The following is a 55090-nucleotide window of genomic DNA, read 5'->3' as shown; positions in this document are numbered from 1 at the left end:
AGATCAATCGTGGTCAGGCCGTTCATCCCCTTGCTGGTCGATTGAAACCGCATGGCTGTGGGGCGATCGAACTCGGCCACCTCGATCGCGACGTGGCGTGGCTTGCCACGGATCATGATATCGGCTTCCCAGCACGACCCGACCCAGTGGCCCGGCATTTCGACAGTGCGTCGAACCTCGGCACCGCGGCGCATCGCCATGCGCTCGAACCGTTCGAAGTCCGCGACCATGTCGAACACCGCATCGATCGGCGCCTGGATATCTTCGCGTGCTGAAACCTGCATGTCGGCCTTTTCTGCTCAGTCAGGGTGTCAGTGTTTCGTCAGTCCAGCGTATCTGCAAGCCAGTTACGCAAAAGAAAATGCGCGATTGCCCCCTTTCGCGCCGGCAGAAGCTTGGGGTGCTCGCCTGCAAAAGCCTGCATCATCTCGGACTTGGTGACCCACATCGCGTCCTCGATCTCGACCGGGTCGATCGTGATCTCGCGGGACAGCGCCTGCGCTGCACACCCGAACATCAGCGACGACGGAAATGGCCAGGGTTGACTTGCCAGATAGCTGACGTGTCCGACCGGAACGCCGGCCTCCTCCATGACCTCACGCCGCACGGCGGCTTCAAGGGTCTCGCCCGGCTCGACGAAACCGGCCAACAGGGAATACATGCCGTCGGGCCACCCCGGAGATCTGCCCATCAGGACGGAATCGCCCTGCGTGACCAACATGATCACCACCGGATCGGTCCGTGGAAAGTGCTGGCCGCCACAGGCCGGGCACAGTCGTTGCCACCCCGCCTGCGAAATGTTGGTCGGGTTGCCGCAGCGCGCGCAAAACCTGTGCGTCTCGTGCCAGCCGATCACGGCTTTGGCGGTGGCTGCCAATTCGGCGTCCCGGGCCGACAGCCGGGTCATGATCCGACGAAGCTCGGCGAACACGTGGCCGACGGGCAGCCCCGGATGCTGCTGTTCGGTTCGGTCCACGAATGCTCCAACGCCCGACAGGTCCAACCCGTCGGCAGACCAATTCGAAATGTCCATTGCAAACAGCGGCGCACCCGCATCACTGCGCCCCAGCAAGATCGGTTGGTCAATCGCCCCGCCGGGTCCGTTCGCAACCAGATCGTGGCCCATCGGAACCAAGGCCAACTGGTCCAGCGCTTCGCCCATGACCAGCGGTTTGCCCCGCCACATCAGGATGCACCGCGCCGTGGGATCGGACCGTGCTTCCTCCAAAGCTCTGGCATCGGTACGGATCTGCGCCGCCCGGTCCAGTCCAGAGCCGCCAAATGTCACGCTTTCCGCCCGTTTCATGCCTGTCCCTTTGGAATTTGCACAAGGGCTGCCACGACTTGGGCACTGGCGCAATGGGAATCCACACTCGCAAAAAGCATCGTTGTCGCAAAGGACGCATGGAAGCCCGGACGATTGCCTGTATTCTACCTTTCAGTGAAAACGTATGCACAACAGCACTTAAAAGAAGAAAATTGGCTCTGAAATCCTCCCTGCTTCAGGCACATCCCCACTTGAAAACCGCGCACATCCGGATTCTTGCAACGACCGATCTGCACATGAATCTGAGCAGTTTCGACTACTATGCGGACCGGCCGGAACGAAGTGTGGGCTTCACCCGAACCGCCAGTTTGATCCGCTCTGCACGTCAAGAGGCGGAAGACGCAAATGCAACTGTCCTGCTGTTCGACAACGGCGATTCCCTTCAGGGGACACTTCTGGGTGATTGGGCGGCCGAACAGACCGACACGACCCACCCTTTGATGTCCGCCTTTGGGCGCTTGGGCTACGACGCAATTGCGCTGGGGAACCACGACTTCGGCTTTGGTCTGCCGGCTCTGGGCCGAATCGTTTCTCGGGCACCTTGCCCGGTTTTGTGCAGCAACATGCAGTGTCTGACCGGGGTCGCGCCCTGGCAGAAACAGGCCATCCTGACCCGTCATGTCCATGTCAACGGCCAAAGCATTGCTGTCCGAATTGGCGTTTTCTCGATCCTGCCGCCGCAGACGGTGAAGTGGGAAGCACTACAATTGCAAAGCCAGGTCGTAGCCGAGGATGCCGTCTCCACGGCGCGCCGGATGGCCGAGAATTTGCGTCGTCAGGGCTGCGACCTGATTGTGGCTCTTGCACATTCCGGCCTAGGCGAGCCCGACGCCGCGCCGATGTCGGAAAATGTGGTCGCACAGCTTTCTGCTCTGGACGGTATTGATGCAATCGTGGCCGGACACACGCACCTGACACTGCCCGACCCAAGCGATGGTAACCCGCAGCTGGCCAGACCCTTGGTCATGCCCGGATCAGCGGGGTCGCATTTGGGGGTGATCGACCTGACGCTTGCCGTGAACGCCACGGGAGAAGTGAGAATTGCTGGTCACAGCGCGCATCTGCGCGCGATCTGCCCGGGCGGGGCTGAAACCGGCGCTCGGGTCGTTCCTGAAGACCCTGAGATGGTCGAACTTTTTGCCGCCGCCCATAAGGCGACCCGCAAAGCCGCTGCCCAGCCGGTGGGCCGGATCAATCGTACCCTGCACAGCTATTTCACCTTTTGCGGGGTGGATCAGGGGCTGAACTTGGTCGCCGCAGCACAGGCGGCAGCCCTGCGACCGGTTCTGGCCGGAACGACCTTTGAAACCCTCCCTGTTCTGTCCGCAGCCGCACCTTCGAAATTCGGAGGCCGGGCCGGACCACGGCATTACACCGAAGTCCCGGCTGGCGATGTCACCGTAAGGCATGTCTCGGACTTGCATGTGTTTCCAAACCAACTGGCCGCCATGCTGCTGGATGGCCGCCAGATCGCCGAGTGGCTGGAGATGTCGGCTGCCCAGTTTTCTCAACTTGGCAACAGCGACGAGCAGGTTCTGATCGACCCCGAGGGCACCGGGCACAATTTCGACGTGCTGCATGGGGTGACCTACAGGTTCGATCTGACCCAGCCCGCGCGATATGATTTAGGCGGCCAGTTGATCGACACGTCCCATTCCCGCCTGCGCGATCTTGCCTTTCAGGGCCGCCCCGTCGATCCGGATGAACAATTCGTCGTTGCATCAAACAGCTACCGAGCCAATGGCGGCGGCAACTTTCCCGTCCCAGACCCGGCCCGGCTGATCCCGGTGCCGCCGCTGAGCCTCCAGGGAATCTTGCGCGACTACCTGGCGGGACGATTGGGTCCGGATCCGGTGGAAAACACCGCCCAAAGCTTTTCCTTTGTTCCGCAGGCGGGCCGGTCCGTGATTCTGAAGACCGGGCCACGCGCTGCAAACTACCTGCACGAGCTCGACCACTTTGCAGCCACCACCGACGGGCAAGACGCGCGCGGGTTTCTTAGTGTACGCCTGTCTTTGTGACGGGTTGCCAAGCGGGTGCGTGATGCCTATATCGTCGGTCGAGAGGTTGGCGCGGGCAAGCGCCTCGCCAACCTGGTCAGGTCCGGAAGGAAGCAGCCACAACGAGCCCCGCTTGGGTCGATGTCCAACCTCTCACTTGACGCCGCGCCACGTATTCGGCCCGGTCAATCCAACCTCTGTATTTCGTCGTTGTTCCTGAAAACCGCGCTTGCGGGCGGGTCAGGCGATCAATCGCGGCCAAACGGCACTGCTGCGCCGGGCGAAGGCGCCGATATGACCGATTTCGGACAGTCCGAAATCCCTCGGCTCCAACAAATGCCGACGGGCGGTCGGACCATAGAGTTCAGCCAGCCGCCAGACGGCGGGCGGTGGCACAGTCTGGTCATCCTCGAACGCAATGATATCCGCCGTGGCGTTCGCCCGACTCCAATCCGCTTGGGGAAGCGTGTCTCCCAATTCGGGCAGATAGCTGGTGGGCGATGTACACCACTTGCGCCATTGCCAATAGACGCCCGCCGGCAAATCGGCTCCGAATCCCAGAAGTTTCCCCGGCAGGTACCCCAGAAGACGCACCAGAGGTGGCACGTGGCCATACCAGAACAGAGTCGCCAAGCCCTTGTAGGGCCACGGGTGATCGGCCACCGTCACCAAACCTGCGCACACACAGATCATCCGGTCGATCTGTTCGATTTCCGGTTGCAGCGGACCCAGCATTCCACCGACCGAATGCCCGATCACCCACAGTTTTGCCTGCGGGTATCGACGGCGCATCTCGGCACGCGCTGCGGGCATGTCGATCAGCGCCCAGTCCGCCATCGTGGCCTTCGAGTCTTTCAGCCGCCCGGTCAGCGAATGCTCGAAATCCCGGTAATCATATGTCAGGCAAGCCATACCGCGCTCGGCGGCCAGCCAGCGAGCAAAGTGCTGATAGTAGTCACGTGGCACTCCTGTTGCGCCGTTCAGCACAACAACGGTTTGCGGCTCGACCGCCGGAGTGTAAAGCCGCGCCGCCAGCTGGGTCTGGCCCGACGGAAACTTAAAGTCTTCCACGTCAACCGCGTGCTGCGAATCCAACATCTTTGCCTCCAAACACTCTGGACCGATCGGTCTAATACTTTGTGTCTGGACCAATTGGTCTAGGCCTGTCAATATTTGGCCTGCATGACCCAACGTCCACCAAACACCAAAGATCGCCTGATCGTGACTGCCGCCCGACTGTTCCAGCGCTCGGGCTATAACGGTGTCGGTCTGGCGGAATTGCTGGCCGAAGCGCAAGCCCCCAAGGGTTCGCTTTATCACCATTTTCCAAAGGGCAAGCCGGATCTGGCCCTGGCGGCGGCCAGTTGGGCCTCGGACGGGATGTTGAGCATGATCGCTGCGGCATTCGACGACGCCGCGGATTTTCGCGACGGGGTCACCACCCTGTGCCACAAGATCGCGAAGCTGTTCGACACCTCGGCCCAATGGGAGACCTGCCCGATCGCCGCCACCCTGTTCGAAAGCCCCGACAACCGCGCGTTTCGGGAACATGCAGACCGTCTGTATGAAAGCTGGATCATCGAAGTTCGAAACCACGCCGCGCGGTTCGGAGTTTCCGACCCTGAAAATGCTGCGGACACCCTGTTCATCGTGATGCAAGGCGGCTGGCAATTGGCCCGTGCCCGCAGGGATTCGAATGTGCTGCGCAGACTGCCTGATCTGCTCCCTTGGGACTCACTCCGGCAACCGGGCTGAAACCGTCTTGACTCGATCCCGGATACACCGCTAGCGATGAGGGGATGGTTCCCGTGCCGTTTCGGTCCGGGATGAAAAGGGAACACGGTGCGGTCCAACCCGGAACTCCGGAGCGGACCAAGGCCGCGACTGCCCCCGCAACTGTAGGCGGAGAGCGATGCCTAAATACCACTGACCGCAAGGTTGGGAAGGTCGGCAAAGCAAAGACCCGCAAGTCAGGAGACCTGCCATCAAACGTGAAACCGAAACTCGGACGGGGTGTCCGGGCAGGGTCTGGCCTTGAAACCGGCGTCTGTCCAAATCCACCTCGCCCAGCGCGCGGAGGGCGCAACATGATTTGGAAGACCGATACCCATGAATTCGCGGCAACCATCTGCCAGCGCACCGGAAAGACCTGCCCGGCATTGGCGCGCATGGCACGGGCCATCGCGCAGGCAATGGCGACGGCGCAGGCGGCTACATCCCCCGACTTCCAAGTGGAAGGCAGTAGCGAACTGGCCCATTGCGAACATGGCTGCACGGCGCGGTTCGATGCACGTCCCGAACGGATCCGCGTGTATTGCGGAGCGGCCGCCGACACCCCGTCCGACTGCCTTGATACCTACGCCGACATGCTGTTTGACGACCAGAGCGACGCCCTGCCTGCGCAGGTCATCAGTGATCGACCCTGTGCGATGCTGCAGGCCACGGCGATCATGCCCGTGGTCAGGGCCGAGCGCGAGTTCCGCGCAACCGCCTGAATGTCAGGTCGCCAGTGCCTCGCGCGCTGGGGCGACGGCCCAGTCCATCTGAGCATCAGTCTCAACCGCGCAGGGGCGTACGGCCCGCAGGCGTTTCAGGGCCTGTTCCGGCTGCTCGCCGCTCTCGATCATCAAGCGCAGAACAACCATGCCAGACCGCCCACAACCGCCCCGGCAGTGGACCAGTACCCGCCCGCCGCCCGACAGCGCATGGCGGGCGGCGGCGCTGACTTCGGGCCATCGGCCGGATATCTCGGTCGACGGCGCCGAGAAGTCGGCGACCGGAAGATGCGCCCACCGACAGGCGCGCCGATGAATGTCACAGCCCAATTCGCCCGCACCCACAGAAACCAGTTCGGCAAGGGTTGTCATCGAAATCACCAGCCCCGGCGCCCAGGCTGAAATCAGGTCCAGATCTCCCTCATAGTCGCCGCCACCGCCGGGAACCGAGGTAAGGGCCAGCGTACCGCCGCCCACCTGCAATGCATGAACCACAAGATTTGTCATCAGACGTTCCCCCCGAAACTGGCTGATTGAAATTGATCCGCGCAGTATGCCTCACACCGCGCGCTCGCCAAAGCGAAAAACCTGCACCGGTGCTGTGGACGCGGGGCACCTGGAACTCTACCCTGCATCGTCAGTACGAATCCGTCAGAGCAGACATGACCACACAGTCCAGCCCCGCCTATCAGGTTCTCGCCCGAAAATACCGCCCGGAAACCTTTGCCGACCTGGTCGGTCAGGATGCCATGGTGCGCACGCTGAAAAACGCGTTCGAGGCGGACCGGATCGCGCAGGCCTTCATCATGACCGGCATCCGCGGCACCGGCAAGACGACCACGGCCCGGATCATCGCCAAGGGCATGAACTGCATCGGACCCGACGGCAATGGCGGCCCAACGACCGAACCCTGCGGCCAGTGCGAGCATTGCGTGGCCATCATGGAAGGTCGCCATGTGGACGTGCTGGAAATGGACGCCGCCAGCCGCACCGGCGTGAACGACATCCGAGAGATCATCGACAGCGTGCGCTATCGCGCCGCCAGCGCGCGGTACAAGATCTACATCATCGACGAAGTCCACATGCTGTCGACCAGCGCCTTCAACGCGCTGTTGAAAACGCTGGAGGAACCGCCCGAGCATGTGAAATTCATCTTCGCCACGACCGAGATCCGCAAGGTTCCGGTCACCGTGCTGTCGCGCTGCCAACGGTTCGACCTGCGCCGGATCGAGCCCGAAGTGATGATCGGCCTGCTGCGCAAGATCGCCACCGCCGAGGGCGCGGAAATCTCGGATGACGCGCTGGCACTGATCACCCGCGCCGCCGAAGGCTCAGCCCGGGATGCGACCTCGCTGCTGGATCAGGCAATCAGCCATGGTGCCGGCGAAACCACCGCCGACCAGGTGCGCGCGATGCTGGGACTGGCCGACCGGGGCCGCGTGCTGGACCTGATGGACATGATCCTGCGCGGCGATGCGGCCGGGGCCCTGACCGAACTGGGCGCGCAATATGCCGAGGGCGCCGACCCGCTGGCGGTGTTGCGCGATCTGGCCGAAATCACGCATTGGGTCTCGGTGGTGAAGATCACCCCCGACGCAGCCGAAGATCCCACCGTCTCGCCCGATGAACGCACCCGCGGCCAGCAGATGGCCGAGGCGCTGCCGATGCGGGCGCTGACCCGGATGTGGCAGATGCTGCTGAAGGCACTAGAGGAAGTCTCGGCCGCCCCCAACGCCATGATGGCCGCGGAAATGGCGGTGATCCGCCTGACCCATGTGGCCGATCTGCCCAGCCCGGAAGAGTTGATCAAACGCCTTCAGGACAGCCCTCCGCCGCCCGTCGGCGGGCCGGGGGGCGGCGTTCCGGTTGCCGGCAACACCGCCCCGCCCGTGACCGCGACGGCCTCGGCCCATGCGCCCACCCCGCGCGGTGTGGGCGGCGCGCCCACGGCGGCGTTGGCCCAAGACGTGCAGACCGCGCTGGCGCGTTATCCAACGTTTGAGCATGTGGTCGAGCTGATCCGCTCCAACCGTGACGTGAAGCTGCTGGTCGAGGTCGAGAACGGCGTCCGCCTCGTCTCGTACCAGCCGGGCCGGATCGAGTTCACGCCCACCGAAAAGGCGCCCACCGACCTGGCCGCGCGGCTCGGGTCCGCGCTGCAGCGCTGGACCGGCAATCGCTGGGCGGTCTCGATCGTCTCGGACGGGGACGCGCCCACCATCGCCGAACTGCGCGACGCGGCCGAGCTGGCGCTGAAGGCCAAGGCCGAAGAACACCCTTTGGTTCAGGCGGTTCTGACACAGTTCCCCATGGCCCGCATCACCCGGATTGAAACACCCGAGGACCGTGCGGCCAAGGTCGAAACCGAAGCCCTGCCCGAGGTCGAAGACGAATGGGACCCGTTCGAGGAAGACTGATCATCCGCGCAGAAGGCGCGCTGCCCTTGTGAAGGACGCAGACGGCCCGTATTTAGGCCGCAAATCGAATGACAGGAGACATACAGATGCTCAAAGGACTCGGCGGTCTGGGCGACATGGCCAAGATGATGAAATCCGCGCAGGAACTGCAGACTAAGATGGCGCAGATGCAGGAAGAGCTGAACACCATCATGGTCGTCGGCGAATCCGGCGCGGGCCTGGTCAAGGCCACGGCCTCGGCCAAGGGCGAACTGAAAGGTCTGGACATCGACCCCTCGATTTTCAACAGCGACGACAAGGAAGTGGTCGAGGACCTGATCCTGGCCGCAATCAAGGACGCGCAGACCAAAGCCGCCGAGCGGTCGCAGGAAGAAATGGCCAAGCTGACCGAAAGCATGGGCCTGCCGGCGGACATCAAGCTGCCGTTCTGATCTTCGCCCCTCAAACCCCCGCCGCCAAAGCCACGCAGGACAGGCCATGAGTTCGAACAGTGACATCGACGCCCTGATCGATCTGATGGCCAAGCTGCCGGGGCTGGGACCGCGCTCGGCCCGGCGGGCGGTGCTGCACCTGATCCGCAAACGCGCCCTGCTGCTGACGCCGTTGTCGGACGCCATGCAGCAGGTCGCCGCCACCGCACGCGAATGCCTGAACTGCGGCAACGTGGGCACCACCGACATCTGCGACATCTGCAATTCCGAAGACCGCGCCACCGGTGAGCTGTGCGTGGTCGAAGACGTGGCCGACCTGTGGGCGATGGAACGCGCGGGCGTGTTCAAAGGCCGCTACCATGTGCTGGGCGGAACGCTCTCGGCGCTGGACGGCGTCGGCCCGGAAGACCTGCGCATCCCCCGCCTGCGCGACCGCGTCACCGCCGAAAACATCACGGAAGTAATCCTGGCCCTGAACGCGACCGTCGACGGGCAGACCACGGCCCATTACATCGCAGATCAGTTGGAAGGACAGGTCCGCCTGACCTCGCTGGCGCAGGGCGTGCCGATCGGGGGCGAGTTGGACTATCTGGATGACGGGACCATCACCGCAGCGCTGCGGGCGCGGAAAGAACTGTAGCCGCCGCGTGCTGCCTGCAAGCAGCACGCTCTCGCCCCTCCCCGATTGCAAGGTACCACTTTACCCATCGGTCAGGTGTAGGCACCCGACGAGTAGGTCAATTCATAGGAATGGCTGTAGATCTCGAAGACTATCCCGAACGGATCCTCGACATAGACCATGCGGTAGGGTTTCTCGCCGGGGTAGTAGTATCGGATAGGCATGCGTTGTTTCCCGCCGGCCGCCACGATTTTTTCCACCAAGCCTTCGACATCAGGATCCTGGACGCAGAAATGGAACGTCCCGTTCCTGCGAAAGTCGATGTTGTTTTCCGGCGCGTAGTTTCCATCAAACTCAAAAAGCTCGATCCCGATACGATCGGCGGTCGCCAGATGCGCGATACGCAGTTTTTTCCAATTCGGGCCAAACACGTCCGTGCACATCACGCCGATGTCCGTGTCATCCTCGACCACGTCGGTTGGCGGCATGATCACGTAAAATCCCAAAACCTCGGAATAGAATTTCACGGCTTCGTCCACGTTCGGGACGGACAACCCGATGTGAGAGAATGTTCTTGGATGTTGAGGCATGGCTTGCTCCTTGGTTTGTTGGGCAAGACGTATTTTGCGACGTCCTTGTTTCAAGCGCCCGCCCCACAAGGCAAAGCCGTGTTGTTCCATGCACATAGATCATCATGCACTGCTGCCGAGGCCTAGAATGATCTTTCCGTCGACCCCGCACCGTGTACTATGCCCTAGCCTGACCCATTTGATATTGGAACCCGCCATGAAACGCCTTCTCGCCCTGACCTTCGCCGCCTTCACCGCCACTTCCGCGTGGTCACAGCAACTGGTCGACAAGGGGTTCGTCGAAGGCTGGAACATCATGATGGACCCCAATCTGGGCAACGGCTGTCTGATCCAGACGGTGTATCAGGACCTGTCCGTGGTGCGCCTGGGCTACGATGCGCTGGACAATCGGGGCTATTTCACCGTTTTCCACAAGGGGTGGGGCAACATCGAGCCCGGCAAATCCTATCCGATCCGGTTCGAGCTGGACGGCAAGAGCTTTGACGCCACAGCCATCGGGTTCAAGCAGGATCGGGTGCCCGGTGCGACCGTGTTCTTCACCGACCGGAACTTTGTTGCGGCCATCGCCCAGAACAAGACGATGACGATCTACAACCCCGCAGGCGAGCGGGTTTTGGCGATCGATCTGAAGGGCACCGCCAAGGCATTGGACTATGCGCGGGACTGCCAGAACAAGAAGCTCTAGCGAATCGGATCGAACAACGCATCCGAAGCGGTGCAGTCCCGGATCACGTCCCGCCCACAGGGCACCGGGTCCAGATCACGTGACAGACAGACGCGCACTTCTTCGATGTAACCGTGCTTGCAAGTGACGGTGATCATGTCTGGCTCGAGCCCCGGATTGGCGTCGAGGAAGGCATCCTCGACCACGCGCGCCGGCAGTTTCACGGCTTTGTCCAACTTGCGAAACACCGGCGGTCGGGTGATGCGGTCATAGGCTTGCCGGGACAACGCGTAGTAGTCCGCTGCGGACAGGCCCGAACAGGTGCCGTGTTTCTTCCACTGGTGCCAGGCCAGACCCGAACTGCCTTGAATATCTTCCATCTGTCGGGTCATCGCACGGGACGGCGGCGCCTTGGCTGTCGGGCAATAGGAGGGCCAGCCTTGGTGATATTGCGGCCACAACCCGTGCAGGATCCAGCCGTGATCGTGGCGCGCATCGCATTGGTCGGATCCGCGCGCGTCGCCTTCGCGGGCGCACCAGTTGGGCGACCAGCTCAGCGACAGGACGTAATAGTCGAACTCGCCTGACTTCTCGCCATCGGCCAGCGCGGCCATCGCGCCGAAAATCCACACCAGCAGCCCCAATAACGCCCAGCGCATTCGCCTCTTCCCTTCTTGCATCTGCACGACTATATACGGGCCAAGTTCCCCGACAACGGAAACCTGCCCCAAGACCACGGGGCCGCCGAATTCCGGCGACGGGACAGATGTATTCAAAGGAGACGGGCTGATGGCAAAACCCCTGATGGCCAAGGCAACCGCCGTTTGGCTGGTGGACAATACCACGATCAGCTTCAAGCAGATCGCGGATTTCGTGGGCATGCACGAGTTGGAAGTGCAAGGCATCGCTGATGGCGATGTGGCGGCAGGCGTCAAAGGGTTCGACCCGATCGCCAACAACCAGCTGACTCAGGAAGAGATCGACAAGGCCGAGAAAGATCCGCTGCACAAGCTGAAGCTCAAGTTCAACCCGGCCGCCGCCGGCGAGGAAAAGCGCCGCGGTCCGCGCTACACGCCGCTGTCCAAGCGCCAGGACCGCCCGAACTCGATCCTGTGGCTGGTCAAGTTCCACCCGGAGCTGAGCGATGGCCAGATCGCCAAACTGGTTGGCACCACCAAGCCCACGATCCAGTCGATCCGCGAGCGCACCCACTGGAACATCGCCAACATGCAGCCGATCGACCCGGTCGCGCTGGGCCTGTGCAAACAGTCCGAACTGGATGCCGCCGTCCAGAAAGCCGCCGCCAAGAAGGCCGCCGAAGGTGGCGTCATGAGCGATGACGAGCGCCGCAAGCTGGTCTCGACCGAACAGTCGCTGGAAATGGATGCCGCTCCCAAGATCCCCACGGCGATCGAGGGGCTGGAAACCTTCTCGCTGTCCGATGACGGCGACGAGGAAAAAGAAGACGAAGCAGTGGTGGATGCCGACAGCTTCTTCAACCTGCCCAAGGGCGGTGCCGAAGAAGACGACGAGGACGATCTGCGCAACTGACACTGTGCTGGCCCCGGTCCGATGGACCGGGGCCTTTTTGGAACTGGACCATGCTGAACATTCTATCGTCTATCTTCGGGCCGCACCGGGCGGTTTCGATTTACGCTTTCGCAAAAACCAAGGGACTGGCCATTCTGGGCGGCGTGGCCGTTATCGCCGTAGCTGCCGGTCTGCTGCTGTTCAGCGGCGATGGGAAACACGAACACGAAGCATATATGACCGTTCCTGTACTGTCGGCTACGCCAATCAATGGTGATCTCAAGAACGGGGTCATCGCGTCGGTTCGATTGCCGGACGGATCGGCAACTTCAATCACCGCGACCGAGGCGCCGATCGCGCGCAGTGTCGGAACCACGGCCTGTGTGGAAAAACGGGTTTTCGTGGACAGCGGCGAACCGCGCTATCGGTTCAAATTGCCAAGCAACTGCGGCGCAAGCTGATATACAGAACCGCCCGAAGAATACTCCGGGCGGTTTTCTTCTTACAAAAGCTGGAACAGAATCCCTGCAGCAATGGCTCCGCTAATCCCAAGCCCGATATAGGCTGCGAACACACGGGGTTTGACCAGAGACCAGACAGCCGCCATGGCCGGAATGGAACTGACGGCCCCGGCGATCATGAAGGACATCGCCGCGCCCGCGCTCATCCCCTGCTCCATCAGGCCGGCCAGAAGAGGCGGCGCGACATACGAATTCAGGTAGGCCGGCATCCCGACAAAGGCGGCGATCACGATCGGCAAGGCACCGTCGCCACCAACCAGCCGCGCGATCAGATCAGCCGGAACATAGCTGACAAGCAGCGCCTCGAGCACATAGGCCAGAGCGAGCCACTTCAGCAGGAACAGGCCGTTCTGCACGAATTCCCGACGGAACCGGACGCGGCGTTCGTGCTCTTGCCAAAAGCGCCAAAGCAGCTTGTCTTTCTTCGGACCGCAGCCACAGCATCCGGCCGGTTCATAGTGGCGCAAAGGTTGGGCAAAGGCACCCTGACGCATGAGAAAACGCACCGCGAACCCGCCGAACAATCCCAGTGCAACGGCTGCAACGGCTTTGCCGATCGCAAACGGCCAGCCCAAAGCGCCCGCCGTGATCAAAAGCGTGGGCGGGTCAATCAACGGCGAGCTCAGCCAGAAGGCCATGACCGCCGACAAGGGCGCACCCAATGCAAGCAGGCCTGCGATGAACGGGATCACCTCGCAAGAGCAGAACGGAGCCAACCCGCCGAACAACGCGGCCAGCAGGATCATCCGGGTTTCGCGGCCCTCGAAGGCCCGGGCAACCATAGTCTCGGCCCCGCTGGCCTTGAGGTAGGACAGCAACAGCACTGCAAACAGGATGTACTGACCGGTGTGCATCAGGGCCTTGGCTGCAAAAGTCGTGACGTTCACCCAATTGCCCGGGTCCAGAATGGCCACAAGCACAAGGATCGCCACGATCAGGGCCCAGGGTGTCTTCAGCAGACCGGACAGGGTTTGACCAACGGCCTTCGGGGATTGGGTCAATTCAGCCATCGTTTGCGACCTTTCTGGATTCATCCGCGCAGCATTCGCTGAGGATGAACTGCGCCAGTGATCTCAATTCATCGAAACATGCTCGGTTGATTGTGGTCCGCCCGGATTTCTCCTGCTCGACCACGCCGCCTGCCGCCAGGAATCGCAGGTGATGAGCCAGGGTGGACGGTGCCATCCCAGTCCGACTTTGGATCTCTCCGACCGTCAGACCAGCCTGTCCGGCCCGCACAAGGGTCTTGAGCACCTGCAATCGCGCCTCGGACCCCATCGCGGAAAACCCTGCAGCAGCTTTTTCCCACATTTGGTTATCTCCATTAAACTAGATTTCTAGTTTTTTAGTGATGAGCAAAGCCCGAGTCAACCGTATGGATAAATTTCCGTTGATCCCGAATAAGTCCAGATTGCCCTGTATTTAAGTCCAACATATAACGAGGCATGGGAATTTCGGTCGATACCTTCTTTCTGAAACCGGGCGGTCAGGGCACTCTGCAGGCGCAGATCCAGCAGATGATTGCCGAGGGCATCCTGTCAGGCCGCTTTCATGTCGGTGAGAAACTGCCGTCGTCGCGCAAACTGGCCGCGCATCTGGGTGTCAGCCGCATCACGGTGACGCTGGCCTATACCGAGTTGCTGGCAAATGACTATCTGACGGCCAAAGGCCGGTCCGGGTACTACGTGTCACAGAACGCGCCGGTGCCACCGAAATACACACCGGTTCAGCGCAGCGAAGAAACCGTCAACTGGGACGCCGCACTGGCCCGCCGCTTTTCCGAGGGTGATTTTCTGGCCAAGCCACCGGATTGGCGAGAATATAGCTATCCGTTCATCTACGGCCAGGCCGACCGCACCCTGTTTGATCATGCGAACTGGCGCCTCTGCGCCGTTCGGGCCCTTGGCCACAAGGATTTCGACTCGCTGACCGGCGACTACGTGGATCAGGACGATCCGTTGCTGATCGAGTTCATTGCCCGCCACACCTTGCCCCGCCGCGGTATCGCCGCTCGGCCCGAGGAAATCCTGATCACGCTGGGCGCTCAGAACGCCCTTTGGCTGACCTCGCGCATTCTTCTGGGCCATGGGCGCAAGGCGGCGATCGAGGACCCCAGCTACTACGCTCTGCACGAGCTTATGCGCTGCTCGGATGCCTCGATGACACCATTGCGGGTGGACAAGGATGGGTTACCGCCCGAGTCCATCCCGGACGGCACCGACGTGATCTACACCACGCCCAGCCACCAATGCCCGACAACCGCAACAATGCCCGTCGCCCGGCGTCACGACCTGTTGAAACGCGCCCGCGAACTGGACGCAATGATCGTCGAAGATGACTATGAATTCGAGATGGCCTTCTTGGGTGCCCCGTCCCCGGCGCTCAAGTCCTTGGACAAGGACGGGCGTGTGGTCTACGTGGGCAGCTTTTCCAAGTCTTTGTTCCCGGGATTACGGTTGGGGTACATGGTCGGATCCGAACCGTTCATCCGCGAGGCCCGCGCGCTGCGGTCGCTCGTTTTCCGACACCCACCCGGCCATATCCAGCGAACGGCGGCCTATTTCCTGTCGCTCGGGCACTATGACGCCCAGATACGGCGTATGTCCAAGGCTCTGATGCAGCGGCGCAAGACGATCGAGGACGCGATCGAGGCGAACGGGTTGACCGTGGCCGGACGCGGCGTCTTTGGTGGATCGTCGATGTGGATGAAGGCACCGGACCACGTCGACACCGCCGAACTGGCGAAAACGCTGCAGAATCAGAGTGTTCATATCGAGCCCGGTGCTGCGTTCTTCTCGGGGCCGGATCGGCCCAGGAACTATTACCGCCTGGGGTATTCCTCGATCTCGGCTGACCGGATACCTGCGGGAATCGAGCGGGTTGCGGCCGCAATCCGGGCCTGCTGAGGCCACACTGGACCTACTCCGGCGCCGTGTCTGGCCCTAACCCAGATGCCCCCGTTGCGCCAAAACCAATGGCAAGCCAAGGCGTATCGCCTGACCGTTTCCACCATTGCTTGGAGAGCGTCCAAATGAAAATGACGACAGAAGAGGCCTTTGTTAAGGTTCTGCAGATGCACGGCATCGAACACGCGTTCGGGATCATCGGCTCGGCCATGATGCCGATCTCGGACCTGTTCCCCAAGGCCGGGATCATGTTCTGGGACTGCGCTCATGAAGGCAGCGCCGGCATGATGGCCGACGGTTACACCCGCGCCACCGGCAAGATGTCCATGATGATCGCACAGAACGGTCCCGGCATCACCAACTTCGTCACTGCCGTCAAAACCGCCTACTGGAACCACACACCGCTGCTGCTGGTCACCCCGCAGGCCGCGAACAAGACCATCGGCCAGGGCGGCTTTCAGGAAGTCGAACAGATGAAGCTGTTCGAAGACATGGTCGCGTATCAGGAAGAGGTCCGCGATCCATCCCGCGTTACCGAGGTTCTGAACCGCGTGATCATGAAGGCCAAGCGCGCCAGCGCCCCGGCCCAGATCAACATCCCGCGTGACATGTGGACCCAGGTCATTGACGTCGAACTGCCCGCGGTCGTCGATTTCGAGCGTCCCGCAGGCGGTGAAACCGCTGTCGCAAAGGCCGCCGAACTGCTGTCGAACGCCAAGAACCCCGTGATCCTGAACGGAGCGGGCGTGGTGCTGGCCAAAGGCGGCATCGAGGCCTCGAAGGCCCTGGCCGAGCGTCTGGATGCGCCGGTTTGCGTCGGCTACCAGCACAACGACGCCTTCCCCGGCAGCCATCCGCTGTTTGCCGGTCCGCTGGGCTACAACGGGTCCAAGGCAGCGATGGAGTTGATCAAGGAAGCCGACGTGGTCCTGTGCCTCGGCACGCGCCTGAACCCGTTCTCGACCCTGCCGGGCTATGGCATGGAATACTGGCCGGCCGACGCCAAGATCATCCAGGTCGACATCAACCCCGACCGGATCGGCCTGACCAAGAAGGTCTCGGTCGGTATCGTCGGCGACGCGGCCAAGGTGGCAAATGGCATCCTGGCGCAGCTGAGCGACACGGCCGGAGACGAAGGCCGCGCCGAGCGCAAGGCCAAGATTGCCGAGAAGAAGTCGCGTTGGGCCCAGCAGCTCAGCAGCATGGACCACGAGGACGACGATCCCGGTACCAGCTGGAACGAGCGCGCGCGCGCGGCCAAACCCGACTGGATGAGCCCCCGCATGGCATGGCGCGCCATTCAGGCCGCGCTGCCGAAAGAAGCCATCATCAGCTCGGACATCGGCAACAACTGCGCCATCGGCAACGCCTACCCGTCCTTTGAGGAAGGTCGCAAGTATCTGGCCCCCGGCCTGTTCGGACCGTGCGGATATGGCCTGCCCGCCATCGTCGGCGCCAAGATCGGCTGCCCGGACGTGCCCGTAGTTGGCTTTGCCGGTGACGGCGCCTTCGGCATCGCGGTGAACGAGCTGACCGCCATCGGCCGCGAGGAATGGCCTGCCGTGACGCAGATCGTGTTCCGCAACTACCAGTGGGGCGCGGAAAAGCGCAACTCGACCCTGTGGTTCGACGACAACTTCGTGGGCACCGAACTGGACACCAAAGTGTCCTATGCCGGCATCGCCCAAGCCTGCGGCCTGAAGGGCGTCGTCGCCCGCACCATGGACGAGCTGACCGCCGCCCTGAATCAGGCCATCGAAGACCAGAAGAATGGCATCACCACCCTGATCGAAGCCCTGATCAACCAGGAACTGGGTGAACCGTTCCGCCGCGACGCGATGAAAAAGCCTGTGGCCGTGGCCGGCATTTCCGCCGACGATATGGTGCCGCAGCAGGTCTGAGCGGGAACGGAGCTGGAGCGGATGACCCTGACACCCATCGAGTTGTTGCGTCAGCAAGCTCCGGCAATCCGGCCAGTCGTTGCTCTGAGCGAAGGCAGTGATCCCCGCATCGTTGCGGGGGCGCTTGCCGCCCGGTCCGCAGGGCTGTCCGACATCATCCTTGTCGGTCCGCGGGCAGAAATCGAAGCCGAGTTGCTGGCGCAGGGCGCCGCACCGGGCGATGGCCTTTCCATCCATGACCCGACCGAGTCGCCGCTGACCGAGGAGTTCGCGGCCATCTACCACGATCTGCGCCGGCACAAGGGCGTGGATGCGGTGTCGGCCCGATCCGCCGCCGAAACGCCCTTGGTCTACGCGGCCATGCTGGTCCGGACAGGGCGCGCCACGGGAACGGTCGGTGGCGCTGTCCACACGACCGGTGATGTAGTTCGAACGGCGATTCAGGTGATCGGCCTGGCCCCGGATGCCGGATTGGTGTCCTCGTTTTTCCTGATGTACCCGCCGGACCAGGGCGGACCTGATGCGCGCACGATGCTGTTTTCCGATTGCGGGCTCGTGATTGATCCGACCGCATCGGAGCTGGCCCATATCGCAGCCGCCTCGGCCCAGTCGGCCCGGGCCATCCTGCGGGAACAGCCGTCGCTGGCGATGCTGAGCTTTTCGACCAAAGGCAGCGCAAGACATCCCGGTGTCGACAAGGTCACCGAGGCAACACGTCTTTTACGCGAACAGCATCCCGAGCTGCATGTCGACGGCGAGCTGCAATTCGACGCGGCTTTTCACCCCCCCGTCGGCCAGAAAAAGGCTCCGGGATCGACAGTGGCCGGAAAGGCCAACGTCATGATCTTTCCCAATCTGGACGCGGGGAACATCAGCTACAAGATCACCCAGAGGATCGGTGGATACATGGCGATCGGCCCGGTGCTGCAGGGTCTGGCCCGACCGGCGAATGATCTGTCCCGCGGCTGCAGCGCCGAGGATGTCGAACAGATGATCGCCGTGACCGTGCTGCAGGCATTGGGAACATGACCATCAAATCTGGCGCCATCGTCAGAACAGTATTCTAAATCCGGGCTGAAAGTGACAAGTTCGTCCCGACGCAAACGACTGGATCCGCAAATGACCCATCAGCAGCCAATCCTCGACACGTCCCCCAAGGTCTCGGACGAGGTTCGCAAGACAACCTGCTACATGTGTGCCTGCCGGTGTGGGATCAACGTCCACATGAAGGATGGCAAGGTCGCTTACATCGAGGGCAACCGTGACCACCCGGTGAACAAGGGTGTTCTATGCGCCAAAGGCAGCGCGGGCATCATGCAGGTCAACGCCCCGTCACGCCTGCGCGCTCCGCTCAAGCGGGTGGGTCCGCGCGGGTCGGGTGAGTTCGAGGAAATCAGCTGGGACGAAGCGTTGGACATCGCCGTCGGCTGGCTCAAGCCGCTGCGCGAGGACAACCCCGAAAAGCTGGCCTTTTTCACAGGCCGCGACCAATCGCAATCCTTCACCAGCTTCTGGGCCCAGAATTTCGGCACCTGCAACTATGCGGCCCATGGCGGTTTCTGCTCGGTCAACATGGCGGCCGGCGGCATCTACACGATGGGCGGCGCGTTCTGGGAATTCGGCCAGCCCGATTGGGACCGCACCAAGCTGTTCATGCTGTTCGGCGTGGCCGAGGACCATGACAGCAACCCGATCAAGATGGGCATCGGCAAGATCAAGGCGCGCGGTGCCCGCGTGATTGGGGTGAACCCGATCCGCACCGGCTACAACGCAGTGGCCGATGACTGGGTCGGCATCACGCCCGGGACCGACGGGCTGTTCATCCTGTCGCTGATCCATGTGCTGATGAAAGCCGGCAAGATCGACCTGGATTACCTGAGCCGCTATACCAACGCCCCTGTCCTGATGAATGCCGCCGAAGGTCCTGAAAAGGGCCTGTTTCTGCGGGACGCGGACGGCAAGCCGTTGGTGATTGACCGGGTCACGGGGCAACCGACGGCCTTCGACAAACCGGGCGTCCGGCCGGACCTGACCACCACCTATGAAATGGACGGCATCACCCACCGGCCGGTCTTTCACCTGATGGCGGAAAAATACCTCAGCGACGAATACGCCCCCGAAGCGGTGGCCGAAGAATGCGGCATACCCGCCAGCCGGATCCGCGCCATCGCCGGTGAACTGGCGCGCGTCGCCTTTGACGAGGCCTTCGAGCTGGACCAGGAATGGACTGACTTCCGGGGCGAAAAGCACAGCAAGATGATCGGCCGGCCGGTAGCCATGCACGCGATGCGCGGCGTTTCGGCCCATGCCAACGGATTCCAGACCTGCCGCGCGCTGCACGTGCTGCAGATCCTGCTTGGCACGGTCGAAGTTCCGGGTGGGTTCCGCTTCAAGCCGCCCTATCCGAAGCCGGTCGAAGCACACCCGACCCCCCATTGCAAGGTCACGCCAAACTCGCCCCTGGACGGCCCGCATCTGGGTTTCGTGCGCGGCCCCGAAGATCTGGCCCTGAAGGCCGATGGCAGCCCGGCGCGCATCGACAAGGCCTTTACCTGGGAAAACCCGATGTCCAGCCACGGGCTGATGCACATGGTGATCTCGAACGCTCACGCGGGCGATCCCTACAAGATCGACACGCTGTTCATGTACATGGCCAACATGTCCTGGAACTCGACCATGAACACTAAGGGCGTGATCGAGATGCTGACGGACAAGGATGACAACGGAGACTACGTGATTCCGCGGATCATCTACTCCGATGCCTATTCCTCGGAAATGGTGGCCTATGCCGACCTGATCCTGCCCGACACCACCTATCTGGAGCGGCATGACTGCATCTCGCTCCTCGACCGCCCGATCTGCGAGGCCGACGGTGCCGCAGATGCGATCCGCTGGCCGGTGATCGAACCCGATCGCGACGTGCGCGGATTTCAGACGGTGCTGATCCAGCTGGCCAACAAGCTGGGTCTGCCGGGTTTCACCGATGAGGACGGCTCGGCCAAGTATACGGACTACGCTGACTACATGGTCAACCATCAGCGCAAGCCAGGCATCGGCCCACTGGCTGGATTCCGCGGCGCAGATGGCTCGCAGGTGGGTCGAGGCGACGTGAACCCGAACCAACTGGACCGCTATATCGAGAATGGCGGCTTCTACCTGGAACACATCCCGGACGAGGCCCTGTTCTACAAACCCTGGAACGCCGCCTATCAGGACTGGGCAGTGGGAATGGGCCTGTATGACAGCCCGCAGCCCTACCTGTTCCAGCTCTATTCCGAACCGATGCGCAAGTTCCAGCTGGCCGCCGAAGGCCATGGTGACCGCCAGCCCCCCGACCACCTGCGCGGCCGCATCACGGAAACCATGGACCCGCTTCCGATCTGGTACGAGACCGACCAGACCGGAAACGAAGGCTTCACCGTAAACGCCCTGACCCAGCGCCCCATGGCGATGTATCACAGCTGGGGCACGCAGAATGCCTGGTTGCGGCAACTGCACGGGCGCAACCCGCTTTATGTTCCCACCAAGCTGATGCGCGAACACGGACTGAAGGACGGGGACTGGGCCAAAGTCAGTTCTCCGCACGGAAAAATCACTGTGCCCGTAATGGAAATGGCGGCGTTGAACGACAACACCGTCTGGACATGGAACGCCATCGGCAAACGCAAAGGGGCATGGGCGTTGCAGCCCGACGCGCCCGAGGCAACCAAAGGATTCCTGCTCAACCACCTGATCCACGAATTGCTGCCGCCCAAGGGCGACGGTCTGCGCTGGGCCAATTCCGACCCGATCACAGGACAGGCCGCGTGGTTTGACCTCAAGGTCAAGATCGAAAAAGCCGAAGCACCGGCAGACGCCCAAAGCCAGCCGGAATTCCCGTCAATCAAATCTCCGGTCGGCACCGGCCCCAAGGATCTTGCATGGAAGGTTGGCAAATGACCCAGCGCCACACTCCATTTGGCCCAAAATATCCCCGGGATAGATTGAGCCGAGCGGCTCAGGAGGGGGCTGCCCCCCTTTCGGCCCCGGCCCTCGACAAAGAGCAGACGCCATGACCCAACTTCCCCAATCCACCGAGCGAAAAATGGGCCTGGTCATTGACCTGGATACTTGCGTCGGCTGTCATGCCTGCGTGATCTCCTGCAAGGGCTGGAACACCGAGAACTACGGCGCCCCCCTGTCCGATCAGGACGCCTATGGCGCGGACCCCTCGGGCACATTCCTGAACCGGGTGCACTCGTACGAGGTGCAGCCGGCCGAAGGTGCCGCCCAGCTGATCCATTTCCCGAAATCCTGCCTGCATTGCGAGGATGCGCCCTGCGTCACCGTCTGCCCCACCGGCGCCAGTTACAAGCGGGTCGAGGACGGGATCGTGCTGGTCAACGAAAGCGACTGCATCGGCTGCGGCCTGTGTGCCTGGGCCTGCCCCTATGGCGCGCGCGAACTGGACGCCGCAGAGGGTGTCATGAAGAAATGCACCCTTTGCGTTGACCGCATCTACAACGACAACCTGCCCGAGGAAGACCGCGTTCCCGCCTGCGTGCGGACCTGCCCCGCGGGGGCCCGCCATTTCGGTGACTTGGGCGACCCCGACAGCGCGGTCAGCCAACTGGTGGCCGAGCGCGGCGGAATGGATCTGATGCCCGAAATGGGCACCAAACCGGTCAACAAATACCTGCCACCCCGCCCCAAGGATACGGTCGAAGAGCAGATCGACATCCTGGCGCCCCTGGTGGCGCCGGTCGCTGACGAGCCGAAGGGCTTCCTTGGCTGGCTGGACAAGGCATTGGAGAAGCTCTGACATGCATCCCGCACCTTCCGTCATCCTGTTCACCACTCTGTCGGGGCTGGGCTTCGGCTTGCTGTTTTTCCTGGGCCTCGGCTTTCCGAATGTCTCGGGCTGGGTGGCCTTCGTGTTCTTCGCCATCGCCTATGCGCTGTCCGTGGGTGGGCTCATGGCCTCGACCTTTCACCTCGGCCACCCCGAGCGCGCGCTCAAGGCGTTCACCCAATGGAAGACAAGCTGGCTCAGCCGCGAGGGCTGGTGCGCAGTTCTGGCCCTGTTGGTCATGGGGCTCTATGCGATCGGCGCGATCTTTCTGGACCAGCGCTGGTCCGGTCTGGGTCTGATCGGTTCGCTGCTCTCATTGGCGACCGTATTCACGACCTCGATGATCTACACGCAACTCAAGACGATCCCGCGGTGGAACCTGACACTGACGCCTGTGATGTTTCTGAGCTTCAGCGTGGCCGGCGGCGCGCTTTTGGCGGGGCAGACCGCATTTGCGATCCCGCTGCTGTTGATCGCCGCGCTGGTTCAAATTCTGTACTGGCGTTCGGGCGATCAGGCCTTGGCCAACTCGGGAACCAACCTTGGTACGGCAACTGGTCTTGGCGACCGGGGTTCTGTCCGCGCGTTTGAACCGCCGCATACAGGAACCAACTATCTGCTGCGCGAATTCGTTCACGTTGTCGGACGCAAACACGCAGACAAGCTGCGAGCCATTTCCTTTGCCTTGGCCTTCGTGGTTCCCGTCGGTCTGTTGATCCTACCGTTCAACCACCTGGTCGGAGCGCTGGCGGTGCTGTCTCATATGGCGGGTATCGCCACTTCGCGCTGGCTTTTCTTTGCCCAGGCCGAACATGTGGTCGGGCTGTACTACGGCAAGCACTAAGTCGCTCTGCAGACAAGCAAAGGGCGGTGCCGGTTCTCCCGGACACCGCCCGATTTCTTTCGGAACACGACTGATCAGATCAGGCCCGCATGCTCCATCGCGGCATCAATCGCGGCTTTTGTGCTGTCTTCCAGCGTCGTCAGCGGCGACCGCACTTCTTCGGTGCAGCGTCCCAGTTTGCTGAGCGCGTATTTCGCACCCACCAGGCCCGGTTCGATGAATATGGCCTCGTGCAGCGGCATCAACCGATCCTGATACTCCAGCGCCGCCGCATAGTCGCCCGACAGGGTCGCCTGCTGGAACTCGGCGCACAGCTTGGGGGCCACGTTTGCGGTGACCGAGATACAGCCGACGCCACCATGAGCGTTGAAACCCAGGGCCGTCGCGTCCTCACCAGAAAGCTGGCAGAAGTCTTTGCCGCAGGAAGCGCGCTGCTGGCTGACGCGGGCAAGATCGCCCGTGGCGTCCTTGACACCGATGATCCGAGGCAGTTGCGCCAGCGCACCCATGGTGTCCGGGTTCATGTCGATGACCGAGCGGCCCGGGATGTTGTAGATGATGATCGGAATATCCGCACAGTCATGCAGTGCCCGAAAATGCGACAACAGACCTTTCTGAGTCGGCTTGTTGTAGTAGGGCGTGACGACCAGCGCCGCATCCGCACCCACTTTCTGTGCGAATCGCACGAACCGGATGGCTTCGACCGTGTTGTTCGACCCGGCCCCGGCGATGACCGGCACGCGCCCCGCGGCGGCCTTGACCACCTCGGCCACTACGGTTTCGTGTTCCTCGTGGCTCAGCGTCGGACTCTCGCCGGTCGTGCCGACGGGCACCAGACCGGTCGACCCTTCGGCAATCTGCCATTCCACCAATTGTTTGAGCGTATCCAAGTCCAACTCGCCGTTGCGGAACGGGGTGACGAGAGCTGGCATCGAGCCTTTGAACATGGAACGCTCCTTGAGGTTCAAACGTGTGATGTGCGTCGCGGGCCGACACGAATTTAGGTTTCTTGAGTTGATCCCGGCGGCGCAAGGTTTATCCTGAATGGCTGTATCCTCGGTTGGTCGGGAAATGCAAGGGATGACACGGATTCTGTCGCTGATCGCGACGATGATTCTAGCTTTGACGCTTCAAACTCAGGCCGTGCGGGCCGATGCGGTGTCCGATCTTCGGGCCGCAATGTCCGAAATGCGCAAAGGCGACTGGAACGCCGCCTTGCGCGTGGCCGGCACCCGCGGCTCGGTCGCGCGCGACATCATCGTGTGGCACTGGCTGCGCCAAGGGTTCGGCAGCTCGGGCGATGTTCTGGTCTTTCTGGACCGGCGGCCCGATTGGCCGGGCCTTGCCTGGCTGCGCCGCAAAAGCGAGCCGTCCTTTACCGGCGCGGACCCGGACCGGGTGCTGAAGTTCTACAAGGACAACCCGCCACAGACTGCCGAAGGAGCTCTGAACTATGCCGTGGCACTGAAGGCCAAAGGCCGAACCGGTGAGGCCGAGGCGGATATCGTCACTGCCTGGCGGACGATGCCGATGGGCTCGGGCTTGCAGCAGGACTACGTTCAAAACTTCGGGTCACTGCTGAAACCGCATCACGAGGCTCGTCTGGACCGAATGCTGTGGGATGGTCATCTGATCAGCTCGGCCCAGATGCTGCCACTGGTCAGCGAAGACTATCGCAAACTGGCCGAAGCGCGGATCGCCCTGCAAAAGCGCCAACCCGGCGTGGATAGCAAGGTTGCCGCCGTTCCGAAGGCGCTTGCCGATGATCCGGGGCTGGCCTTTGACCGGTTCGTATGGCGGGACCGCAAAGAGCTGGACGACAGCGCCATTGATCTGATGCTGGCGCGCTCGACCAGCCCGCAGGCACTGGGCGAACCCGACAAGTGGGCCGAAGGGCGACGGAGGCTGGCTCGGCTGGAAATGCGTCAGGGTGATGCGAACCGGGCCTATGCCATCGCTGCCAATCACCACATGACACCCGAGATGGGATATGGTTATGCCGACCTCGAGTGGCTGTCGGGTTTCCTGGCTTTGCGCAAGCTGAACGACCCGGCCACAGCCGTTCGGCATTTCCAGAACTTCCTGGGGGCTGTGAAGTCTCCGATCTCGATGGGTCGGGGCGGGTATTGGTTGGGCCGGGCCTACGCCGCAACCGGAAACGCCGAGAAAGCCTACGAGGCTTATGCAATCGGCGCCGACTACCAGACCTCGTTCTATGGCCTGTTGGCTGCAGAACAGATCGGACGGCCATTTGACAGCGACCTGGCCAACCCGCGCCGGGCGCCCCATTGGAAACAAGCCGAGTTCGCCAAGTCCAGTGTGCTTGAGGCGGGGCTGCTGCTGATACGAGCTGGCGAGCCGGAATTGGGCGAACGGTTCCTGACGCACCTGGTCGAAAGCCTGGATCCGGTGCAGGCCGGCCAGCTGGGTGATCTGGCGGTCGAGTTGAAGGAGCCGCATCTGGCGGTAATGATCGCCAAACGGGCCGCGACGAATGGAGTCGTATTGCCCGCGGCGTATTACCCGGTCCATCCCGTTGCGGATATCGGATTGCCCATGGCCAAGGAAATGACCCTGGCCATCGCACGCCGCGAAAGCGAATTCGACCCGGTCGTGATCAGCGGTGCGGGCGCGCGCGGCCTAATGCAGGTGATGCCTGCGACCGCCAAGCTGGTCGCGCAGGAACTGGGCATCCTCAGCGGTCATCAGACGGGACGTTTGACCTCGGATTGGCGATACAACGCCAAACTGGGGGCAAACTATCTGGCCGGGCTGGCTGCCGAATTCAACGGCAACGTCGTGATGATGGCCGCAGGTTACAATGCCGGCCCCAATCGCCCGAACTCATGGATGGACCGCTACGGCGACCCGCGAACCGGCGCGGTGGATATCGTCGACTGGATCGAGACGATCCCCTTCAACGAGACCCGCAACTATGTGATGCGGGTGACCGAGAGCCTGCCTGTCTACCGCGCAAGGCTGGGCAAACCCGCGCTGCCGATCCCCTTCTCGCAGGAGCTGGTCGGATCAACCCTGTCGGCGTTCGCGCCATAGGGTAAACAGACCCGCCGCCACCACCAGCCCCGCCCCCGCGACCACCGCGGGGTGCAGGGTCTCGTCAAAGATCGTGATGCCCAGAATTGCGCTCCACATCAGGTGGAAATAGGCAAAGGGCTGTACCGCGCTGGCCTCTGCCATCTCGTAGCACTTGATCAGCAGCCAATGCCCCAGAACGCCGGTAATGCACAGCAGCCCCATCCAGAACCAATCCCGCGGCACCATCGGCTCCCAGAACCACAGGCCGATGCAGGTCATGACCAATGCTCCGACGATCCCGGTCCAGAAGAAGCTGGTTGCGGTGCTGTCCTGACGTGCAGCATAGCGGGTCAGCAGACCGTAGAACGCAAACATCAGCGCCGAGATCAAGGGGATCACTGCCCACGGATTGAAAACGCCCATGCCGGGCTGCAGAATGATCAGCACGCCAACGCATCCGACCCCGATGGCCGACCAGCGCCGCCAGCCGACCTTCTCGCCGAGCACCGGCCCGCTGAGCGCGGCGACTAGAAGCGGATAGCAGATGAACACCGCCTGGCTCTCGATCAGACCGAGAATGGTAAAGCCGTAGACGGCGACGCAGATCTCGCCGGCAAGCAGCAGACCGCGCAGAATCTGCAGGCCCGGTTGCCGCGTCCTGGCGGCGGCCGCCAGACCACCGGGTGCACGCGCCGCCAAGGCAATCACGAAAGCTGCAAAGAACCAATATCGCAGCATGACCACCATGTAGGTGTTGTACGTGCCTGCCAGATGGCGCGAGATGCCGTCCTGCAGCGCAAACACGATCGTGGCCGCGATCATCAGGGCAATACCCGCCCGCACGTTGTTTGTCTGGGTCATGCCTTGGTCGCCCGCGTCATGTGCCGTTTTCGGCCGTATCCCGGCGCGCGGGATACCGAAAACCCGGCATCCTGCAACCCTCGCCGCACAAACCCGGCTGCGGTATAGGTGGCAGCCGTCCCTTCGGGCGCTGTATGGACCGCCACTTGCCGCATCAGTTCCGGCTGCCACAGCTCGGGGTTCTTGGCGGGCGAGAACCCATCCAGGAACCAGGCATCGGCGAGCCCGTCCCAAAGGGGCAGGGTCTGGCGGGCATCACCTTCGATCACGGTCAGACGCAGCGTGTCCAAATCACAGCCGCCACCCTGCCATCGGTCAAGGAACCGGTCGGCCCAGGGCGCCAGCTCGGGAAAGGCCGCAAGCGCGCGCTTCATATCGGCAGGGGCCATCGGAAAGGCTTCGAAACTGGTGAACGTCAGCGGACCCGATTGTCCGGACTTCTCCCATTCCGACCAAGCGGTCAGCATGTTCAGTCCGGTTCCGAACCCCAGCTCGGCGATGTGAAAACCGGGGGCAAAGCGAGCGGGCAGATCGTTGCCTTGCAAAAAGACATGACGGGTCTCCTCCAGTCCGTTCTGAAGGCTGAAATAGGGGTCGTCGAAACGATCAGAAACAGGGACTGTCTCATCCCTCCACGACAATTTGGCGCGCTGGTCTGCCATCGGGAATTCCTGTAGCTAAGCGGCGCGACACTGAACAAGGAAAAGGGGATTGGCAATGGTCGATGTGACGATCCGCGGGGCTGGGATATTCGGCCTGTCCATCGCCTGGACCTGTGCGCGACGTGGCGCCAGGGTCCGGGTCGTCGATCCCTACGGCGCTGGTTCAGGGTCCAGCGGCGGGCTGGTGGGTGCCCTTGCCCCGCACGTTCCGGAAAACTGGAACGACAAGAAAGCATTCCAATTCGAAAGCCTGCTGATGGCCGAACCGTTTTGGCGACAGGTGGAGGCCACCGGCGGCGTTTCGCCCGGCTATGCGCGTCTGGGGCGGATCCAGCCCATCAACGACCCAAAGAACCTCGACCTGGCGCATCAGCGTGCGGCCTCGGCCCGCGACCTTTGGCAGGGTCGGGCTGAATGGACCGTGGTCGAGGCGCGCTCGGTCGGATCATGGTGCCCGCCCAGCGCAACGGGATTCGTCATCCACGATACGTTGAGTGCACGCATGCATCCACGCCGGGCCTGCGCCGCGCTGGTGGCCGCGCTGGCCGTGATGGGGGTTGAGGTCGTGCCCGAGGCCCCGGACACCGGGGCAGTCATTCATGCGACCGGGGTGTCCGGCCTGTTGGAGCTGTCCGATGCTTTCGGCAAGGCGGTCGGAAACGGGGTCAAGGGACAGGCGGCACTGCTGCGGTTCGACGCGGGCCAGGTGCCGCAGCTGTTTGCGGAGTCGATCCATTTCGTGCCCCACGCCGACGGGACACTGGCCATCGGCTCGACGTCCGAGCGGGACTATGACGACCCGACCGGCACCGATGCTGCGCTTGACGATGTGATCCAGCGCGCGTTGCAGGCGGTTCCTGTTCTACACGGCGCGGAGGTGATCGAGCGTTGGGCCGGGGTCCGCCCCCGCAGCAAGAGCCGAGCGCCAATGCTGGGCGCACACCCGCTGCACAAGGGCCAGTTCATTGCCAATGGCGGCTTCAAGATCGGGTTCGGCATGGCCCCAAAGGTGGCCGAGATCATGGCAGACCTTGTACTGGACGGACAGGATTCGATCCCCGAAGGCTTCCGCCCCGAGGCGTCACTGTGATCGTGGAAGGGCCACGGCCTGCATGCACTGCCGACCGTCAGGACCGCGGACCCAAAAATCGTTCCCGTTTCGGCACAGCGTGGCAGCCTCGAGATGCATCAGCGGAGAGGACGCGCGAAAGGAAAACTCGGCCAGCGGCCCCATGAGATCAGTGGCGAGCAGCATCAGATGCTGCGCCAGAAGCGGTCCATGAACCACCAGCCCGGCATAGCCTTCGACATCGCGGGCATAGTCAAGGTCATAGTGGATGCGGTGGCCATTGAAAGTCAGCGCCGAGTACCGAAACAGCAGCGTGGTGTCGAACGCGACCTGGCGCAGGTCTGTTTCGTCCGTCCGGGCAACCGAGGCCTCTGGTTTTGGTGCATCGGCCGACGGATCCTCGCGATAAACAAGGTCCTGCCATTCGGTCAGGCACAGCGTATCGTCCTGCCAGATTTCGTGCTTGAGGGTCACAAACCCCAAGGGCCCGGTCCGTCCAGTTTTGGTGCTCACATTGCTCAAGGTCGAGCGGCGTTCGGCTGGTGTGCCAGCAATCAGCGGAGCGGCGAACCGTAATCGCCCACCGGCCCACATCCGACGCGGAAGACCGAGGTCGGGGACGAGCCCTTCGCCCACCACGGGATGGCCGTCGCGCCCCAAGCCCTCGGGCGGGCGCGGCGACCAGAAATACAGCTGGTGAAAGAACGGCGGCAGCGACGTGCCCATCCCGATCGAAGGTGCCTGCCCTAACGCCACCTGAAACGCCGCCGCCCGGGCAGCGTCCATCACGTCGTGCTGAATTTCCGAGGAAACTTGATCCGTCATGGCCGCACCCTAAGCAGGTTCGGCCAGCCGGACAAGGCTCAGAAACCTGCTTCGGTCCGCAGCTTCTCCATCAACTGGCCCAGCGTCCGTTCGTACCGGTCGCTGCGCAACCGACCTGAATCGTCGAACTCGTTCGAGCTGTCGGCCAGATGAAATTCGGGGCCCTGCAGGATGCGCGGCTGAAACGGCACCATGAACGACCGCAGGATCATCTGCGCCCGTTCGCCTCCGGCCCGGCCCGCCGCTGCTGACATCACCGCAACCGGTTTGTCGGCCCAGGGATTGCCCTTGGTCCGGCTGACCCAGTCCAGAGCGTTCTTCAGAACGCCTGACGGCCCTTTGTTGTATTCCGGAGTGGAAATGACCACCGCATGGGCACCGGCGATCTGATCCGCCAGGATCTGAACTTCGGCCGGGATCCCGTCGGCCTCCTCAGCATCTCCATCATAGAGCGGCAGGTTCAGATCAGCTTCGATGAACGTTCCCGCGCCGAACAGGCGCGCCGCTTCACGGATCAGGCGTCGATTGGTGGCGTTCTGCCGCAACGAGCCGGACAGGCCCAGAAGGATCGGTTCGGACATCAGGATATCTCCGTCATGTGTTTCGGCTGCAGTTTAGTCATCCCGACCGCAAACCATAGCCCGCCTGACGCGCAGTCAGTGTGCAAAAAAGAAAGGGGCCGCTCGCGGCGGCCCCCGGCAGTTGGCTGTTGATCGGCTCAGGCGTTGCCGCTTGGCACGATCACGATCTCGACCCGGCGGTTCTGCGCCTTGCCCTCGGGCGTCAGGTTCGAGGCGATCGGTTGGTTTTCACCGCGGCCGATCGTGGCGATACGCGCATAGCTGACGCCATTGGCCTGCAGAACATCCGCCACCGCGTTGGCGCGGCGTTCGGACAGGATCTGATTGTAGCCGGCTTCACCATCGCTGTCGGTGTGCCCGATGATCTGTACGTTCGAGTTGGGATAGTTCACCAGGTTTTGCCCCACGCGGACCAGATCCGCCCTCAGCGCAGGCCGGACCGTGGCGCTGTCGGTGTCGAAGGTGATGTCATTCGGAACCGTGACGATCAGCCGGTCTCCGGCGTTGACGATCGTGATACCGTCATTGGCCAGTTTCTGACGCAGTTCGGCTGCCTGCCGGTCCAACTGGTTGCCGATCAACCCGCCGCCGGCAGCACCGATGGCCGCACCCGCAACGGCACCCAGCCCAGGGTTCGAGTCATTGGCGATGGCACCAACTCCGGCGCCAATCAGACCGCCCAGCAACGCTCCCTGCTTGGCGTTCTGGTTCGGGTCGTCCTGAACCCGCAATGTACCGGGGTCGGTACAGGCCCCCAGCACAAATGCGGCGCTCAGCCCGACCTGCAGCAAGAATCTGGAAATTTTCATGGGTTCACCTTCTGCTCCTGCACCCGTTTTTCCGGGTTACGTGTTTGACGTGATTATAGCACGCCTGACACAAACAGGCTCAAGCGACAAAAACGTGAGATCGGCGAATACCCGCCGCCCCCAAGGCGCTCAGAAATCCGGCACAGCGCGAAATTTCATCGATATGCCATCCTCGGGGTGTTTGACGCGCAATTCCTCGGAATGAAGCATCAGCCTGGGGAAATCGCGCGCCGGTCCTTCGGCATAGAACGGGTCGCCCAGGATCGGATAGCCCAGTGCCTGCATATGAACCCGCAACTGGTGCGAGCGACCGGTTTTTGGAAACAGGCGAACGCGGGTGGTGTCCCCGTCGTACCGGACGACCCGCCAATCCGTGACTGCCGGCTTTCCAGTCTCGTGGCACACCATCTGGCGCGGCCTGTTGGGCCAATCCACGATCAACGGCAAGTCTACCGTGCCGGTTTTGGGTTCCAGCCGGCCCCACACGCGGGCGACGTAGGTTTTTCGTGTCTGCCGGTTTTCGAATTGCTGTCCCAGATATCGTTGGGCGTGCGGGGTCTGGGCAAAGATCATGACGCCTGAGGTATCGCGGTCCAACCGGTGGACCAGCAAGGCCTGCGGGAATGCGGCCTGCACACGGGCCAGCAGACAATCGGCCAGGTGCTCTCCCCGGCCAGGCACCGACAGCAGGCCCGCCGGCTTGTTCACCACGATCACCTGCGCATCCTCGTGCAGCACGTCCAGCGGCGTTTTGGGGGGATCATAGGTATCGCTCATGCGGGCTGCCTATCGCAGGGTGCCGCCTCTCGCAACGTCGTCCTTGCGATGAGAAGGCTTCTCGGCAACTCTCGCGCCAGGCAGAGGAGATGACATGCACCCGACGATCGAACGAATGCAGGAAGTGGTCGCCAAGGGCGACGAGAGCCTGATCCATGAATTGCTGGCCGAAGACGTGCAGTTCCTTCCGCCGACCTACTACAGCACCTGGACAGGCCGCGCCCCGGTGGCGGCGGTATTGGGTCATGTTGGACAGGTATTTTCCGAGTTTCGCTACCGCCGGATCATGGGCGATGGCAAAGACTGGGCATTGGAGTTTCAATGCAAGGTGGGTGAACTGGACGCTGTTGGCGTTGACCTGATCAAGCTCAACGATGACGGGCTGATTCAGACATTCGAAGTCGCCATGCGTCCCTACAAGACCGTTGGCGCCCTGCGCGAGGCCATGATGGCGCGCGTCATGAAAGATCCCCGGTTCCTGGAATTTCGGAACGCTTTGAGCTGAGCCACCCGTGCCCATTGCCGCCGATCAGCTTCTGAGAGTTGCGCTGCTGCCGGTGCTGGCGGTACAGGCTCTGATGGTGCGACGAGGGGCCGTGCAGCTGCCCGAACCTGCTGGTGCGCGTGAGGGCCGGCAAGGCCGCGGGCCGAGACTGCGCCTGCTGATCACCGGCGACAGTTCCGCCGCAGGTGTTGGGGCTGGCACTCAGGAACAGGCGCTGTCGGGCCAGTTGGTGAAACTGCTCAGCCGCCAGTTCAGCGTTGAGTGGCGCCTTGTCGCAACGACCGGCCACACGACCGGTAACGCGATCGAAGACCTGCGCAGGATCGAAGGCCAGTTTGACGCGGCTGTTACGGCCTTGGGCGTCAACGACGTCACCCGAGCCGTGACCTGCAACCGGTTCAAACGTCAACAGGCCGAGTTGATGCGCTTGCTTTCCGTCGATCTGGGCGTGCGGACTGTGATCGTGACGGGCGTCCCGCAGATGGATCGGTTCCCGGCGCTACCAAAGCCCTTGGCATGGATTTTGGGACGCCAATCCGCGCGCCTTGACGAAGGGCTGAGAGAGGTGATCGCGAGCTTCCCAAAGGCCCGGCATTTGGCGCTGCACCTGCCCGACGATCCGGCCCTGGCGGCTGTGGACGGCTATCACCCAAGCCCCAAAGCCTATCGGCTTTGGGCAGAGCAGGCCGCGCGAATGATCCTCGATCAGGTCTGACCGCGCACCTGACGGATCATGGGCACTGAATACACTACCAGTGCGGCCCAGATCAGCGGAAAGGCAATCATGCGCCCGCGGTCGATCTGCTCACCAAACAGCGTGATCGCCGTGATGAATATCATGGTCGGCGCGATGTACTGCAGGATACCCATGGTCGAAAGCCGCACCAGCTTGGCCCCGTTGGCATAGACCAGAAGCGGAACGGCGGTCACGATACCTGCCCCGGCCAACAGCATGGTATCTGTTGCGGCGCCTCCAAAATGTCCGGTACCCTTCGCGCCCAACCAGGTCACATAAGCCAGCGCGGGAACCAGCAAAATCAGAACCTCAAGCAGAAATCCCTGGTTTGGTCCGATGGGCAACGAGCGCTTGAAGAACGCGTAAAATCCCCAGCTGACCATCAACCCCAGCGCCGCCCATGGCAGACGGCCGGCCTCGACCACCAGAACCAGAACGCCCAAGGCGGCAAGCCCCACGGCAATCAACTGTGTTCGGGTCAGGGACTCGCGTAGCAGGATCGCTCCCAGCGCTATGCTGAACAGCGGGTTGATATAATACCCCAGCGCCGCGTCCAGAGCGTTGCCACTGGCGATCGCCCAGACGTAGATAGCCCAGTTCACCGAAATCAGGGCCGCCGTCAGGGATGCCATTCCCAACATGCGCGGATCGCGCAGCGCCACCTTCAGATCACCGGTTCGCCCCAGCGCGACCAGCAACAGCCCGGCCACCGGCACCGACCAGATGATGCGATGCGCCACGATTTCGACGGGACCGATATGCGCCATTGCCTTCATGTAGAGCGGCAGAAAACCCCAAAGGACATACGCCGTAACAGCCAGCGCAAGGCCTTTTGGCGAATCCGTGTTCTGGGCTTGGGTCGGGCGCTCGGCCATGAATGGTCTCCAGCTGATACCCCCCGTCTTTAGGCAAAGTCCCTTGCCATTGAAACTCAGAAAAGCTTGAAGACGCTCATAACGAATTGTGATGGGTCGGCGGCCCTATCGTCCGGTGTGCGACCGGCAGAACCATGTTCGGCTATGCTTGGTTTTCCGGTAAAGTCTTGGCCAGACAGAGGCCTCGTCAAGAACCTCCATCCGGCGCTATGCAATTGCATAGGAGCAACGCGCCCAACCCGCCATCAGACCTTCACACGTTCGGATTTCGGATCGTACATGGGTTTGAGCGACGCCTCGGCGCGGATCTTTACTCCGCAGACGTCAATCTCGTATGTCGAGGACAGCACGTCGGCCGCGCTTTCGCCCTTGCAGGGGACATAACCCATGCCGATCGCGCCACCCAAAGTGTGGCCATAGTTTCCTGAGCTGATGTAGCCCACATATTCGCCATCTCGGATAATCGGTTCGTTGTGGAACAGCAGCGGTTCAGGGTCAGTCAGCTTGAATTGCACCAGCCGGCTGTGGGGGCCGCTGTCCTTGCGGGCAATCACCGCATCTCGGCCGATGAAATCACATCCCTTGTCCACCTTGACGGCAAAGCCGAGACCGGCGTCCACAACGTGATCTTCGCAGGTGATGTCATGGCCGAAGTGACGGAAGCCCTTTTCGATCCGGCAGCTGTCCATCATGTGCATGCCGCACAGCTTCAGGCCCATGTCCTGCCCAGCCTCGTGCAGCGTTTCGAAAACGTGGCCGGCCATATCCGACGACACGTAGACCTCCCACCCAAGTTCGCCCACATAGGTCACGCGGTGAACGCGTGCCAGGCCCATTCCGATCTCGATTTCCTGCGCGGTGCCGAATGGGTTTGCCGTGTTCGAGAAGTCGTTGGGCGAAACTTTTTCAAGCAAGGTCCGCGCGTTGGGGCCCATCACCGCCAGAACGCCTTCGCCGGCCGTGACATCGGTGATGACCACATTGAAATTGCCCGAATGACGCATCATCCACGTCTGGTCGGCCAGTCGCGTCGCCGCCGGGGTCACGACCAGATAGGCGGTCTCGGAAAGGCGGGTCACGGTCACGTCTGCCTCGATCCCGCCATGCCGGTTCAAGAATTGGGTGTAGACGATTTTGCCGTTTGGAACCGCGTAGTCGCCGCCACCGATATAGTTCATGAAAGCCTGGGCATCGGGGCCTTCGACCCGAATTTTTCCGAACGAGGACATGTCATACATGCCCACGTTCTCGCGCACTGCGCGGTGTTCGGCGGCCGAGTTCTCGAACCAGTTCTGGCGCTTCCAGCTGTAGCGGTATTCGCGTTCCTGCCCCTCATTGGCAAACCAGTTCGCGCGCTCCCAGCCGGCCAGCTCGCCAAAGACGGCCCCGTTTTCTTTCAGGTGGTGGTGGAACGGCGTCCGGCGCACGCCGCGCGCCGTGGCCTTTTGCCGATAGGGGTAGTGGTCGGCATAGAGCAGGCCCAGCGTTTCCTTGGACCGCTCGAATAGATACTGCTTGTTGCCCTGGAATGGCTGCATCCGGCTGATGTCCACGTCGCCCAGGTCAAAGGGTTTTTCACCCGAGTCCATCCATTCCGCCAGCGCCATTCCCGCGCCGCCCGCAGACTGGATCCCGATCGAGTTGAACCCAGCGGCGACCCAGACATTGTCCATCTCGGGCGCAAGGCCAAGGTGATAGGCGTCGTCGGGAGTGAAGGATTCCGGCCCGTTGAAGAAGGTATGGATGCCCGCCTCGGCCAGCATCGGCATGCGGTTGCAGGCGGCCTCGAGGATCGGTTCGAAATGGTCGAAATCCTCGGGCAGTTGGTCGAACTCGAAACTGTCGGGGATGCCGTCCATCGCCCAGGGCTTGGCGTTGGGCTCGAAGGCGCCCAGCAGGATTTTCCCGGCGTCCTCCTTGTAATAGGCGCATTCGTCCGGCACCCGCAGAACCGGAAGCTGGGTCAGGCCGTCGATGCCCTCTGTCACTATGTAGAAATGCTCGCAGGCATGCAGCGGAACGTTCACGCCCGCCATGCGCCCCACCTGATGCCCCCACATGCCGGCGCAGTTGACCACCATGTCACACTCGATATGGCCCGAGGCGCTGCCATCATCCGCCACCCAGTCGACGCCGGTAACTTTGCGGCCCTGCTTTGCGATCTCGGTGACCTTGACCCGTTCCTTGACGACGGCGCCGCGCTGACGGGCACCCTTGGCCAGCGCCAGCGCGATATTGGCCGGGTCGCCCTGGCCGTCCAGCGGCAGATAGACGGCGCCCTTGACCCCATCCAGATTCAGATGCGGATAAAGCTCGGCCACCCGCTCGTTCGAGATCTCCTCGACCTCGACCCCGAAGGCGCGGGCCATGGCGGCCTGGCGGTAGATCTCTTCCTTGCGCTCATCCGTCAGCGCCACGGTGATCGAGCCACAGCGTTTGAAGCCGGTGGCGACGCCGGTTTCCTCCTCGAGCGCGCCATAGAGTTCCTGGCTGTATTTCGCCAGTTTGGTCATGTTCGCGGTGGCGCGCAGTTGGGCGATCAGGCCGGCCGCGTGCCATGTCGTGCCGCTGGTCAGCTGCTTGCGCTCCAGCAGAACAACGTCGTTCCAGCCTTTCTTGGTCAGGTGATAGGCCACCGAGCATCCGATCACACCGCCACCGATGATCACCACGCGGGCCTTGCTGGGAAGATCAACCATTCCGAAGTCTCCAATCTCGAGTCGGCATAAGAGTGCCACGAACAGGCGACAAAAAATGCAGCAAAAACGTCAACTGCGGCACAAAAATCACCGCAGCGCCGATTGGCGTTTCTGGCGGCGCAGAGCGAATGGCGTGATCCCGAAAAAGCTTCTGTAGACGGATGAGAACCCGTTGGGAAAGCCGCAGGCGAGGCCGATTTCACGCACGCTCATAGTGGTATTCAAAAGCAGGTTGTTGGCCTTGGCCAACCGCATCTCCCGGTAGAACCCATTCGGTGTGGTGCCAAAAAACGTTTTGAATTTGCGCTCCAGCGAGCGGTTCGACATTCCAAGCTCTTCGACCAGTTGATTGATGGGCAACGGATCTTCGATATTGGCCTGCATCAACTTGATGCACTGATCCAGTCGGGCGTCCCCAGTCGTTGTCGTCTTGGCGCCCGAAAACGGCTGCAACGACGAAAAGTCGCGGATGTGTTCGTGCAGCATGATGTCAGCCACCGTCATCTTGGCCGGCCCCGAGATGTGACGCCCGATCACCGCCAAAGCAATATCGGCCGTGGCCCCCATTCCCGCGCAGGTCACGACCGGGCCCTGCTCGGTCGCGATCGAAAGCTTAGCCTCGAACCGGGCACCGCGTTCGCGGAAGATCGACGCGTTTTCCCAATGTGTTGCCATGTCGGGCGTTCCGTGTTCGTCGATGTATCGGCTGGCGGCCTCGGCCAGCAAAAAGACCTGCGCACCGCGATAGGTATAGTCGGACACAACCCGGCCCAGCGACAGCTCGGGCTGGTCCGGGTCGGTGTTGCCGATCACGAACAGATAGTCGGCGTCCGGTTGGCGCGTAACGGGCTGGGTCGGAATGCTGGCGCCGCTGCTACTGACGATGGTCCCTCCCTTGAGCGACCGATAGGCATAAGTGAACGGCGGGTGCGGGCAAACCCGATTGGCAAGACGCAGCACATCCACCACCGACGCCAGTTCCAGCAGAACGAAGCCCGGCGCGGTGATGATGTCAAAATGCCACTGCGCCTTGACGCCTTCGGGTTTTCCAGGGTCCGGTTTCTCCGCCATACCCGCCACTCACACGATCCTGTGCCCGGCCGAGCGCAGGGCGTTGGCCAAAGCTTCGATGTGCTCAGGGCCCACTTCGCAGCATCCACCGATGATCGTGGCCCCTTGGTCAACCCAACTCATCGCATGTACGGCATAGGCCGACGGGTCCAGATCGTGGCGCGCCTCCAGCGCGTCGACTGTCGGAGCGTCTTTCAGGAAGCCGTCGGAAATCCGGGTGAAACCATTCGCGTAGGCACCGTAGGGCTTTTCAAGTTCCGCAAGGATCTCCAGCGCCGCGGGCACCGCCTCGGGTCGGGTGCAATTGATCAGAACCGCCTGGGGATCGAAGCGCTTGACCAGTGGCGCGATCGCGCCTAGCGGTTCGCCCGACCTCAGCCGCGTACCGTCCTCGTCCATGACCGACAGGGCCAGCCAGACCGGCTTGCCACAGCCTTCAGTTCCACGCAGCGCGCCTTCGGCCTCGGTCACGGACGAGACGGTTTCGATCAGGAGCAGGTCCACCCGGTTCTGCATCAATCGCACCAGTTCCGCGAATTTCTGCGCGGCCTCGTCGGGATCGGGGTTCAGATCGGGGCGATAGGTGGCCAGCAAGGGGCCCAGCGCGCCGGCGATACGTCCCACCCGCCCATCGCGCGCCAGTTCGGCCTGTGTCAGAGCCGCATCAATGAGTTGCTCCAGCTGGTCCTCGATCCCCGCTCGTACGAGGCGAGAGCGGTGCACGGCGTAGGTGTTTGTCGTCGCGACGGTTGCCCCGCGGTCAAAATAATCCCGATGGATGTCTCCGACCAACCCCGGCTCGTCGATCATTACGCGGGTTGACCACAAGGCGGTTGGCTGTTCGCCACGACGTTTGACCAGCTCTTGACCGATCGAACCATCCAACAGCGTGATGTCTGCCATCTCGGTGCCTCCTTACGGTATGAGAACCAGCTTTCCGGGCAGGGTCTTTGATTGAAAGTCCGTCTGCGCCTGGACGATCTCGCGCAGCGTGTAAGTCTTGGAAATCAACGGCTTGATCCGACCCGCGTTCATCAACTCGACCAGTCGGCCGAAGACCTCGAAAGCCTGATGGGTGCAGCCGTGGATCGTGATGTCACGCAGGTAGATCTCGCGCAGGTCGGCCTGCACGATCGGGCCGGCGATGGCCCCGGACACGGCATATTGGCCGCCCGGCTTCAGCGTCCGGATCAGTCCGGGAAAGGCCGGGCCGCCGACTACGTCGATCACCACGTCAAAGCTGTCCGGCGGCAGCGGCGTGTCGCGGTCGAACGTCCCAGCCGCACCCTGCGCCCGCACCACTTCGGCCTTGGCCGCACTGGTCACCGCCCAGACGGTTGCTCCCCGCAAGGCTGCCAATTGCACGGCCGCCAGCCCGACGCCGCCCGAGGCGCCGGTGATCAGCACCTTGTGCCCGGCCGTCACGCAGGCGCGGGTCAACAGGTTCTCGGCCGTGCCAAACGCACAGGGGATGGCGGCGATTTCCACATCCGACAGCGGTGAGGCGGTCACGTCGTAGAGGTCATCCGCCTCGAGCAGGCAGTATTGCGCAAAAGCCCCGTCGATCTCGGACCCAAGCGCGATGAAGCCTGTCGGGTTACCCGGGCGCGGGCGCGGCAGGTTGATCGGGCAGGTCACGCGTTGCCCCGGTTTGAAGCCGGCACCCGGCCCGATCTGCTCGACTATGCCGCAAAGATCTCCGCCTTGAATGCGGGGAAAGGACAGCGCGCCGCCCCACCCGCCGGCTTCGACCTCTTGGTCAACCGCGTCCGTCGCGCCGGTGACGTCCGAGGAATACCATCCGATCCGCGTGTTGATGTCGGTGTTGTTGACGCCCGCCGCAGCCACGCGGACCAAAACCTGCCCGGGCCCGGGTACCGGAACCGGAATATTCTCGCGCCATTCCAAAACTTCGGGGCCACCGTGACCTGTCAGATAGACACCGCACATCGTCTTTGGAGCATTCATTTCGCTGGCTTCTCAGATCTGGTCGTCGGGATGGGGCGGCACCGGCCCCATCGGCACGATGTCGTAGCGGGCGTTCAGATCGGCCATCTTGGCCTCGTCCTCAAAATCTGCCTGGGTCATGGTTGCCAGTTCCGCAAGGAAACCGTCAAACCCGGAGGGTTGAAAGATCATGAGCATTCGTGCCGGTTTGTTGTCGGCGACGCGGCAGGCATGCGGCACACCCGGCGGAACATGCATGGTGGTGCCCGGCGTGCACAGGTGCCAATCTCCGTCGACGTAGAAATCCACGGCGCCCTCAAGGAAATAGAAAGTCTCGGCGTGGCTGTCGTGGCGATGAAGGCCAAGCGCGAAGCTGGCCTTCAAGTTGTCTTCCATCAGGGTGTAGGCCCCGCCCGTGTCCTGACCGGAAACCTTCACGAAGGTATGGTTATTCTCCCAGTCATAGTTGGGACCCTCACCGGGTCCCTGCTTGGAATATCGCGGGCGCATATGGGCCTCCTTGTGTCAGGCGCGCAGCCGCTCGTTTGCGGGATCCCACAGCGGCTGATCCTCCTGTACCACGGCGCGACACTTTTCGCCGTAGATTTCCACCTCGAGCTCGGTGCCCGGGTTGGCCAGATCGGCCTTGATCATGCCCAGCGCGACGGACTTGCCGACACGATAGCCCCAGGCGCCCGACGTAGTCTCGCCCACGATCTGATCGCCCTGCCAGATGCAGGACATGTAAGGCGCATCGTAGTCACCGGCCTCGACGACCAGAGTAACGAAAGACTTCTTCACTCCACGCTGCTTTTCCGCCAGCAACGCGGTCTTGCCGGGGAAATCCTGCGGCTTGTCGAACTTGACGAAGCGCTCCAGCCCGCCTTCGAGCAGCGAGTAGTCGGTGCTGAGATCTCCCTTCCACGCGCGGTATCCCTTTTCGATGCGCAGGCTGTTCAGCGCATACATGCCGAACGGCTTGGCCCCGGCGGCAAGGATCGCGTCATAGATCGCGGGCATGTGCTCGTTGAGCGCATGCACCTCCCAGCCCAGTTCACCGGCAAAGGACACGCGGATCAGGTGGGCGGGCTGTCCGGCCACGGTGGCCGCCTGATGGGTCAGCCAACCCAGCGAGAGGTCGGCATCGGTCAGACCCGACAGGATCTCACGCGATTTCGGACCGGTCACGATCAGCGTGTCGCGGGTGGTGGTCACGTCCTCGACCGTGACGCCCGCGGGCATTGCGTTCATCAGGATGTCGCGGTCGTGCCATTGCGCGGTGGCGGCGGTGATCATCACGAACTCATCCTCGCCCAGGCGCATGCAGGACATCTCGGTCAGGATGCGGCCGCGATTGTCGGCGATGTAGACGAGGTTGATCCGCCCCACCTTGGGCAGGCCGCCGGTGACCAGCCCGCGCAGCGCCTCGGCCGCGCCTTCGCCCTTGACGACGAAGCGCGAGAAACCCGGCAGGTCGAGCACGCCGCAATGGTCGCGCACGGCCTCGCATTCTTCCTTGATCCGCTGCTCCCACGGGCCTGAGCGGCCCCAAGTGTGGGTGCTTTCCTCGGAGGTGTCATCGCCCGGCTGCGCGAACCAGTTGGCGCGCTCCCAGCCGTTGTAGACGCCCATGACGCCGCCCAGTTCCTTGACCTTGGCATGCACGGGCGACAGCTTCTTGTCGCGCGCGGCGGGCCATTCGTGATGCGGGAAGTGCATGGCGTATTCGTTGCCGTAGACCTCCATGCCCTTCTGGTTGCAGTAGTCCTGATCGGTGTAATCGGTGTAGCGGCGCGGATCGACGGCCCACATATCCCATTCGGTGGCGCCATCCACGATCCATTCGGCCAGCACTTTGCCTGCACCGCCGCCTTGGGCGATGCCGAAGGTGAAGGTATGCGCCTCGAAGGCGTTCTTGACGCCGGGCATCGGCCCGATCAGCGGCAGGCCGTCGGGCGCATAGGGGATCGGCCCGTTGATCACGCGGCCCACGCCCGAGGTCGCCATCAGCGGCACACGCTCCATCGCGTCAGTGACGATGTCCTCGATCCGGTCCAGATCGTCGTTCCACAGCTGAAAGCTGAAATCCTCAGGCATCGGGTCGTCCTCGGTCATCCAGTGGCCCTTGCAGTTGGGCTCGTATGGGCCAAGGTTGAAGCCGTGCTTTTCCTGTCGCAGGTAGTAGGAGATATCCACGTCGCGCAGCAGCGGCAGCTTGCCACCGTTTTCCTTGGACCAGGCTTCGACCTCGGGGATCTCGTCGGTCAGCAGGTACTGGTGGCTCATGACCATCGCGGGCACGGTGCGGCCGCCAAAGGGTTTGAACCATTCGCCCACGCGCTGCGCGTAGTAGCCGGCCGCGTTGACGACATAGTCGCAGTCGATGTCGCCTTTTTCGGTGTGGACGGTCCAGGTGCCGTCGTCATGCTGGGTCACGCCGGTGGCCGGGCAGAACCGGATGATCTTCTGCCCCATGTCGCGTGCGCCCTTGGCCAGCGCCTGGGTCAGCTGCGCAGGGTCGATGTCCCCATCGGTCGGGTCATACAGAACGCCCTCAAGATCATGAGTTTCCAGGAACGGGTAGCGTTCCTTGGCCTGCTCCGGCGTCCACATTTCCATCGGGATTCCCTGGTAGCGGCCCATCGACATGGCCCGCTGGAACTCCTGCATCCGCTCTTTGCTGTGCGCCAGACGGATCGAGCCGGACACGTGGTAGTTCATCGGGTAGTCGACCTCTTCGCCAAGGCGCGAATACAGCTCGGTCGAATAGCGCTGCATGTTCATGATCGCCCACGAGGTCGAGAAGGTCGGCACGTTGCCGGCCGCGTGCCAGGTTGAACCTGCGGTCAGCTCGTTCTTTTCCAGCAGAACGCAGTCGGTCCAGCCCTTTTTGGCCAAATGGTACAGCGAGGACGCCCCTACGACGCCGCCACCGATGATGACCACGCGGGCCTTGGTCGGAAAATCGCTCATGTTTCTAGATCCCTGTCATTGTGCCCTTTGGGGCAGTTCATCCGTGATGTCGTAGTAGTCGCCCTTGTCCGCCACGAAGATGTGGCGGGCCAGTTTCAACTGAGTGGGTTGGTCCAGAGCCCCCATCGAAACCGAAATCGTGTCTTCGTCCTTGTGCTGCCAGAACAGAAAGCTTCCGCATGCCTTGCAGAAACCACGCCGGGCCGTGTCCGAAGCCTGAAACCATCCCAGCGTATCGCTGCTGTTCAGGGTCAGGTTGTCCTGGTGGGTCGCGGTCGAGGCCCAATAATGCCCTGACTGCCGACGGCATTGCCCACAGTGGCAGGCCGAGGGCGGTGACAGCTCTCCGTTGATTGTGAAGGCCACCGAACCGCAAAGGCACGATCCTTTTTGCATGGCTCTATCCTTTTCCTGCAGGTGCCGCGCTGGTTCCCAGCAGGACGCCATAGATGATGAAACAGGTGGCCATGATGCGGCGCACCCAGACGTTGAACACGGCGCCCAGCGCCGCCCGCCCCATCACCGCACCCAACAGTGTGAACCCGGTGTAGCTGAGCGTCGTGATGATCAGCGCCGTCGGCATGATGATCGCCATTTGCTGCCAGATCGGCACATCAGGCTGCACGAACTGGGAAAACGCGGCCAGGTAACCTGCGACGCTCTTTGGATTGATCGTGGCGACAGCCAAGGCATGGAGGTAGACATGGCGGGCCGGGCGCTGGCTGGCCGGCGCGGGACGCGCGGCGTTCATCCACCCCCGGAGTCCCATCCAGATCAGGAACCCCGCCCCGATCAGCTTGGCCACGAAAAACCCGGTTGGCGAGGCCGCGATCAGGGCTGTCACCCCCAGAGCCGACAGGATCAGAAAAGCGCTGGCCTGGGTCAGGATCGCCAGAACCCCAAGCATTGCCTTGGGAAATGGCAGGCTCATCCCGTTCGAGATGCAATTCACCGCATTCGGACCCGGCGTGGTCACGAACACCACCCAGAACAGTGCGAATATGGTCCAGGCCTCAAAGCTCATCAGTACACCGGCGGAGCGATCACCCAGACGGCCACGGCGGGTTCGTCGTAAGGGTTCGCCCATTGATAGGGTTCGTGCTTGATCCGAAAGCTGTCCCCGACGCCGACGGTGAAATTTCGGCCTCCGATCGTAAGGTCGAGACGGCCCGAGATCATGTATCCAACCTCCTGCGTCGGACGGTTGGCCGGGGTCTGCATCCGGGAATGGGGCTCAAAAGTGGAATGCACCATCTCGAAATCATCGGTCAGGTCAGGCGACAGCAATTCCTCGATCAGCCCTTCCTCGCCCGACCCCATCGGCCGGCGCGAACCGGCGCGCACCACATAGCCCTGTTCCCCGGCCAGAACGCCGGTATGGGCGAACAGCATCGACATCGGCACGCCGAGGCATTCCGCGATCAGGCGTAGATCCGAGATCGACGGAGCGGACAAATCGCGCTCGACCTGGCTGAGCCAGCCCACCGACCGGTCCAACCGCGAAGCGATATCGGTCAGCGTCAGCCCGCGCGCCTTGCGCAGCGCGCGAATGTCCGCCCCCAGCGTCGCAGCAATATGGGCCTGGTCGTTCACGCTACCACCCCCGATTCATGAAATTTACGTCACATTTTTCACGATGTCCCGAATCGGTGAAAATTCCAAGAGATTTTTCACTACCGATCCTGATCCTTCCACGCTATGGCTGCGGAATGTGGATCGTCATTCTGTATTTCTGGGCCATCAACGCGTTGACTTTTCTGGTGTTCGGCTGGGACAAGCTGCGGGCGATCCGACGCAGGCGGCGTGTCCCGGAGAAGTGGCTTTTGCGACTGGCGCTGTTGGGCGGCAGCCCCGCAGCTTTGCTGGGTCGCTGGATATTCGGGCACAAGACCCGAAAAAAGCGGCTGACGACTCTGCTGTTTGCCATTGCGGCTCTGCAGGCGGGCGCGATCTATCTGTTCCTCACCTACAGTTCTGTTTGAAACTGGTAATTGGCAGTGCGATCGGGCAATGGTTGCACATGATTGACAGAACTTCGTCCCAGGCGCTGGCCATCGGGTCAGTGGCGGTGTCCCTGCTGGTGCTGCTGCTCAAGGTCCTGGCATGGCATTTGACCGGGTCGGTCGCTCTGTATTCCGACGCAATGGAGTCTTTGGTCAACGTGGTTGGCGCGCTGCTGGCGTGGTTTGCCATTCGGATGGCAGAGCGTCCTGCCGACAGCAATCACCCTTTCGGACATCACAAGGCCGAGAACTTCTCGGCCATCGCCGAGGGGACCCTGATCGTTCTCGCCGCAATCCTGATCATTCAGGAAGCCTGGGGCGCCTTGTTCGCGCCTCACCTGGACCAGCTCGGACCGATCGGACTGGCCGTGAACGCAGCGGCCATGGTCCTGAACCTGGTCTGGGCCCGCGTCTTGATCTCGGCGGGTCAGAAACGGCGCTCGCCGGCCATGACCGCCAATGGGCGCCACCTGATGACCGACGTCTGGACCTCGGCCGGGGTCTTGTTGGGGCTGATCCTCGTATTGCTCACAGGCTGGGCCGTTCTTGACCCGTTGCTGGCCATTCTGGTGGCCGCGAATATTCTGCGCGAAGGTTGGAAGGTCATTTTCCATTCGGCCGGAGATCTGATGGATTCAGCGGCCCACACCGAGGACACGGCCATCATCGAGGCCGCCGTTCGGAACTCGTCTCAGGGAGCCTTGCAGATCCACGATCTGCGCACCCGACGGGCCGGCAAAGCCGTGTTCATCGAATTTCATCTGGTCGTCGATCGCAACATGACAGTCGGTGACGCCCACGACATCTGTGACGCGATCGAAGATGCAATCGCGGAAAAGCTGCCCGAGGCCCGGACCATCATTCACGTGGAGCCGGACTCTCAGCTCAAAGCCTCGGGAATCGAACCGGAATAAAGGTTCTACAGACGCCCGAAAACCTGCGCGAGGATACGCGACAGCCCATCGGCATCGGCCTGCTCGAACGCATCGGGCTGATCGCTGTCGATATCAAAGACCCCGATGACCTGCCCCGCAGAGTCCCGCACCGGCAGAACCAATTCGGACCGGGTCGACGAGGCACAGGCAATGTGCCCCTCAAACGCATCCACATCCGGGACCAGCTGAACCTCTCCGGTCCGCGCTGCTGCCCCGCAGACCCCGCGCGAGAACGGAATGACCAAACACCCATGCCCGCCTTGATAGGGTCCGATCTTCAACAACTCCGGCTCGGTCACACGGTAAAACCCTGTCCAGTCAAAGCGGTCGTCGCTGTGATGCACCTCGCAGGCGACGGTGGCCATCAGAGCGACCTGGTCAGTTTCACCTTCCGTCAGGGCTTCGATGGTTTTGGACAAGAGCGCGTAGTCAGCTTTCATGGGGTCATTTCCAATGTGCAACCGGGCCGCAACCTCTGCGGCCCGGTTCAGCTAATGGCAAAATGCCAAAGCGTCAAACCCGCTCGATCGCGATTGCGGTGCCTTCGCCGCCTCCGATGCAGATCGCGGCCACTCCGCGCTTCAGGCCACGCTTCTCGAGTGCATTTAGAAGCGTCACCATGATGCGTGCACCTGAGGCACCGATCGGATGACCAAGGGCACAGGCGCCACCGTTGACGTTGACCTTGTCGCGCGGCAGGCCCATTTCGTGCATGAAGGCCATCGGAACAACGGCAAACGCCTCGTTCACTTCCCACAGGTCCACGTCGTCCTTGCTCCAACCGATCCGTTCCAGCAGCTTCTGCGCGGCCGGGACCGGAGCCGTCGTGAAAAGGCCGGGCGCCTGGGCGTGGCTCGCGTGGCCCAGGATGCGGGCACGTACATTCAGGCCGCGCGCCTCGGCCGTGTCAGCCGCAGCAAGAACCAGCGCCGCTGCGCCATCCGAGATTGACGAGGAATTGGCCGCCGTCACCGTGCCATCCTTGCGGAATGCCGGCTTCAGCGTCGGTATCTTTTCCGGCCGCGCCGATTTGGGCTGCTCGTCCGAATCCTGAATGATTTCACCTTTGCGGCTTCGGACCGTGACGGCTGCGATCTCGTCCGAGAAGGCCCCGCTGGCCTGCGCTTCGAGCGCATTCGACAGCGATTTCAACGCGTATTCGTCTTGCGCCTCTCGGGTGAATTGATAAGCCTCGGCGCAGTCTTCGGCAAAAGTGCCCATCAGGCGGCCCTTGTCATAGGCATCTTCCAACCCGTCCAGGAACATGTGATCCACCACCTGGCCGTGACCGATACGAGCCCCGCCGCGCATCTTGGGCAGCAAGTAGGGCGCATTCGTCATGCTTTCCATCCCACCCGCAACCATCGAGTCTGCATGGCCAAGCGCGATCTGATCGAACGCCATCATCGCCGCCTTCATGCCCGACCCGCACATCTTGTTCAGCGTGGTCGCAGGCACCTCTTCACCCAGACCTGCCGCAAACCCTGCCTGCCGCGCCGGAGCCTGCCCCTGACCGGCGGGCAGAACGCAGCCCATCAAAACCTCGTCGACCGTCTGCGTCTTGGCGTTTTCAAGCGCCGCGCGAATGGCGACGCCACCCAGTTCCGCCGCAGGCACGCCGTCGAACATTCCTTGAAACCCGCCCATCGGCGTCCGGGCCGCACCAGCGATCACAACCTCTTTCATGTGACGACTCCTCCTTTTGTCGAGTGCTTGGATACCGAATGGTAAGAAATGCCGTCTAGCGTATTTCTACGATCGATCGACGGAATCCGAGGGAAGTCACGTGGCACTGAGCAGCAAAACGACAGGCGAAACGCAGATCATCACAGTCGACGCCGCCCGCATCGACGCCGCCATGGCGATACAGTTCAAGGAAGACATGCGGACCCAAACCGCGGATGGCGCCGGTCGGATCATCCTGGACCTGTCTGCGGTCAAGTTCATAGACTCCAGTGGATTGGGCGCGATTGTGGCGTCCATGAAGCAACTTGGAAATGGGCGCAGGCTGGAACTGGCAGGATTGCAGCCTGTCGTGGCCAAGGTTTTTCGGCTGACGCGGATGGATACGGTTTTCAAACTGCATCCCAACTTGGATGACGCGCTGGCCTCCGAGTTGGAGTGAAGCGTCAGGGGGCAAATGGCGTGACAGTCAACTGCGAAGACGGCCGACTCGAAGTGGCGTTCCCTGCCGTCGAAGCCGAGGCCAGCCGCGCCATCGCTTCGTTGCACGCGGGGCTGTCGAATCTCGGTTTGCCGGGGCAAAAGACTGCCGACATCAAGATCGTGTTGGCCGAGGCGATCAACAATGTTGTCGAACACGCCTATGCTGAGCGCGCGCCCGGAATGGTTCGGGTTTCCGTGCTGGACTCCAAAGATTACCTGGAGGTCCAGATCACTGACACCGGGCACCCCTTGCCCGGCCTGAAGATGCCTGATGGTATTCCCGCCAGTGTGGAAACCGATACTTCAAACCTGCCCGAAGGTGGATTCGGTTGGTTCCTGATCCGCATATTGGCCGACGAGGTGCGGTATGACCGCAGAAACGGCCAAAACCTGCTATTCTTGCGGTTTGAGCGCACAAAAAAAGCGGATCGGCCACAATAACGCCCAGATCGGACCATTGTCGCGCCGCAAACGACGGGCAGAAACAAGGGGTAGCTCAGATAGCTTCCCTCGGCGCCATGTGTCACAGCCCCCACCCAGTGAACGGCGCCGAGGACCTTCTCCTTGAAATGACTGGACATCAGCCAACGGCACCCTAGTGTCGAGCCGTTCAGGAGGAGACCCATTCCATGCGCGATTTCCATGCCCCCGGCCGTTCCGAGGTTTTGTCGACCGAAGGGATGTGCGCAACCTCGCATCCGCTGGCTGCAAAGGTGGCGCTGGACATTCTGGGCCGCGGCGGAAACGCGATGGACGCCGCCATTGCCGCGGGCGTACTTCTGGGCATCTGCGAACCGCAGATGACAGGTCTGGGTGGCGACTGTTTCGTTCTTTACAATCGCGCCGGCGAAACGAAGGTTCGCGCGCTGAACGGATCCGGGCGGGCGCCCGCTGGAGCCTCGGCCGAAGATCTGCGGGCCCGTGGGTTGGCTGCTGTGCCACTTGACCGCCCCGAAGCGGTGACGATCCCCGGGGCTGTCGATGCATTCTGCCACCTGTCAGAGGCCGAGGGTCGGTTGGGGATCGAGGCCCTTCTTCAACCTGCAATTCACTATGCCGAAACGGGCGTTCCGGTTGCACCCCGCGTCGCGCTTGACTGGTCGATCGGGGCCGAAACGCTGCAGGGCGCAGCCCGGGATCACTATCTGATCGACGACCGCGCCCCAACGACAGGTCAGATGTTCCGCGCTCCGGGTCAGGCAGAAGTCCTGCGTCGCGTGGCCCGAAATGGGCGTGACGCCTTTTACGAGGGCGAAATCGCCGATGACATGCTGGCCGCGTTGAATTCTCGAGGCGGGATCCATTCGGCCACCGATTTTCACGACACAAAGTTCATCGAAGCCTCACCGGTCGGAGGTGACTACCGCAACGCTGAACTGCTGGAACATCCGCCGAACGGACAAGGCGCGACTGCGATCCTGCTTCTCAACATCCTCAAGCATTTCGACATTGCAGGCATGGACCCGTCGGGCGCCGAACGGGCGCATATCGAAGCCGAGGCGACCAAGCTGGCCTACGATGCACGCAACCGGTTCATCGCCGACCCGGATCATACGTCGCGCATGGAACATTTTCTGGCGCCGGAAACGGCGGCAAAGCTGGCCGAGCTGATTGATCCCCGGCGCGCCATGACTGCCGCAGCGCCGCTGACCGAAGCCGTGCACAAGGACACAGTTTACGTCACGGTCGTCGACCGGGACCGTATGGCTGTTTCTCTGATCTATTCGATCTTCCACAGCTTCGGATCGGGCATCGCCTCGGAAAAATTTGGCATACTCCTGCAGAACCGCGGATGTGGTTTCAACCTTGAACCGGGACATCCGAACGAGCTGGGCGGCGGCAAGCGCCCGATGCACACGATCATTCCCGCGATGCTGAAGCAAAACGGTCAGATAGCCATGCCGTTCGGCGTGATGGGCGGGGCCTATCAGCCGACAGGCCACGCGCGCCTGGTTTCCAACCTTCTGGATTTCGACTTGGGGCTGCAGCACGCCGTCGACGCACCCCGCGCTTTTGCCGACGGTTCGATCTTGAAGATCGAACCCGGCTACGATCGCAGGATCGCGCAACAATTGTCGGAAATGGGACACAATGTCGTCGAAACGGAAACGCCACTGGGCGGTGCGCAGGCGATCCGAATCCATCAAAGCGGAGTATTGGAGGGCGCCAGCGATCCCCGAAAGGACGGTTGCGCTTTGGGTTACTGACGCCGCAATGGCGTCAGCACCGTATCAGTTCAGCTGGAAGTGCAGCGGATAGCTGCCGTCCTGAAACGGCCCGAACATGTTGGGAATATCAGGATGATCAACAGGTTCGCCAGACTGGTCGGCAATCAGATTTTGCTCTGATACATAAGCCACATAGAAGGATTGATCGTTCTCGGCCAGCAAATGGTAGAACGGCTGATCCTTGATCGGGCGGCTGTCTTCGGGAATTGCCTCGTACCATTCCTCGGTGTTCGCAAATTCCGGATCCACGTCAAAAATCACCCCTCGGAAGGGATGTTTCTTGTGACGAACCACCTGGCCCAGGCGGTACTTTGCATGTGTCTTCAGCATTGTTTCAGCCCCCAAGGCACTTACTAAACCTTTCCGCCGGCAATTGCCAATCATTGATCTGAAATTCGCGGAAACAGTCTGTGAACCTATGCCTGACAGTCGACGGCCTGCTGCACGGTTTCTTATACGATTGTGATTTCCTCGGCCTGCAATCTGCGCTAGAATAAAGAAAAAAGGCACGAGGCACATGAGCAGAAAACTTCTCGTACTCTTCGGGGTGCTGTTTTTGGCATCCTGTGGGGGCGGCGCACAGCGTCCGCCCAGCAACCTCAATGACGCTTGCGCCATCGCACGCGAGCGACCGGACATGATCAAGGCGTTCAAGAGCACCGAACGCAAATGGGGTGTTCCGGTCCATGTCCAGATGGCAACCATCTACCAAGAAAGCCGCTATCGTCACGACGCCCGGACGCCCCACAAATATGTTCTTGGGGTTATTCCGATGGGCCGTCAGAGCAGCGCCTATGGCTTCAGCCAGGCCCTGGACGGAACCTGGGAAGAATACCAGCGCGAAACCGGGAAGCGGCGCGCCAAGCGTGACCGCATTCGTGACGCATCAGATTTCGTCGGATGGTACATGAACAAAAGCAGTCAGAAGATCGGCATCTCGACCAGCGACACGCGGAACCAGTATCTGGCGTATCACGAAGGTCGCGCGGGTTACGCACGCGGCAGCCATTACGGCAAGACCTGGTTATTGAACGTGGCCAATGACGTGGACGCACGCGCGCAGATGTACCAGGCGCAGCTGTCCAGCTGCCGCTATTGAAAGAGCCGCGGGTCAGCGATTTTCTGACCCGCGCCGCGCCTTGTTCGAAAACAGGCCGCTGTCGATTCTGACATCTTCGTTGAGGGGACCCAGCAGCACCGTGGTTTGACCCCCGGCGTTGTCGTAGATGACCCATTTCCTCAGCTCGATCGGATTAGCCGTGAACATCAGCTCGATCCGCCCGGACTCGGGGTTTTTCGGGTCCTGCGCGGTGACGACCGTGGCTGTGCCATCAAATGTGTGGCCGACTACCATGTTGGCCTGCGACAGGTTCACGTTGCGCGCCAGAACCAGCGACAGCGGTGTGCGCTTCAACGGGTACTGCTCGGGCGGCTGGTTTGATTTGGGGTCGAACACCATCACCGTGCCGGCATTGGCCAGCACGACAGCGCTGTTGGGCGGATCGTATTCGAACCGCATCTTTCCGGGGCGCTGCAGCCACAGCTTGCCGGTACTCAGCGATCCGTCATCGTTGACTTGGGTAAACGTCGTCTGAACGGCCTTCAATCCGTTCAGATAGTTCGAGATCTGCGACAAGGGAAGCTTGTCGGCGGCCCAGGCTGCAGGGGCAGTCAAAGCAAGGGCAAAGGCAAAGGCAATCTGTTTCATGACACACAGATATGCGCTCTGCCCTTGTTATTAAATATCCTACTGTTCCGGGACGAGGATTTCGCGTTTGCCCACGTGATTTGCTGCCGAAACAACGCCTTCGTCCTCCATCTGCTCGACCAGCCGCGCAGCCTTGTTGTAGCCGATGGCAAGTTTCCGCTGGATGTACGAGGTTGAACACTTGCGATCCTTGATCACGATGGCAACCGCCTGATCGTACAGGGCATCCTCACCATTGGTGTTACCGCCGGTGTTCAGCCCCAGAACCGCGTCGATATTGTCGGCCTTGTCCTCGGACGGGCCGTCCAGCACGCTGCCGACATAGTCGGGCGGGCCATACTGCTTGAGGTGGTTCACGACCTCCTCGACCTCTTCATCGGACACGAACGGCCCGTGGCAGCGGGTGATCTTGGCGCCGCCGGCCATGTACAGCATATCGCCCTGCCCCAGCAGCTGTTCGGCCCCCATCTCTCCCAGGATGGTCCGGCTGTCGACTTTCGACGTCACCTGGAACGAGATCCGGGTCGGGAAGTTGGCCTTGATCGTGCCGGTGATGACGTCCACCGATGGGCGCTGCGTGGCCATGATCAGGTGGATGCCCGAGGCCCGTGCCATTTGCGCCAGACGCTGGATGCAGGCTTCGATCTCCTTGCCGGCCACCATCATCAGGTCAGCCATCTCGTCGACGATGACGACGATATAGGGCATGGCCTTGGGTTCGAATTCTTCGGTCTCGAAGATCGGCTCTCCGGTTTCGTCATCGAACCCGGTCTGGACCGTGCGGCTGAACATCTCGCCCTTGGAGAGCGCGTCCTTCACCCGGCCGTTGTAGCCGGCGATGTTGCGCACGCCCATCTTGGACATCTTGCGATAGCGGTCCTCCATTTCGCCGACGACCCATTTCAGGGCAACCACCGCCTTTTTCGGGTCGGTCACGACCGGCGACAGCAGATGCGGGATGCCGTCATAGACGGAAAGTTCCAGCATCTTTGGGTCGATCATGATCAGGCGGCATTCGTCCGGTGTCAGCTTGTAGAGCAGCGACAGGATCATCGTGTTGATCGCCACCGACTTGCCCGAACCGGTCGTCCCGGCGATCAGCAGGTGGGGCATCTTGGCCAGGTTGGCCACGACCGAGTCTCCGCCGATATCCTTGCCCAGCGCCAGCGGTAGCGCATGGGTGCCGTCGCCGAAATCGCGGCTTGCCAGGATTTCGCGCAGGACCACCATCTCGCGGTTCTCGTTGGGCAGTTCGATGCCGATGACCGAACGTCCGGGCAGGGTCGAGACCCGCGCGGACAGTGCCGACATAGACCGGGCGATATCATCGGCCAGCCCGATCACGCGGCTGGCTTTCAGGCCCGGTGCGGGTTCCAACTCGTACATCGTGACGACAGGGCCGGGGCGGACACTGACGATCTCGCCTTTGACCCCATAATCATCCAGCACGTTCTCCAGCATCCGCGCGTTTTCCTCCAGCGCTTCGTCACTGAGGTGATGACGCTGAATGCCCGACGGGTTCGTCAACAGGCTGAGCGGCGGCAGTTCGAAATCCGTGTGCCGCTCTTCGAAAGACAGGCTGGGCTGCGCTTCGGCCTGAGCCCGTCGCGACGGCAGGACGTTGCGCCGGACGGGTTGCGCCACGACCGGCTTGCGCGGTTCGGCAACCGGGATCTTCAATGCCGGGCGTGCCTCGGCGATTGGGTCCTCTGCATCCTCGAACACCTGATCGTCGTCGATATCCTCCGGCGCATAGGCCGAGACCGGGTCTTCCGCGAACGTCTTCATTTCCGCAGAAGGCTGCGCCGGGTGACCTGTCAACGGCGGCTCGGGCGGGAGCCCGGCAGCAGTCAGCGGAGGTTCGGGCGGAAGGTTGCCCGCTCGCGGCGTATTCAGGATCAGCGGGTCAGGGCCACGGCCGCGCCCCTTGGTCAGCGGGCGGTTCGGATCGGGCTCGGGCGCGATTTCACCGGTGGCGACCTTGCGGTTCTGGATCACCGCGGAGATCTTCGAGCGGATCCGGTCCTCGCCCGGCATCTCGTCATATCCGGTAACGGGTTCCGGATCGACCAGTTCGGGTTCGGGCATCGGCTCGGGGCGGCGGATCAGGCCAGGCATGCGCGCAAGCAGGCCCGTTTTGACGGGCTCGGGGGCTGCGATCTCGGGCTCTTCAAAGACCGGATCGGCATAGGCCAGTTCATCCTCGAATTCGGCACCGGCGGCCTGGGTTGCCTTGCGTTCCTGCCACTTTTCCCGGCGCACCTGCGCGGCACGGGCCGTGGCCGAGGCCCCCTGCCCCAGCGCGGTCATCAGCATGTCATAGGCCATCACCAGACCCAGCAGGAAAGCCCGGAACCCGTGCCGGACGTCCGATTTGGTGAAACCCAGCACAAAGACGCCCAATGCCAGCATGCCGGCCGCCATGGCCAGCGACATCAGCTTGACCATGAAATGCGACGAGATCGGCAACAGCGTCAGCAGCGCCCCCATCACCGTGTCGCCGAACAGACCGCCCAGACCAAAGCTGTGCGTCGCGCGCCATTCGGCGCCGGGCACCAGGGTTGCGGCATAGACCGAGAGGACGGCGATCCAGATCGGCGCGAAAATCAGGCGGGCCACGGCGCGATCCTCGCCGAAATGGCCGGCAAAGCGCACGCCCCAGCCGACCAGCACCAGCGCGATGCCAAAGCTGCCCCAGCCCACGATCATGAACAACGGTGCGGCGATCGAAGCGCCGAACCGGCCCAGCCAGTTCTGCACCGGCGCGTCGGTCGAGACCATCCAGTTCGGATCATCCGGCGTGTAGAACCAGATCATCGCCGCGGCGGCCAGGCCGGCCAAGATCAAGGCGATCCCGATCAGTTCCTTGCTGCGCCGCTCGATCGCGGCCTGGGTGGTGCTGTCCAGCAATGGGTCGCGGTTGCGCGCGTTGTAAGATGCCATGTGCCCTCGTACCTCACGAATAGATGCAGTCGCGGAGCGTGATCAGCCCGCGCTGCATCTCTGTTTTTGGGGCCACCATCGCGACCCTGATAAAGCCTTTGCCCGGGTTCTGCCCCGGATCCCCTTGTGAAAGATATGCGCCCGGCAGGACCCGAACCCCGGTTTCCCGCCACAGCTTCAATGCGGCCTGCTCGCCATCCTCGACGGGCAGCCAAAGAAAGAACCCCGCCTCGGGCGGCATATAGCCCTGAACGCCCGCAAACACCTGATCGGCGATGGCATATTTTTCCTGATACAGCGCGCGGTTTTCCTGAACATGCGCCTCGTCGGCCCAGACCCTGGCCGCCGCGGCCTGCAACGGCAGCGGCAAGGGCGCCCCGGCATAGGCGCGCAACTGCTTGACCCGCTTGATGCTTTCCGGCCCGCCCGCGATCAGCCCCGACCGCAGCCCCGCCAGGTTCGACCGTTTCGACAGCGAGTTGAACAGCGTGATCCGCTCGGGATCGGCGCCCAGCTCCTGCGCGACGGTCAGGATGCCGGTGGGCGGCGTATCGCGGTAGATCTCGGAATAGCACTCGTCGGCGAAGATGCGGAAATCGTACCGC

56 protein-coding genes, 1 other RNA gene and 1 riboswitch (2 of these 58 only partly in view) are annotated in these 55090 nt (G+C 62.2%); of the genes, 26 read left to right on the top strand and 31 right to left on the bottom strand.

From position 1 onward, the window contains the following. Positions 1-284, bottom strand: the 5' portion of a protein-coding gene (locus tag AC2FML_RS12840; protein WP_496734213.1) for an SRPBCC family protein. 184 nt of this gene lie to the left of the window's left edge; the window shows 284 of its 468 coding nt (coding positions 1-284); its start codon is at positions 282-284; its stop codon lies off the left edge, out of view. A 38-nt stretch (positions 285-322) separates the two neighbouring features. Continuing rightward, complete coding sequence (nudC, locus tag AC2FML_RS12835; protein WP_170600087.1) at positions 323-1306, bottom strand: NAD(+) diphosphatase; 984 nt, start codon at positions 1304-1306, stop codon at positions 323-325. Positions 1307-1518: 212 nt separating this feature from the next. Between nudC and AC2FML_RS12830 the strand changes: the two genes are divergently transcribed. Then, positions 1519-3348, top strand: coding sequence for a 5'-nucleotidase C-terminal domain-containing protein (locus tag AC2FML_RS12830; RefSeq protein ID WP_496783434.1), 1830 nt, complete (start codon positions 1519-1521; stop codon positions 3346-3348). 39 nt (positions 3349-3387) lie between these two features. Then, positions 3388-3486: signal recognition particle sRNA small type (ffs, locus tag AC2FML_RS12825), an RNA gene on the top strand. 81 nt (positions 3487-3567) lie between these two features. Here the strand turns inward: ffs and AC2FML_RS12820 are convergent. Then, positions 3568-4425: an alpha/beta hydrolase family protein gene (locus tag AC2FML_RS12820; RefSeq protein WP_170341395.1), complete on the bottom strand. Its 858-nt coding sequence runs from the start codon at positions 4423-4425 to the stop codon at positions 3568-3570. Positions 4426-4548: 123 nt separating this feature from the next. Between AC2FML_RS12820 and AC2FML_RS12815 the strand changes: the two genes are divergently transcribed. Both AC2FML_RS12815 and AC2FML_RS12810 read left to right on the top strand, forming a co-directional pair. Then, on the top strand, positions 4549-5082 hold the full coding sequence (locus AC2FML_RS12815) for a TetR/AcrR family transcriptional regulator (protein ID WP_496783431.1): 534 nt from the start codon (positions 4549-4551) through the stop codon (positions 5080-5082). A 28-nt stretch (positions 5083-5110) separates the two neighbouring features. Further along, a riboswitch (cobalamin riboswitch) is annotated at positions 5111-5328 on the top strand. Positions 5329-5414: 86 nt separating this feature from the next. Then, on the top strand, positions 5415-5822 hold the full coding sequence (locus tag AC2FML_RS12810; protein ID WP_170341391.1) for a hypothetical protein: 408 nt from the start codon (positions 5415-5417) through the stop codon (positions 5820-5822). Positions 5823-5825: 3 nt separating this feature from the next. On the opposite strand, the gene AC2FML_RS12805 is transcribed toward AC2FML_RS12810, so the two are convergent. After that, positions 5826-6329, bottom strand: coding sequence for a protein-tyrosine phosphatase family protein (locus tag AC2FML_RS12805; protein WP_093964312.1), 504 nt, complete (start codon positions 6327-6329; stop codon positions 5826-5828). Between the two features lie 155 nt (positions 6330-6484). On the opposite strand from AC2FML_RS12805, the gene AC2FML_RS12800 reads away from it, so the two are divergent. The 3 genes from AC2FML_RS12800 to recR all read left to right on the top strand — a co-directional run bounded on the left by AC2FML_RS12800 (position 6485) and on the right by recR (position 9310). Beyond that, complete coding sequence (locus AC2FML_RS12800) at positions 6485-8239, top strand: DNA polymerase III subunit gamma/tau (protein ID WP_170457403.1); 1755 nt, start codon at positions 6485-6487, stop codon at positions 8237-8239. Positions 8240-8325: 86 nt separating this feature from the next. After that, positions 8326-8670 carry a YbaB/EbfC family nucleoid-associated protein gene (locus AC2FML_RS12795; RefSeq protein WP_005980576.1) on the top strand — a complete coding sequence of 115 codons (345 nt, stop codon included), beginning with the start codon at positions 8326-8328 and terminating at the stop codon, positions 8668-8670. 46 nt (positions 8671-8716) lie between these two features. Further along, positions 8717-9310 (top strand): recombination mediator RecR, encoded by a 594-nt coding sequence (gene recR, locus AC2FML_RS12790; RefSeq protein WP_170341385.1) that lies wholly within the window; start codon positions 8717-8719, stop codon positions 9308-9310. Between the two features lie 71 nt (positions 9311-9381). On the opposite strand, the gene AC2FML_RS12785 is transcribed toward recR, so the two are convergent. Next, positions 9382-9879: a lactoylglutathione lyase family protein gene (locus tag AC2FML_RS12785; protein ID WP_093964418.1), complete on the bottom strand. Its 498-nt coding sequence runs from the start codon at positions 9877-9879 to the stop codon at positions 9382-9384. A gap of 196 nt (positions 9880-10075) precedes the next feature. Between AC2FML_RS12785 and AC2FML_RS12780 the strand changes: the two genes are divergently transcribed. After that, positions 10076-10564 (top strand): hypothetical protein, encoded by a 489-nt coding sequence (locus tag AC2FML_RS12780; protein ID WP_170341383.1) that lies wholly within the window; start codon positions 10076-10078, stop codon positions 10562-10564. Here the strand turns inward: AC2FML_RS12780 and AC2FML_RS12775 are convergent. After that, positions 10561-11202 carry a ribonuclease T2 family protein gene (locus AC2FML_RS12775; protein ID WP_170342355.1) on the bottom strand — a complete coding sequence of 214 codons (642 nt, stop codon included), beginning with the start codon at positions 11200-11202 and terminating at the stop codon, positions 10561-10563. The genes AC2FML_RS12780 and AC2FML_RS12775 overlap by 4 nt on opposite strands. Positions 11203-11332: 130 nt before the next feature. Between AC2FML_RS12775 and AC2FML_RS12770 the strand changes: the two genes are divergently transcribed. Both AC2FML_RS12770 and AC2FML_RS12765 read left to right on the top strand, forming a co-directional pair. After that, positions 11333-12094: a DUF1013 domain-containing protein gene (locus AC2FML_RS12770; protein WP_170342353.1), complete on the top strand. Its 762-nt coding sequence runs from the start codon at positions 11333-11335 to the stop codon at positions 12092-12094. A 50-nt stretch (positions 12095-12144) separates the two neighbouring features. Next, positions 12145-12534, top strand: a complete 390-nt coding sequence (locus AC2FML_RS12765; protein WP_170341377.1) for a hypothetical protein — start codon at positions 12145-12147, stop codon at positions 12532-12534. Positions 12535-12575: 41 nt separating this feature from the next. On the opposite strand, the gene AC2FML_RS12760 is transcribed toward AC2FML_RS12765, so the two are convergent. Then, on the bottom strand, positions 12576-13604 hold the full coding sequence (locus AC2FML_RS12760; protein WP_496783429.1) for a permease: 1029 nt from the start codon (positions 13602-13604) through the stop codon (positions 12576-12578). After that, positions 13597-13905, bottom strand: a complete 309-nt coding sequence (locus AC2FML_RS12755; protein WP_093964304.1) for an ArsR/SmtB family transcription factor — start codon at positions 13903-13905, stop codon at positions 13597-13599. Before AC2FML_RS12755 ends, AC2FML_RS12760 begins: the two co-directional genes overlap by 8 nt. A gap of 134 nt (positions 13906-14039) precedes the next feature. Between AC2FML_RS12755 and pdxR the strand changes: the two genes are divergently transcribed. The 6 genes from pdxR to AC2FML_RS12725 all read left to right on the top strand — a co-directional run bounded on the left by pdxR (position 14040) and on the right by AC2FML_RS12725 (position 23076). Beyond that, complete coding sequence (gene pdxR / locus AC2FML_RS12750) at positions 14040-15500, top strand: MocR-like pyridoxine biosynthesis transcription factor PdxR (RefSeq protein WP_170439354.1); 1461 nt, start codon at positions 14040-14042, stop codon at positions 15498-15500. A gap of 125 nt (positions 15501-15625) precedes the next feature. After that, positions 15626-17401, top strand: a complete 1776-nt coding sequence (gene xsc / locus AC2FML_RS12745; protein WP_093964302.1) for a sulfoacetaldehyde acetyltransferase — start codon at positions 15626-15628, stop codon at positions 17399-17401. 21 nt (positions 17402-17422) lie between these two features. Further along, positions 17423-18430: a phosphate acetyltransferase gene (gene pta, locus AC2FML_RS12740; protein WP_496783427.1), complete on the top strand. Its 1008-nt coding sequence runs from the start codon at positions 17423-17425 to the stop codon at positions 18428-18430. A 90-nt stretch (positions 18431-18520) separates the two neighbouring features. Further along, positions 18521-21340: a molybdopterin oxidoreductase family protein gene (locus AC2FML_RS12735; RefSeq protein ID WP_496783426.1), complete on the top strand. Its 2820-nt coding sequence runs from the start codon at positions 18521-18523 to the stop codon at positions 21338-21340. A 112-nt stretch (positions 21341-21452) separates the two neighbouring features. Further along, the gene (locus tag AC2FML_RS12730) at positions 21453-22202 is read left to right on the top strand and encodes a 4Fe-4S dicluster domain-containing protein (RefSeq protein WP_480637359.1); all 750 of its coding nucleotides are present in this window, start codon (positions 21453-21455) and stop codon (positions 22200-22202) included. Position 22203: 1 nt separating this feature from the next. After that, the gene (locus AC2FML_RS12725) at positions 22204-23076 is read left to right on the top strand and encodes a dimethyl sulfoxide reductase anchor subunit family protein (protein ID WP_480637357.1); all 873 of its coding nucleotides are present in this window, start codon (positions 22204-22206) and stop codon (positions 23074-23076) included. A gap of 74 nt (positions 23077-23150) precedes the next feature. Here the strand turns inward: AC2FML_RS12725 and dapA are convergent, their stop codons facing one another. Further along, a complete protein-coding gene (gene dapA / locus AC2FML_RS12720) occupies positions 23151-24023 on the bottom strand; it encodes a 4-hydroxy-tetrahydrodipicolinate synthase (RefSeq protein ID WP_496783424.1) in 873 nt (290 codons plus the stop codon). Between the two features lie 133 nt (positions 24024-24156). On the opposite strand from dapA, the gene AC2FML_RS12715 reads away from it, so the two are divergent. Further along, positions 24157-26130 (top strand): lytic transglycosylase domain-containing protein, encoded by a 1974-nt coding sequence (locus AC2FML_RS12715; protein ID WP_496783422.1) that lies wholly within the window; start codon positions 24157-24159, stop codon positions 26128-26130. Here the strand turns inward: AC2FML_RS12715 and AC2FML_RS12710 are convergent. Next, positions 26104-26973: a DMT family transporter gene (locus AC2FML_RS12710; protein ID WP_496783420.1), complete on the bottom strand. Its 870-nt coding sequence runs from the start codon at positions 26971-26973 to the stop codon at positions 26104-26106. The two genes, AC2FML_RS12715 and AC2FML_RS12710, sit on opposite strands and share 27 nt — an antisense overlap. Further along, positions 26970-27635, bottom strand: a complete 666-nt coding sequence (mnmC2, locus tag AC2FML_RS12705; RefSeq protein WP_170451349.1) for a tRNA (5-methylaminomethyl-2-thiouridine)(34)-methyltransferase MnmC2 — start codon at positions 27633-27635, stop codon at positions 26970-26972. The genes AC2FML_RS12710 and mnmC2 overlap by 4 nt, the downstream gene beginning before the upstream one ends. Positions 27636-27690: 55 nt before the next feature. Between mnmC2 and AC2FML_RS12700 the strand changes: the two genes are divergently transcribed. Continuing rightward, complete coding sequence (locus AC2FML_RS12700; RefSeq protein ID WP_170369209.1) at positions 27691-28725, top strand: NAD(P)/FAD-dependent oxidoreductase; 1035 nt, start codon at positions 27691-27693, stop codon at positions 28723-28725. On the opposite strand, the gene AC2FML_RS12695 is transcribed toward AC2FML_RS12700, so the two are convergent. The 4 genes from AC2FML_RS12695 to AC2FML_RS12680 form a co-directional block, all read right to left on the bottom strand. Then, complete coding sequence (locus AC2FML_RS12695; RefSeq protein WP_496783417.1) at positions 28717-29529, bottom strand: HTD2 family dehydratase; 813 nt, start codon at positions 29527-29529, stop codon at positions 28717-28719. The genes AC2FML_RS12700 and AC2FML_RS12695 overlap by 9 nt on opposite strands. A 38-nt stretch (positions 29530-29567) precedes the next feature. Continuing rightward, positions 29568-30110 carry an NADPH-dependent FMN reductase gene (locus AC2FML_RS12690; RefSeq protein ID WP_496783415.1) on the bottom strand — a complete coding sequence of 181 codons (543 nt, stop codon included), beginning with the start codon at positions 30108-30110 and terminating at the stop codon, positions 29568-29570. A gap of 137 nt (positions 30111-30247) precedes the next feature. Then, positions 30248-30919, bottom strand: a complete 672-nt coding sequence (locus AC2FML_RS12685; protein ID WP_496783413.1) for a YiaD family glycine zipper/OmpA-like lipoprotein — start codon at positions 30917-30919, stop codon at positions 30248-30250. Positions 30920-31048: 129 nt separating this feature from the next. After that, on the bottom strand, positions 31049-31696 hold the full coding sequence (locus AC2FML_RS12680) for an RluA family pseudouridine synthase (RefSeq protein ID WP_496783411.1): 648 nt from the start codon (positions 31694-31696) through the stop codon (positions 31049-31051). A 94-nt stretch (positions 31697-31790) separates the two neighbouring features. Here AC2FML_RS12680 and AC2FML_RS12675 point away from each other — a divergent pair, with 94 nt between their 5' ends. Further along, positions 31791-32201 carry a nuclear transport factor 2 family protein gene (locus AC2FML_RS12675; protein WP_170360856.1) on the top strand — a complete coding sequence of 137 codons (411 nt, stop codon included), beginning with the start codon at positions 31791-31793 and terminating at the stop codon, positions 32199-32201. 7 nt (positions 32202-32208) lie between these two features. After that, entirely contained in the window at positions 32209-32916 is a 708-nt protein-coding gene (locus AC2FML_RS12670) for an SGNH/GDSL hydrolase family protein (RefSeq protein WP_496783409.1), read from the top strand. Here the strand turns inward: AC2FML_RS12670 and rarD are convergent. The 10 genes from rarD to AC2FML_RS12620 all read right to left on the bottom strand — a co-directional run bounded on the left by rarD (position 32907) and on the right by AC2FML_RS12620 (position 44095). After that, entirely contained in the window at positions 32907-33812 is a 906-nt protein-coding gene (gene rarD, locus AC2FML_RS12665; RefSeq protein WP_496783407.1) for an EamA family transporter RarD, read from the bottom strand. The genes AC2FML_RS12670 and rarD overlap by 10 nt on opposite strands. 245 nt (positions 33813-34057) lie before the next feature. Then, complete coding sequence (locus AC2FML_RS12660; RefSeq protein WP_496783405.1) at positions 34058-36511, bottom strand: GcvT family protein; 2454 nt, start codon at positions 36509-36511, stop codon at positions 34058-34060. A gap of 87 nt (positions 36512-36598) precedes the next feature. Next, complete coding sequence (locus tag AC2FML_RS12655; RefSeq protein ID WP_496783403.1) at positions 36599-37582, bottom strand: GlxA family transcriptional regulator; 984 nt, start codon at positions 37580-37582, stop codon at positions 36599-36601. Positions 37583-37591: 9 nt separating this feature from the next. Further along, complete coding sequence (locus tag AC2FML_RS12650) at positions 37592-38485, bottom strand: homocysteine S-methyltransferase family protein (protein WP_496783401.1); 894 nt, start codon at positions 38483-38485, stop codon at positions 37592-37594. 12 nt (positions 38486-38497) lie between these two features. After that, positions 38498-39550, bottom strand: a complete 1053-nt coding sequence (locus tag AC2FML_RS12645; RefSeq protein ID WP_496783399.1) for an alcohol dehydrogenase family protein — start codon at positions 39548-39550, stop codon at positions 38498-38500. A 12-nt stretch (positions 39551-39562) separates the two neighbouring features. After that, on the bottom strand, positions 39563-40039 hold the full coding sequence (locus AC2FML_RS12640) for a cupin domain-containing protein (RefSeq protein WP_496783397.1): 477 nt from the start codon (positions 40037-40039) through the stop codon (positions 39563-39565). A gap of 15 nt (positions 40040-40054) precedes the next feature. Next, entirely contained in the window at positions 40055-42502 is a 2448-nt protein-coding gene (locus AC2FML_RS12635) for a GcvT family protein (protein ID WP_496783395.1), read from the bottom strand. 15 nt (positions 42503-42517) lie between these two features. Continuing rightward, positions 42518-42898: a GFA family protein gene (locus AC2FML_RS12630; RefSeq protein ID WP_170342302.1), complete on the bottom strand. Its 381-nt coding sequence runs from the start codon at positions 42896-42898 to the stop codon at positions 42518-42520. 4 nt (positions 42899-42902) lie between these two features. Beyond that, positions 42903-43526, bottom strand: coding sequence for a LysE family translocator (locus AC2FML_RS12625; protein WP_170525756.1), 624 nt, complete (start codon positions 43524-43526; stop codon positions 42903-42905). Continuing rightward, complete coding sequence (locus AC2FML_RS12620; RefSeq protein ID WP_170447727.1) at positions 43526-44095, bottom strand: helix-turn-helix domain-containing protein; 570 nt, start codon at positions 44093-44095, stop codon at positions 43526-43528. The genes AC2FML_RS12625 and AC2FML_RS12620 overlap by 1 nt, the downstream gene beginning before the upstream one ends. Before the next feature lie 56 nt (positions 44096-44151). On the opposite strand from AC2FML_RS12620, the gene AC2FML_RS12615 reads away from it, so the two are divergent. Both AC2FML_RS12615 and AC2FML_RS12610 read left to right on the top strand, forming a co-directional pair. Beyond that, positions 44152-44484, top strand: coding sequence for a DUF1294 domain-containing protein (locus tag AC2FML_RS12615; protein ID WP_496783392.1), 333 nt, complete (start codon positions 44152-44154; stop codon positions 44482-44484). Between the two features lie 38 nt (positions 44485-44522). After that, positions 44523-45419: a cation diffusion facilitator family transporter gene (locus tag AC2FML_RS12610; protein WP_496783390.1), complete on the top strand. Its 897-nt coding sequence runs from the start codon at positions 44523-44525 to the stop codon at positions 45417-45419. Positions 45420-45424: 5 nt separating this feature from the next. Here AC2FML_RS12610 and AC2FML_RS12605 read toward each other — a convergent pair whose 3' ends face one another. Together AC2FML_RS12605 and AC2FML_RS12600 are read right to left on the bottom strand one after the other, a co-directional pair. Then, positions 45425-45880, bottom strand: coding sequence for a GAF domain-containing protein (locus AC2FML_RS12605; protein ID WP_170342295.1), 456 nt, complete (start codon positions 45878-45880; stop codon positions 45425-45427). 73 nt (positions 45881-45953) lie between these two features. Further along, on the bottom strand, positions 45954-47126 hold the full coding sequence (locus AC2FML_RS12600; protein ID WP_170341327.1) for an acetyl-CoA C-acyltransferase: 1173 nt from the start codon (positions 47124-47126) through the stop codon (positions 45954-45956). Positions 47127-47226: 100 nt separating this feature from the next. Between AC2FML_RS12600 and AC2FML_RS12595 the strand changes: the two genes are divergently transcribed. The 3 genes from AC2FML_RS12595 to AC2FML_RS12585 all read left to right on the top strand — a co-directional run bounded on the left by AC2FML_RS12595 (position 47227) and on the right by AC2FML_RS12585 (position 49813). Beyond that, complete coding sequence (locus AC2FML_RS12595; protein WP_480637332.1) at positions 47227-47565, top strand: STAS domain-containing protein; 339 nt, start codon at positions 47227-47229, stop codon at positions 47563-47565. Between the two features lie 20 nt (positions 47566-47585). Beyond that, entirely contained in the window at positions 47586-48047 is a 462-nt protein-coding gene (locus AC2FML_RS12590) for an ATP-binding protein (RefSeq protein WP_496783388.1), read from the top strand. A 188-nt stretch (positions 48048-48235) separates the two neighbouring features. Further along, on the top strand, positions 48236-49813 hold the full coding sequence (locus AC2FML_RS12585; RefSeq protein ID WP_496783386.1) for a gamma-glutamyltransferase family protein: 1578 nt from the start codon (positions 48236-48238) through the stop codon (positions 49811-49813). A gap of 24 nt (positions 49814-49837) precedes the next feature. On the opposite strand, the gene hspQ is transcribed toward AC2FML_RS12585, so the two are convergent. Next, complete coding sequence (gene hspQ / locus AC2FML_RS12580) at positions 49838-50164, bottom strand: heat shock protein HspQ (protein ID WP_170341320.1); 327 nt, start codon at positions 50162-50164, stop codon at positions 49838-49840. Between the two features lie 187 nt (positions 50165-50351). On the opposite strand from hspQ, the gene AC2FML_RS12575 reads away from it, so the two are divergent. Continuing rightward, positions 50352-50933, top strand: coding sequence for a transglycosylase SLT domain-containing protein (locus AC2FML_RS12575; protein ID WP_093964271.1), 582 nt, complete (start codon positions 50352-50354; stop codon positions 50931-50933). Between the two features lie 12 nt (positions 50934-50945). On the opposite strand, the gene AC2FML_RS12570 is transcribed toward AC2FML_RS12575, so the two are convergent. The 3 genes in view from AC2FML_RS12570 to AC2FML_RS12560 are tightly spaced (at most 39 nt apart) and all read right to left on the bottom strand, a layout consistent with a single transcriptional unit that may run on beyond the window. After that, positions 50946-51542 (bottom strand): LolA family protein, encoded by a 597-nt coding sequence (locus AC2FML_RS12570; protein WP_475145104.1) that lies wholly within the window; start codon positions 51540-51542, stop codon positions 50946-50948. Between the two features lie 39 nt (positions 51543-51581). Next, a complete protein-coding gene (locus tag AC2FML_RS12565) occupies positions 51582-54485 on the bottom strand; it encodes a DNA translocase FtsK 4TM domain-containing protein (protein WP_496783384.1) in 2904 nt (967 codons plus the stop codon). A gap of 13 nt (positions 54486-54498) precedes the next feature. After that, on the bottom strand, positions 54499-55090 hold the 3' portion of the coding sequence (locus AC2FML_RS12560; protein WP_496783382.1) for an aminotransferase class I/II-fold pyridoxal phosphate-dependent enzyme. Its footprint extends 590 nt past the window's final position; 592 of the gene's 1182 nt are visible here — the last part of the coding sequence; its start codon lies beyond the right edge, outside the window; the stop codon is at positions 54499-54501.

The sequence above is a fragment of the Ruegeria sp. BHSC029 genome, from assembly GCF_059613085.1.
Note: the sequence above shows the minus strand (reverse complement) of the source record. Positions and strands in the feature narration are given on the sequence as shown.

What these genes read in the sequence shown, in the direction of transcription:
- AC2FML_RS12795 (WP_005980576.1), top strand. Translation starts at nt 8,326, where the DNA reads ATGCTCAAAGGACTCGGCGGTCTGGGCGACATGGCCAAGATGATGAAA.
- AC2FML_RS12710 (WP_496783420.1), bottom strand. Translation starts at nt 26,973, where the DNA reads ATGACCCAGACAAACAACGTGCGGGCGGGTATTGCCCTGATGATCGCG.
- AC2FML_RS12645 (WP_496783399.1), bottom strand. Translation starts at nt 39,550, where the DNA reads ATGAATGCTCCAAAGACGATGTGCGGTGTCTATCTGACAGGTCACGGT.
- AC2FML_RS12605 (WP_170342295.1), bottom strand. Translation starts at nt 45,880, where the DNA reads ATGAAAGCTGACTACGCGCTCTTGTCCAAAACCATCGAAGCCCTGACG.
- AC2FML_RS12715 (WP_496783422.1), top strand. Translation starts at nt 24,157, where the DNA reads ATGACACGGATTCTGTCGCTGATCGCGACGATGATTCTAGCTTTGACG.
- rarD (WP_496783407.1), bottom strand. Translation starts at nt 33,812, where the DNA reads ATGGCCGAGCGCCCGACCCAAGCCCAGAACACGGATTCGCCAAAAGGC.
- AC2FML_RS12695 (WP_496783417.1), bottom strand. Translation starts at nt 29,529, where the DNA reads ATGACGGATCAAGTTTCCTCGGAAATTCAGCACGACGTGATGGACGCT.
- nudC (WP_170600087.1), bottom strand. Translation starts at nt 1,306, where the DNA reads ATGAAACGGGCGGAAAGCGTGACATTTGGCGGCTCTGGACTGGACCGG.
- AC2FML_RS12800 (WP_170457403.1), top strand. Translation starts at nt 6,485, where the DNA reads ATGACCACACAGTCCAGCCCCGCCTATCAGGTTCTCGCCCGAAAATAC.
- xsc (WP_093964302.1), top strand. Translation starts at nt 15,626, where the DNA reads ATGAAAATGACGACAGAAGAGGCCTTTGTTAAGGTTCTGCAGATGCAC.
- pdxR (WP_170439354.1), top strand. Translation starts at nt 14,040, where the DNA reads ATGGGAATTTCGGTCGATACCTTCTTTCTGAAACCGGGCGGTCAGGGC.
- AC2FML_RS12780 (WP_170341383.1), top strand. Translation starts at nt 10,076, where the DNA reads ATGAAACGCCTTCTCGCCCTGACCTTCGCCGCCTTCACCGCCACTTCC.
- AC2FML_RS12760 (WP_496783429.1), bottom strand. Translation starts at nt 13,604, where the DNA reads ATGGCTGAATTGACCCAATCCCCGAAGGCCGTTGGTCAAACCCTGTCC.
- AC2FML_RS12575 (WP_093964271.1), top strand. Translation starts at nt 50,352, where the DNA reads ATGAGCAGAAAACTTCTCGTACTCTTCGGGGTGCTGTTTTTGGCATCC.
- AC2FML_RS12610 (WP_496783390.1), top strand. Translation starts at nt 44,523, where the DNA reads ATGATTGACAGAACTTCGTCCCAGGCGCTGGCCATCGGGTCAGTGGCG.
- recR (WP_170341385.1), top strand. Translation starts at nt 8,717, where the DNA reads ATGAGTTCGAACAGTGACATCGACGCCCTGATCGATCTGATGGCCAAG.
- mnmC2 (WP_170451349.1), bottom strand. Translation starts at nt 27,635, where the DNA reads ATGGCAGACCAGCGCGCCAAATTGTCGTGGAGGGATGAGACAGTCCCT.
- AC2FML_RS12675 (WP_170360856.1), top strand. Translation starts at nt 31,791, where the DNA reads ATGCACCCGACGATCGAACGAATGCAGGAAGTGGTCGCCAAGGGCGAC.
- AC2FML_RS12810 (WP_170341391.1), top strand. Translation starts at nt 5,415, where the DNA reads ATGATTTGGAAGACCGATACCCATGAATTCGCGGCAACCATCTGCCAG.
- AC2FML_RS12820 (WP_170341395.1), bottom strand. Translation starts at nt 4,425, where the DNA reads ATGTTGGATTCGCAGCACGCGGTTGACGTGGAAGACTTTAAGTTTCCG.
- AC2FML_RS12685 (WP_496783413.1), bottom strand. Translation starts at nt 30,919, where the DNA reads ATGAAAATTTCCAGATTCTTGCTGCAGGTCGGGCTGAGCGCCGCATTT.
- AC2FML_RS12565 (WP_496783384.1), bottom strand. Translation starts at nt 54,485, where the DNA reads ATGGCATCTTACAACGCGCGCAACCGCGACCCATTGCTGGACAGCACC.
- AC2FML_RS12660 (WP_496783405.1), bottom strand. Translation starts at nt 36,511, where the DNA reads ATGGTTGATCTTCCCAGCAAGGCCCGCGTGGTGATCATCGGTGGCGGT.
- AC2FML_RS12725 (WP_480637357.1), top strand. Translation starts at nt 22,204, where the DNA reads ATGCATCCCGCACCTTCCGTCATCCTGTTCACCACTCTGTCGGGGCTG.
- AC2FML_RS12640 (WP_496783397.1), bottom strand. Translation starts at nt 40,039, where the DNA reads ATGCGCCCGCGATATTCCAAGCAGGGACCCGGTGAGGGTCCCAACTAT.
- AC2FML_RS12775 (WP_170342355.1), bottom strand. Translation starts at nt 11,202, where the DNA reads ATGCGCTGGGCGTTATTGGGGCTGCTGGTGTGGATTTTCGGCGCGATG.
- AC2FML_RS12625 (WP_170525756.1), bottom strand. Translation starts at nt 43,526, where the DNA reads ATGAGCTTTGAGGCCTGGACCATATTCGCACTGTTCTGGGTGGTGTTC.
- dapA (WP_496783424.1), bottom strand. Translation starts at nt 24,023, where the DNA reads ATGTTCAAAGGCTCGATGCCAGCTCTCGTCACCCCGTTCCGCAACGGC.
- AC2FML_RS12700 (WP_170369209.1), top strand. Translation starts at nt 27,691, where the DNA reads ATGGTCGATGTGACGATCCGCGGGGCTGGGATATTCGGCCTGTCCATC.
- AC2FML_RS12785 (WP_093964418.1), bottom strand. Translation starts at nt 9,879, where the DNA reads ATGCCTCAACATCCAAGAACATTCTCTCACATCGGGTTGTCCGTCCCG.
- AC2FML_RS12650 (WP_496783401.1), bottom strand. Translation starts at nt 38,485, where the DNA reads ATGGCAGACATCACGCTGTTGGATGGTTCGATCGGTCAAGAGCTGGTC.
- AC2FML_RS12735 (WP_496783426.1), top strand. Translation starts at nt 18,521, where the DNA reads ATGACCCATCAGCAGCCAATCCTCGACACGTCCCCCAAGGTCTCGGAC.
- AC2FML_RS12730 (WP_480637359.1), top strand. Translation starts at nt 21,453, where the DNA reads ATGACCCAACTTCCCCAATCCACCGAGCGAAAAATGGGCCTGGTCATT.
- AC2FML_RS12770 (WP_170342353.1), top strand. Translation starts at nt 11,333, where the DNA reads ATGGCAAAACCCCTGATGGCCAAGGCAACCGCCGTTTGGCTGGTGGAC.
- AC2FML_RS12655 (WP_496783403.1), bottom strand. Translation starts at nt 37,582, where the DNA reads ATGGCGGAGAAACCGGACCCTGGAAAACCCGAAGGCGTCAAGGCGCAG.
- AC2FML_RS12690 (WP_496783415.1), bottom strand. Translation starts at nt 30,110, where the DNA reads ATGTCCGAACCGATCCTTCTGGGCCTGTCCGGCTCGTTGCGGCAGAAC.
- hspQ (WP_170341320.1), bottom strand. Translation starts at nt 50,164, where the DNA reads ATGCTGAAGACACATGCAAAGTACCGCCTGGGCCAGGTGGTTCGTCAC.
- AC2FML_RS12765 (WP_170341377.1), top strand. Translation starts at nt 12,145, where the DNA reads ATGCTGAACATTCTATCGTCTATCTTCGGGCCGCACCGGGCGGTTTCG.
- AC2FML_RS12630 (WP_170342302.1), bottom strand. Translation starts at nt 42,898, where the DNA reads ATGCAAAAAGGATCGTGCCTTTGCGGTTCGGTGGCCTTCACAATCAAC.
- AC2FML_RS12570 (WP_475145104.1), bottom strand. Translation starts at nt 51,542, where the DNA reads ATGAAACAGATTGCCTTTGCCTTTGCCCTTGCTTTGACTGCCCCTGCA.
- AC2FML_RS12635 (WP_496783395.1), bottom strand. Translation starts at nt 42,502, where the DNA reads ATGAGCGATTTTCCGACCAAGGCCCGCGTGGTCATCATCGGTGGCGGC.
- AC2FML_RS12585 (WP_496783386.1), top strand. Translation starts at nt 48,236, where the DNA reads ATGCGCGATTTCCATGCCCCCGGCCGTTCCGAGGTTTTGTCGACCGAA.
- AC2FML_RS12600 (WP_170341327.1), bottom strand. Translation starts at nt 47,126, where the DNA reads ATGAAAGAGGTTGTGATCGCTGGTGCGGCCCGGACGCCGATGGGCGGG.
- AC2FML_RS12680 (WP_496783411.1), bottom strand. Translation starts at nt 31,696, where the DNA reads ATGAGCGATACCTATGATCCCCCCAAAACGCCGCTGGACGTGCTGCAC.
- AC2FML_RS12755 (WP_093964304.1), bottom strand. Translation starts at nt 13,905, where the DNA reads ATGTGGGAAAAAGCTGCTGCAGGGTTTTCCGCGATGGGGTCCGAGGCG.
- AC2FML_RS12805 (WP_093964312.1), bottom strand. Translation starts at nt 6,329, where the DNA reads ATGACAAATCTTGTGGTTCATGCATTGCAGGTGGGCGGCGGTACGCTG.
- pta (WP_496783427.1), top strand. Translation starts at nt 17,423, where the DNA reads ATGACCCTGACACCCATCGAGTTGTTGCGTCAGCAAGCTCCGGCAATC.